We start from the raw sequence: 57,671 nt of genomic DNA on the forward strand, positions 1-57,671 counted from the left end.
CCAAGGCGAACAACCATGGCCTGACTGGAATGGCACGTTGCAACAAATGTGGGAGCGGGCTTGCCCCGCGAAGCGCCGCGCGGGCGGCGCTCGATTTACGCCACACCCCAAAACTCAAGGCATGCGCCCAGCAACCCCTCAAAAACCGATAAATGCGTAATACACCGGCGGTTCGTCCGTCGTTTGCAGCCCGAGCCCCTGGAGCCTCGCCGCTAGCTCATCATCCTGCACATGCAATGTCCACCGGCAATCATCAGGCTCAGGCACCTGCCCCAGCGCCCGAGTAAACGCCCCCATCTCCGGCAGATACGCAGTAAACCCGTTCCCCTTCAACGCACTGGTCGTCATCCCCAGCACCTGGCACACGGCAACCTTGCTGGCGATATCGTCCCGGTCAGCCTGCCGCGAAGCCTGCACCAACGCCGCCAGCTCCGGGTCGATCGGTTGCGTACCGACGATCAGCTCAGGCCCTTGCTCCCAAGCCTCTGGTGGGCAGTCCTTGTTCGCTGGCCGCAATGGAATGTGCGGGTTGATTTCCACCGGGTAGATGCGGCAGACCAACGGCCGGGTCTCGTAGATGGTGCACAGGTCATTGTCGTCGAGGTTACGGCAGCGCCCGGGGTTGAAGGCGGCAAAAGTCACCGAAACGCGCATATCGCTGCCGCCGCAAGGCACTGGGTGCGAGCGGCGCAGCACATGCTCACGCTGATCGGCCGGCATGCCCGGGCCGTCTACCACGAACGCTTCGATCAGCACCACCACCTGGCCGCCGGCCGCTGCCCACTGGCGCGACTCGCCCAGCGTCAGCGGCACATGGTGGCCTGTGCAGCACTTGCCGCAGCCGGTACAGGCAAAACGCAGGCTATCGTTCACTTGGCGTCAGGGTTCCATTCGCTGACGAAGGCGCGCTGGTGCTGGCGGTCGAACAGGCACAGCTCGGTGCCGGTGCGTTGCTGCATGTGCTTCTGCGGGTAGACGCCTTCGATGACCAGCGCGCTGAAACCCACCTGGTCATCGAATTCCGCAGGCTTGCCGCGGGCGTGGGCATCCTTGAACTGGCTGGCGGCCAGGCAGGCCTTGAGCATCTGCTGGCGTTGTTCGTTCCAGGCCTGGTTACTGGAGGCCTGGGCGCTGAATGCTGAAAAGATGATCACAAAGAACAAAAATTGTCGAGCCATCACGGGTTCCACCTACAAATGGGTGAATTATGCCTTTGATATTGGATGGTGCAAACGGTTATTTCCTACAGCATTCTCGGATTTTTTACGCATTGTTTCAAGCGCATGCTTAGATCAATAATTCCTACTTCAATTTTGACCTGATTTTTGTTTCGGCTATAAGGTTATTGTGCGATTTGCATTTGACATGTTCCGCTGGGGGTGGGAATGCGTTTTGAAGGTGATTACCAAGAGCTTAGGGCAAAATTGATTCAGTTGGATTCTGCTGGCGTTTGGAAAGCGTTGAATCCGAATCAATATCAGTTTCGAGCTAATAGTGGCGGGGTGCTAAATTGGTATCCCAATACCCGCAATATGACGTTCCAAGGAAAGCCAGAGGCTGCAGGTGCGCTCCAGTGTCTGGTTCAAGACCTGCTCGCTATGGAGGATGGACCGCAACCCCAGAGTTTAGCTGATGAGGCTGATGAAGCTATCAGAAGCTTGGCTGAAGAGAATGTAATAATAAACGCGTCTTTTTTAGATGATTCCTACTCTGATTCAGAACTGGTTATTGGCTTGGTTGGTGCGGTTGGTACTGACTTGAAAATTGTTTGTCAGCTGTTGGAGGAGCGCCTCAAAGCATTTTCCTACGAGGCTCATCAGATAAAAATTTCATCTGATGTTATCGCCATGCTTGGGGAAGCGCCAATAGCAAAAAATGAGTTTGAGCGTATTGATGGGTTCATGGTTGAAGGTAACAGGCTTCGGAATGAGTGCCAGGATAATTCTGTGCTGGCGCTTGGCGCGGCGGCAGCCATAGGAAAGATGCGTGCTGAGAGTGCTCCTAGAAGAAATGCCTATATCATAAATTCTTTAAAAAGCCCCGATGAAGTCCAGCGGCTCAGAAAGATATATGCGGGTGGCTTCTTCCTTATTGGTGTGCATGCAGATTCAGAGCGCAGGCATAAGTATTTAGCTGAGGACCTCAGGCTGTCGAAGACGCAAATTGATAATCTTGTTTCACGGGATGAAAACGAAAAGGAAAAGTTTGGTCAGCACACCAGAGATACTTATCATTTGTCTGATTTTTTTATCAGTAATGATGGTCACCATGACGATCTGAAAAAGCAGGTTTGGCGAATACTGGATCTGCTGTTCGGGAAGCCATACGTTACCCCAACTTTTGATGAGTATGCTATGTTCATGGCGTTCTCAGCTTCATTGCGATCTGCGGATTTATCGCGTCAGGTGGGTGCGGTCATCGCCAAGGACAATTGTATTGTTGCTACAGGAGCTAACGATGTTCCTCGCTCAGGGGGAGGCTTATATTGGCCTAGTAAAAACGAATCTCATGAAATCGTTGACGCAGAAGACGGTCGTGACTACAAGCGTGGCGAAGACTCCAATGCCGCTCAGAAAAAGGCAATAATCGATGGGCTGATAGCGATTTTGCCTGACCACCTTAGGGTTGAACTTACCCCTTTGATTTCATCAAGTGGAATAAAGGATATTACAGAGTATGGGCGGGTTGTGCATGCAGAGATGGAAGCGATTTTATCTTCGAGTCGTGCTGGCGTAACCGCTTTGGGTAGTACAATTTATTGTACTACCTTCCCTTGCCATAATTGCGCTAAGCATATAATAGCCGCAGGTATAAAGAGGGTGGTTTATGTAGAGCCTTACCCTAAAAGCAAGGCGCTACAATTTCATTCCGATGCGATATCTACCAATCCTGATAGTGCAGGTGTCTTGTTTCAACCCTTTATGGGCGTGGGACCACGTAGTTTTTTTGATCTCTTTTCCACAAATCTGGGAAGTGGCTATCCTGTCATACGTAAGACAGTCGACGGTCAAGTGGTTGACTGGCGCGAAGCAGATGCTAAATTGCGCACCCAAATGTTGCCATGCTCCTATATCGAGCGTGAGTCCATAGCAAGCACTATGCTGTCAACGTACCTGAAGGAGAAATCGGATGAGCGGAGCTAAACAGGATTTTCTTCGTTACCTTGACGATTGCCGTAAGAAAGTCGAGCAGTGGCCTAGCTGGAAGCAGGAGGCTCTGAAAGCACCGGTAAGAGATCGAAGCCAGTCTGATGGCGCTCCTCAGGTGCGGGTGCAGTCCAAGCGCGGATGATGGGACTCGGCAGGGGTCTTAAGCGACCAACTGCCGAGTTATTGTGGTGTTAGCGCTCGGCAAACACCACAGTGCGCGCCGCCACCACCAGGCAGTCGGTCAACTCGGGCGAGGAGAACTTGGTGAGGATGGCATTGGCCCCCGCCTGCCTGGCCTTTTCGGCGCTCATGGCGCTGTCCAGCGAGGTGTGCAGCAGCACGTAAAGGTGCTGGAAGTCTGGCGTTTCGCGCAGGGTGCGGGTGAAGGCGTAGCCGTCCATTTCCGACATCTCGATATCGGAAACGATGATGTTGATTTCCTGCCCGGTGCCCTGCAACTCCAGCAGCACGTTGATGGCATCCTTGGCACTGCGCGCGGTGTGGCAGTCGATGCCGAGGTTGCGCAGGGTATGCACCGATTGCTGCAACGCCACCTGGCTGTCGTCGACCACCAGGATATTTGCAGCGGCGAGCAGGCTGGCGTCCTCTTCGTTCAGTACGCCAGGGGCCGGTTCCGGCTCGGGTGGGGCGATGGCATGGATGACTTTTTCGATGTCCAGCACCTGCACCAGGGTGTTGTCGACCCGGGTCACGCCGGTGATGAACGAGCGGCTGCCCGAGCCATACGGCGGCGGCTTGATGTCGGTGCTCAGGCAATGGACGATGCGGCTTACGCCCTGCACATGCAGGCCCTGGCGTGAGCGGCTGATCTCGGTGACGATCAGGCAGCCACCCTCGGGGTCGGCCAGCGGGCGTTCACCGATGGCGCGGGACAGGTCGATCACCGACAGCGGGTTGCCGCGCAGGGTCGCCACGCCTTTCACATGCGGGTGCGATTCGGGCAGCCTGGTCAGCGCCGGGCAAGGGATGATCTCGCTGACCTTGAGCAGGTTGATTGCCATCAGCTTGCCGCTGCGCAGGGTGAACAGCAGCAGGGACAGCGAATCCGCGCGGGCATTTTGCGTGGCCATGGTGACCTTCGTGGGAAACAGGGGATATCGGGTTATCGGCCTGTTTTGGCTGGGCTTTAACTTGGCGGCAGCCCTATCGCCGGCAAGCCGGCCCCCACCTCAAGACACAAGCGGCTTCAGCCACGAAGCAGGCGCCGCGGTGGATGGCACCGGCTTCGCCGGTGTTCGCGGCTGAAGCCGCTCCTACAGGATCCCCGCCAAATCAGTAAGGTAGCGATTGTTCTGTGGGAGCCGGCTTGCCGGCGATGGCCGCGCAGCGGCCCCTAGCGCTCGCGCAAGGCCTCCTTGGCGCGGTTCAGCGGCTTGATCAGGTAATCGAGAATGGTCTTCTCACCGGTGCGGATATCGACCGTGGCAATCATCCCGGGCACGATCGCGAAGTGCTTGCCTGCTTTGTTCTGCAAGCTGTCCTGCTCGGTGCGGATAAACACCCGGTAGTAGTAGATCTCCGGTTTCACTTCATCCTGCAGGGTGTCGGGTGAAATCCCCACCACCTTGCCATCCAGCCCACCGTACACCGAATAGTCATAAGCGCTGATCTTCACCTTGGCCGCCTGGTCGGGGTGGATGAAGGCGATATCGCGGGGGGCGATGCGGGTTTCGATCAGCAGCCTTTCATCCATCGGCACGATCTTCATCACCTGCCCACCCGGCTGTACTACGCCGCCCAGCGTGTTGACCTCGATGTCCTTGACGATGCCGCGCACCGGCGAGCGCAGGGTCAGGCGGGTGAGCGAGTCGCTGCGCCCGCGGATCACCTCCGACAGGCTGTCGGCTTCGGCGCTGGCCTTGGCCAGCTCTTCACGGGCGCGCACCAGGTAATCGGAGCGTGCTTCGTTGGCCTTGAGCTCGAGCTCCGAGCGCTGGCGGTTCAGGCGGATCACTTCGACGCGGCTGGATGCCCCCATCTTGGCCAGGTTCTCGGTGATTTTCAGCTCGCTGCGCACCAGCCGCAGCGAGTCCTCGATGCCTGCCAGGGTCTGTTCCAGGCCGCGGCGGCGGGTCTGGTACAGCGCGGTTTCGGCGTCGATCAGGTCGGCCGAATCGCGCAGGCTGTCGGGGAACACCAACGGTTTGCCGGTGACCTCGGCGCGCAGGCGCGCCACGCTGGCCTTGGCCGCTCGGTACTTGGCCTCGCTCTCACCAACGCTGGAGGCCGTCTTGGTCGGGTCCAGCTGGGCGAGTATCTGGCCGCGCTCTACCATGTCGCCTTCGGCCACGTTCATCTCGGCGATGATGCCGCCTTCGAACGACTGGATCACCTGCTCTCGGGAGCTTGGGATCACCTTGCCAGTGCCGGTGGACACCTCGGTCACTTCGAACCAGGCCGCCCAGCCCAGAAACGCCGCAAGCATCAGCGCGCACACGCTGATGACCCGGCCCGCGCGCAGCACGGCCTGGTCGTCCTGGCCATCCAGGTAGGAGGCGGGGAGTTCATGGTTGCTCATGCCTGCGCTCCTTGCAATTTGGCCAGTGCGGCGTCGCGCTTGTCGTCGATGACGATGCGCCCACCATCGAGCACGATGATCCGCTCGACCCGTTGCAGCACGCTCAAGCGGTGGGTGGCGATCACCAGGGTACGGCCCTGGCAGAAGCGGTCGAGGTTATCCAGCAGCTTGCGCTCGGTCATGTCGTCCAGCGAGGCGGTGGGTTCGTCCAGCAGCAGTACCTGCGGCTGGCGCACCAGCAGGCGCGACAGCACCAGGGCCTGGCGCTGACCGCCGGAAAGGCCGATGCCGCCCTCGAGGATCAGGTGGTCCATGCCTTTGGGCAGGCGGCGCACGAAGTCCAGGGCGCCGGTGGCGGCCAGCGCGGCGACCAGTTCCTGGTCGCTGGCCTGGCCGGCACCCAGGGTGAGGTTCTCGCGCAGGGTGCCGTGGAACAGCCGCGCATACTGCGGCAACAGGCCCACGTCACGGCGCAGGTCGGCAGGGTCGAGGTGGGCAAGGGCGATACCATCCAGGGTGACTTCGCCTTGCACCAGGTCCATCGCGCCGCCCAGTGCCTGAAGCAGGGTCGACTTGCCGGCGCCATTGCGCCCCAGCACGGCAATGCGTTCGCCGGGCTGGATGTCCAGCTGGCCGATGTTCAGCACCGGTGGCGCCTCGGCGTCGTAGCGGAAGTTGGCCTGGCGCAGCCTGTACTCGCCGCGGATGGCCGGCAGGTGCACCCGCGCTTCGCCTTCGGGGTGGTCGACCGGCGACTGCATCAGCTTGTCCAGGCCTTGCAGTGCCACCTTGGCTTGCTGCCAGCGGGTCAGTACATGGGTGAGCTGGGCCAGCGGCGCCATCATGCGCGAGGACAGCATCGACGCTGCCACCAGGCTACCGGTGGTGAGGTCGCCGGCAATCACCATGGGCGCGCCGATGACGATGACCACGGCAAACACTGCGCCTTGCACGTTCTGGGTCCAGGTCACCAGGCCATTGGTGAGGGTGCGCAGATGCAGGTTGGTGTGCGCGCAGGCGGCGTTGTACTGGTTCCACTGGCGCTCGAAGCGCGCTTCGGCCTGTAGCGCCTTGATCTCGTCCAGGCCCTGGATGCTCTCTACCAGCATGGCGTTGCGCAGCGACGACTCGCGCATCGAAGCGTTGGCCAAGCGTGCCAGCCGGCGTTGTGCCAGCAGGCCCGGCAAAAGCATGGCCAACAGTGCTACCAGCGGAATGAACACCAGCACGCCGCCGATCAACCAGAACACGAACAGGAACAACAGGAAGAACGGCAGGTCGGCCAGCGCGGTAGCGGTGCTGGAGGTGATCAAGTCGCGGATCGACTCCAGTTCGCGTAACTGCGAAATGAACGAGCCGGTGGATTTGGGCCGTGCCGAATTGCGCAGGCGCAGCGCGTGGCCGTAAACCAGGTCCGACACCCGCAAGTCGGCGCGCTTGCCGAGCAGGTCGGTGACCTTCAGGCGCAGCAGGCGCATGCTGAAGTCGAACACCAGCGCCAGCACCACGCCGCCGAACAGCACGTACAGGGTTGGCAGGGATTCGGCGGGGATGACCCGGTCGTACACCTGCATGGAAAACAGCACGCCGGCCAGCGCCAGCACGTTGGCCACCAGCGAGGCGACCATTACCTGCCCGTACGGGCGCAGGTCACGCAGCACGATACGGGCGAACCAGTGGCGGTCGTATGGCGCGGTGTAGTCGTCGGTGCGCACGTCGCGCAATGGCCGCGCCGGGCGCATCAGCGCAACGCGGTTGATGCGCCCTTCGAGCGCTTCGCGGGGCAGGCGCGAGGTCAGGCTCTGGTCGCCAGCGAACACCACAGCCAGCTCATCGGCCTCGGTCACGGCTTCGACCACGGCCAGCTGGCCGTCGTCGAGTTCCAGTACCAGCGGCGTGCGCCATTGCCGCAGGGCCTTGGCGTCGAAGCGCACAAAGCGCAGCGCCAAGCCAGCCTGGCGCGCCATGTGGCGGAGGATCTCGTCCAGCGGGCGGGCATCTTCCACGGCCGCCAGGCGGATGCGCTGGGGCGAGACATCCAGGCGGTAGTGGTGGGCGACCTGCAGCATGACTTCCAGCCATGGCCCGAGGTCCGGGCGATGAACCACGGCTTGCTCGGGAGGCTGCTGCTGGCTGGCTTGGCTCAGGTTGACGGTATCGTTCATGGCTCGATCTCCACACCTTGCAGGTTGCGCCCTTCAAGGCCGAAGGCCATGCGCAGGGCACCGGTGTTGTACAGGCAGTCGACATCCAGGCGCAGCAGGTCGGATTGCGTGCCGGCGAGCTCGAAACGTGACTGATAGATTTCCTGCTCGGCGTTGAGCAGGTCGAGCAGCGGCCGTGTGCCCAGGTCCAGGTACTGCCGGCCGTACAGCTCACGGGCTTCCTTGATGCTCACCTGGCGTGCTTCCAGCGAGCTTAGCCGGCGGCCCAGCCCCGAGGTCTGCGCCATGGCTTCGGCCAGGCCGCGGCGGGCTTGCAGGCGTGCGGCGTCTTCGGCGGAGTCGGCGGCGGTCAGGGCATGGCCGGCGGCGCGGCTGCGGGCGCTGATGGCACCGCCTTGGTAGATGGGCACTTCGAGGTTCAAATAGATGCCCGCCTGGGTGCGGTCGATGCGGTTGTTGTCGCGGTTGTAGTCGTCGTCAAGGTAATGGTTGACCTGCGGCTGCAGCGACAGGGTCGGGTAGGCTTCGGCCTTGGCCTGCGCCAGCTCCGCCCTGGACTGCGCGCGCAGGGCCAGCGCCATGAGCACCGCAGGCAGCCGGTCGTCGCCGCTTGCCGGGCGCTTGCACGCCTGGGCCAGTTCGGGCGGTGTTTCTTCGGCCAGTGCGGGCGGCGCTACGCGGCCGAGCAGGGCCGCGAGGATCGACCGCCAGCGCTCGTACTGCGCTTGGTATTCTTCAAGGGTCGCGCGCGCGCCCTCCACGCGGGACTCGGCCTGCACCACGTCAGAGCGGGTGCTGGCGCCCATGTCGCTGCGCTGGCGCGCCATGCCGGCGATGTCGCCCACGCCGCGGATCTGCTCACGCGCAATCACCATGAGCTGCTCGTAGCGGCGGGTTTCGATCCAGGCGTAAGCGGTATCTCGCGCCAGGTCGTCGACCACCAGCAGGATGTTGGCCTGGGCGCGGGCGGCGGCCGCATGGGCCGCATCGACGGCGCTGTCGACCTTGCCGAAATCGTAAAGCATCTGTTTCAGCGACAGGTTCAATGCCTGGCTGCTGCGGTCGCCGCCGTAACCGGTGTCATAACCGGTGCGGATACCGCCGGAAATCTGTGGGTAGTAACCGGCGCGGGCTACGTTGATGCCTTCGCCTTGCTTGTACAGGTTGCCGATGGCTTCGGCGATGCTCGGGTGCCACTGTGCGGCTGCCACCACCGCTTCAGCCAACCCCAGGCGGTCGCCATTGCTGGCGGCCTGGCCGGAGGGTGGACGGGCGGGGATGGCATCGGGGGCGTCCCGTAACAGCGACGGCCCGATATTGCGCAGCTTGGGATCTATGTCATCGGCTGCGTGGGCAGCCAGGTTGGTGTTCAGTACCAGGAGCCCGAAGGCTCCCAGCAACAGCGGTGTCAGCGGACTGCTTCGCTTCACATAATTCCCTTACTGCTGATCGTCCTTGCCGCCGGGCGTGACGCCCGGCGGGTTACTGCGGCCTCAGACGACATGGATGCCGTTTTGCACCCACAAGTGGTGGCTCGGATCCTCCTGGGCCGTGTATTGGTTATAGTCGATCCCGTCGGCTGTCTGGTTCCCGGTGAGGTTCCAGGTGTCGGTCATGTGCACCGAATCCTTGTCATCACCCTTGATCAACAGGGTGTTGTTGCTGGTTTCGGTAATGGCCACCACATCCGCAAGGTTGAGGGTCAGCGCCACCGAGCTGGTGTCGTTGAGGTCGATGACCTCGATGTCGTGGACCCGCCCGACCAGGTTGCCCAGGTCGATGCTGGCATCGCCGCCACCCCACAGCAGGGTGTCGGTGCCGGTGCCGCCCTCGACGCTGGCGAAGTTCTGGTCCACCACCACCAGGGTGTCATCGCCTGCACCACCTTCCAGCGTGATGTGGCCACCCTGGCTGCCATCGAGGTGGTCGTTGCCGTCGGTGCCGGCGATTACCTCGCTGGAGGCGGCCGCCGCAACGCTGGCCACGGCGCTGCTGTCGTCGCTGTTATCGGCCAGCGCCGAGAACGTGGTCAGGCCCGCAGCATTGTCCAGGTTGACGGTAAGGGTGGCGGTGTCGGTGGTGCCGTTGGGGTGGGTCAGCTCGTAGGTGAAGGTGTCGTGCTGGCCGATCACCGCCGAGGTCAGTCCACTTTTGAGGGTGTAGGTGTAGCTGCCGTCCGCCTGCACCAGCAGCGTGCCATAAGTGCCGACCACACTGACCCCGTTGTAGCCAGGGATGGTGTAGGTGTTGGCGGCCGTCAGCACGCTCAGTACCGTCAGCGCAGAACCAAGGTTGTCGGCGCCGCCGGCGTCGGTGATCAGGTTGCCGCTGACGGCGGTGTAGTTGCTGACCACGAACTCGTTGAGATGCGTGGTGGTGGTGTTGAGGCTGGTGGTGATCGAACTCAGCAACCCGATGCCGCTGGAATTGACGCGGACCTGGTAACTGCCGGCACCCTGGCCTGTGAAGGTGTAGCCTGCGCCACCGCCCAGCAGGGTGAGCAGCGAGCTGCCCGGCACCGACTGCACAAGCACATATTGGCCGGTACTGCTGTTGAGCTTGTACAGCGCGATGGTGGTGTTGCCGAGCAGGGTCAGCAGGTTGGTCGAGTTGACCACCACTTGCAGGTCGGCGCTGGTGTCGGCAGCTACCGTGGTGGTGTAGGTGGCCTGGCGTGCGCCGATCAACGGCAGGCTGAGCGTGCCCAGGGTGCTGCTGCTGGTGTCGACCCGGTTGGCCAGCGTGATGTTGGTGCTGTCGATGTCGTTGACTGCATCCACCACCGTGGCGGGCGCGCCGAGGTTGCTGTCGCTCCAGATCTCCGAGGCTTGCGGGCTGTCGATGCGCACGTAGAGGTTGGCGGCATCGGTCAGGCCGTTCGGGTGCACCAGTTGGTAGCTGAACACATCGACCTTGCCAACGCTGGAAGGGCTGGCGTTGGGGGTGTAGGTGTAGCTGCCGTCGGCGTTGATCACCAGGGTGCCGTACTGGCCCTGCACCGTGGTGCCGGCGCCAGCGGCCACATAGCTGCCGTTTTTCAGCACTTGCAGCACGGCGCCGCTGTCGGGGCCGCGCGAGTCGGTGGTGCCGTCGGTGCCCGGGTCGGTGATGACGTTGCCGGTTGCGGCAGTGCCGGTGCCGGTGAACTGGGTAAGGCTGGTGGTTTCGATGTCCAGCGTGGTGGTGACTTGGGTCACCAGGCCGATACCACCGCTGCCGACGGTCAGGCGGTACTCACCCGCCTGCAGCTCGCCGATATCGACGCGCAGCCCCAGCGGCAGCACGATCAGGTCAAGCAGGCCCTGGCTGCCGCCAGTGGCGATGGTCACCCAGGCGCCGCTGGCGTCTTTCACCTGCAAGGTGAACGTGGAGTTGTTGAGCAACGCCAGCACACTGTTGGTGGTCAGCGTCAGGGTTGGGTCCACCGTGGTGCCGGCCCCGACGGTCCAGGTGAAGGTCTTGCTGAAGCCGGAGAGCAGGGTGGTGAAGCTGTCGTTGAAGGTTTGCGATGCGGTGACCGGCGCCAGGTTGACGGTGGCCGTGGCCAGGTTGTCGCTGGCGATGACCGGGGCATTGGCATCCACATCCGGGGCGGTGATGTTGGCGTTGCCGGACACGTTGTTGCGTGGGTCGGTGAGGGTGATCGTCAGCGTCTGGCCGTTATCCTGGGCAGGGCTGAAGGTCACGGTGAAGCTGCCGTTGGGCTGTACCGTCGCGGTTTGCACCAGGCCGCTGGAGCTGCGCACGGTAACGGTCGCACCGGGCTCACCGCTGCCGGTGAGGGTGCTGCCGTCGGCGCTGATCACCAGGTTGCTGGCGGCCGCCGGTGGGGTGATGTCCGGCGCGGTCAGCGCAGTCCCGGTCGAGACATTGCCTGCACCATCGGTGAGGGTAACGGTGAGCGCCTGGTTGTCCACCTGTGCCGCCGCCAGGCTGACCACGAACAGGCCGTTGGCGCCGACTGTCGCGGTGCCCAGCACGGTACCGGCGCTGTTGCGCACGGTGACGGTGCTGCCGATCTGGCCAGAGCCGCTGACTGCGGTACCGTTGGCGTTGATCGCCGCCACTGGTGCGGCGGGCGGCGTGGTGTCCGGCGCGGTGACGCTGGCACTGCCCGATTGGTTGAGGCCGGCGTCGGTCTGACGTACGACCAGCACTTGCCCATCGTTCTGGGTGGTGGTGAGGGTGACGCTGAAGGTGCCGTCGGTTTGCACCACGGCAGTCCCCAAGGCGCCGCTCGGGCCGGTGACGGTTACCGTCGCACCCGGCTCACCTCTGCCGGTCAGCACGGTGCCGCCGCCAGTCACAGCCAGGTCGGTCGGTGCGGTCGGCGCCTGATAGTCCGGCGCGGTGAAGCTGGTGCTGCCCGACACATTGGTTGCGGCATCGGCCTGGGTCACGCCTAGCACCTGGCCGTTGAGCTGTGCGCTGGCCAGGTTGATGCTGAACGCACCACCAGCATTGACCACGCCGGTACCCAGCACATTGCCGCCGGCATCGCGCACGGTGACGGTGGCACCGGCTTCACCCGTACCGGTAAGGACCAGGCCGTTGGCCGACAGGGCAGTGACCACCGGGTTGGCCGGTGCGGTGATATCGGACGCCTGCAGGAACACCGGTTGTGATTCGCCACCCACCAGCGCCACGGCCGTCACCGAAAGGTACTGCCCATCGAGCTGCGCCGTGTTCAGTTGCAGGGTGAAGCCGCCATTGAGGTTGGCAGCGCCCGTACCGATCAAGGTGCCAGCGGCATCGTAGACACGGATGGAAGCGCCGGATGTCGCAGTCCCGGTCAGGGTCAGGCCGTCTGCGCCCAGTACCACGTTGGCAGGTGGCGCAGGTGGTGGGACCAGAGGGGTGACGTATGTCGCTACCGCCGAGGTGTTGATGCCATCGCTTTGCGTCACGCCCAGGGTTGCGACCGAGCCCGGCGCTGGCGACAGGTTGACCGAGAAATTGCCACTGGCGTCAACCAGTGCCGTACCCAACACAGTGCCTGCCTGGCTGACGGTAACCGTTGCGCCGGCTTCGCCGCGACCGGTAAGCACGTTGTAGTCGGTGTTGATAGCCAGGTTGGTGACTACCGCTGGCGGTGAGGTATCTGCGGCCAGCAGCGTGGCGGGCAGCGAAGCGTTGCCGGCGTCATCGGTGGAGACCACGGTCAGCAGCTGACCGTTGTTCTGCGCCGGGTTCAGCGGCACGCTGAAGGTACCGTCGGCCTCGACTTCGATGCTGCCGACCACGGTGTTGTCCGGGCCACGCACGGTGATGGTGGTACCAGGTTCGCCGGTACCGGTCAGTACCGTGCCCAACGGGTTGAGGGCAAGCTCCGCAGGCTGTACCGGTGGCACCAGGTCTGGCGCCGTGACCTGCAGTGGCGCTGAAGGGTTGCCTGCAGCGTCCTGGGCGATGATGGTCAGCACCTCGCCGTTGATCTGCGGCGTGGTGAGGTTGAGTACCAGTGTGCCGTCGGGGTCGATCACGCCTTGGCCGACCATGTCGCCACGGTCGTTCATGACCGTGACGCGTGCGCCAGCTTCACCGGTACCGACCAGCTGCGTGCCGCTGTCGTTGAGGGTGGCGATGACCGTGGCCGGTGGCGTGGTGTCGGTCGCCGTGATCGTGCTGATCGGCGAGAGGTTCTCGCTGGCGTCCTCGAGGGTTACCTGCAGCAGTTCGCCGTTCAGTTGTGGTGAGCTCAGGTCCACCACGAAGGTGCCGTTGGCAGCCACCGTGGCAACACCGATCTCATCGGTACCGAGGTACACGCGCACTGTGGTGCCTGCTTCGCCGACGCCACTGAGCTGATCGCCGGCGGCGTTCAGGCGCAGCTCGGTTGCCGCCTCAGGCGGCGTGAGGTCCGGTGCGGTGACCGTGACCGGCTCACTGATGTTGCCGGGTGGGTCGGCCTGTTGCACCGACAGCACTTGCTGGTTGATCTGCGCCGGTGACAGCTCGACGCGGAAGCTGCCGTCGGCGAGCACCTGGGTCGTGCCCAGCGCATTGCCGTCGGCATCGGTCACGGTGACCGTCGCACCCACTTCGCCGCGGCCAGTGACCACGCTGCCATCGTCGCTGATGACGACCTCGGTGAGGATGGCCGGTGGGGTGAAGTCAGGTGTTTGCAGGTTCGCGACCGCCGACACGTTGCCGGCTGCGTCAGCCTGGGTCAGGCTAAGCAGCTCGGCGTTGCCCAGGGCCGGGTTGAGGATGACGGTGAAGCTGCCGCTGGCATCCACCAACGTAGTGCCGATTTCGTCGCCGGCGGCATTGGTGACCGTCACGGTCGCGCCAGCCTCGCCGCGGCCGGTGAGGGTTACGCCGTCGCTCGAGATTGCCAGTTCGGTCAGCACGGCCGGTGGGGTGGTATCCAGCGCGGTGATCGCGCTGGGGTTCGACTGGTTGCCCGCAGCATCGGTCAGCACCACCTGCACCTGCTGGCCGTTGGCCTGGGGTGCGTTGAGGTTGACCTGGAAACTACCGTCGGCACGCACGACTGCCGTGCCCAGCACGCTGCCATCGGCGGCGAGTACTTTGACAGTGCTGCCGGCCTCGCCGGTGCCATTGAGCAGGCTCCCACCGCCGGCAAAGGCAAGGTTGCTCGCGGCATCCGGGGCCACACGGTCAGGCGCAGTCAGGCTGACGCTGTTGGACTCGTTGCCTGCTGCGTCGGTCTGTTGCGCGCTCAGTTGTTCGCCATTGATCTGCGCGATGCCCAGGCCAATGCTGAAGTTGCCATCGGCATCGACTACACCGGTGCCAAGCTCGACACCGCCTTGACCGATCACGGTAACGGTGGCGCCCGACTCACCACGGCCGGTGAGGGTCAGGCCGTCACTGGCCAGCACCAGGTTGGTCAGCGGCAGCGGCGCAGTGGTGTCCGGCGCCTGCAAGGTGGCTGGCAACGAAGCACTGCCGTCGGTGCCCACGGCGCTGACGTGCAGCACTTCACCATTGGCCTGGGCGCTGCCCAGGTTGACCGTGAAGTTGCCGTCGTTACCGACCGGCGCGGTGCCCAGCAACACGCCGTTAGGGCCGTAGACATTGACCGTGGTGCCCAGCGCGGCGGTACCGGTGACCACCAGGCCATCGGCAGACAGCGCCAGGTTTTCCGGCGTGTCCGGTGCCAGGTTGCCCGGCGCGGTGACGTTCTGCGTCGGCGAGGTGTTCTGCGCTGCGTCGGTCTGGGTCACGCTGAGGCTTTCACCAGCAATCGCAGCAGGCGTGAGGGTGATCGTGAAGGAGCCGTCACTGCCCACCGCGACGGTGCCCAGCGAGGTGCCATCCGCCGCGCGCACGGTCACCGTGGCGCCCACTTCGCCAGTACCGGTCAGGGTGGTGCCATCGGCGGCGACGGCCAGGTTGGCGACGGCTGCTGGTGGTGTGGTATCAGCCGCAGTGTACGGCGCAATCGGCGACACGTTGCCGGCCGCATCGGTGGCGGTTACCTGCAAGGTCTGGCCGTTGGTCTGGGCACTGCTCAGGGTGACCTGGAAGGTGCCATTGCTGCTGGCCACTGCGCTGCCCAGCACGTTGCCCGCGGCATCACGCACGGTGACCGTGCTGCCGGCTTCGGCACTGCCGCTCAGCTGCAGGCCGGCACCGGCCAAGGCCAACGCGGTTGGTGCTGCAGGTGGGGTGAGGTCGGGCGCGGTGACCGCAACAGCGGTCGAGGTATTGTTGCCCGCGTCGGTCTGGGTCACGCTCAATTGCTGGGCATTGAGCTGTGCACTGGTCAGGGTCAGGGTAAAGCTGCCATTGGCGGCCACCAGGCCCGTGCCGATGATGGTGCCATCGGGGCTGCGCACGGTCACGGTGGCGCCCGCTTCACCCAGGCCAGTGAGAGTCAGGCCGTTGTTGTTTAGCGCAACGTTGGTGAGTGGCGCCGGTGGGGCGAGGTCCGGTGTGCTGAGGGTGATCGCAGGCGAAGTGTTGCCCGCTGCATCCACCTGGCTGACGCCGATGGCCTGGCCGGTCGCCTGTGGTGTGTCGAAGGTCACCGTGAAGCGGCCATCGGCACCGACGGTGGCGGTGCCCACCACGGTGCCGGCGGCGTTGCGCACCTGCACGGTGGCGCCGACTTCACCGCTACCGGACAATTGTTTGCCGTCGGCGCTGAGTACCGGGTTGCCGACCGCGGCTGGTGGTGTGCGGTCCGGGGTTGCCAGGCTGGCAGGGCCAGACACGTTGCCTGCGGCATCGCTGAGCGTGACCTGCAACGGGCTGCCAGTGGTCTGCGCATTCGGCAGGGTGATCTGGAACTGGCCATTCGCATTGACCGTACCGGTGGCCAGGACCGCGCCGCTAGCGTCGCGCACGGTCACCGTTGCGCCCGCTTCGCCCTGGCCGCTGACCACGGTGGCTGCGCTGTTCAGGCTCAGGCCGGTCGCAACGCCCGGTGCCTGCAGGTCAGGCGCCTGCAGGGTAGCGGCGAGTGACGTGTTGCCGGCGGCGTCGGCCTGGGTAATGGTGAGGTTCTGGGCGTTGGCCTGCGGCGGGGCCAGGCTGATGCTGAACAGCCCGTTGCTGCCGACGGTCGCGCTGCCCACCTCGTTGCCTTGGGCGTCCACCACACGCACGGTCGCGCCCACCTCGCCGCGGCCGGTAAGGGTGCTACCGGTGCGGTCGAGGACGAGCTGGTCGGGTGCATCCGGTGCGGTGGTGTCTTCTGCCACCACCGTGGCTGGCACGGACGGCTTGCCGCCTGCCGACAGGCGGGCGCTGACTTGCAGGGTCTGGGCATTGAGCTGGGCGTTGCTGAAGAACACCCGGAAGGTGCCGTCGCTGCCCACCGTGGCGGTGCCCAGCGTAGTGCCGGCGGACGTCACGGTGATCAGCGAACCCACCGTCCCTTCGCCTGTGAGGATGAAGCCATCGGCGCTGATTGCCAGGTCGCTCGGCGTGGCGACTTCAGTGCCGTCAGGGCCCGCCACGTCGACTGAGGTTTCGTTGCCGCCGCCATCACGTACCACAACCTGCGCGGTGTCGCCGCTGGCCAGCGGCGGGGTGATGGGGATCACGAAGGTGCCGTCCGGGCCGGCGGTGCCGGTACCCAGTTCGGTGGTGCCATCGCGCACGATGACGGTGCTGCCGGGTTCGGCGGTGCCGCCGATGGTGCCGCCATCCGGGCTGACCGTAATGTCCGTGGCCGCGGCCGGTGGCGTGGTGTCTGGTGCGGTTACGGTGGACGATGCCGACGGGTTGCCCGCGGCATCGGTGACGACCACGCTTACGGTTTCGCCATTGGTCAGCGCAGGTGCCAGCGGCACCGTGAAGCTGCCGTCGCCTTCTACCGGCACGCTGATCACCGTGCCGTCAGGCGTGGTCACGGTTACCGAGCTTGCACCCGGTGCATTGCCGGTCACCGCGCTGCCATCAGCGCTGACAGCCACATCAGTCGGCAGTGCCGGTGGGGTGAGGTCCGGTGCGCTGGCCTGGCCGGCAGTGGACGCATTGCCAGCGGCGTCGGTGAGGGTGACGTCGAGCAGCTGGCCGTCCAGCTGCGCAGGCGCAAGCGCCACGCTGAAGGTGCCGCCCACGGGTACCACGACGGTGCCCAGCAGGTCGCCGTTGGCATTGCGCACCTCAACGGTCGAGCCTACTTCGCCGCTGCCTTGCAGCGTGGTGCCGTCGGCGCTGACTTGCAGGCCGGTCGGGGTAGCGGGGCCAGTGGTGTCATCGGCGGTGAAGGTGGCCGACGGCGAAGCATTGCCGGCATCGTCGGTGAGGACGACCGACAGTACTTCACCATTGGTCTGGGCCGGGGTGAGGGTGACGCTGAAGCTGCCGTCGGTTTCTATCACGGCATCGCCCAGCAGTTGCCCGTTGGCATCGCGCACTTGCACGGTGGCGCCGGGTTCGCCTTGCCCCGTGAGCACGCTGCCGTCCAGGCTCAACCCCAAGCCTTGTGCAGGCAGTGGGGCTTCAAGGTCATTGGCAGTCACGGTGCCAGCGTCGGAGGCATTACCAGCGGCATCCGCCTGAGTGATGGCCAGCGTCTGGCCGTTGAGCTGCGGCGGGTCGATGGTCACGCGGAAGCTGCCATCGGCTTGCACCACGGCGGTGCCCAGCACTGCGCCGCCGGTGCCGGTAACGCTGACTTGCGCACCGGGTTCACCGGTACCGGTGACGATGGTGCCATCGGCGGACAGGGTCAGGCCGGTTGGGGCATCGGGTGTTTCGGTGTCCGGCGCTGGCAGGTCAACTGCGGCCGACACGTTGCCGGTCGGGTCGCGTTGCTCCAGGGTCAACGCCTGGCCGTTGGTCTGCGGTGGGGCCAGGGTGATCTCGAAATTGCCGTTGTCGGCCACCACGGCGCTGCCCAGTTCGGTGCCATCGGGGCCACGCACGGTGACGGTGGCGCCCGGTTCGCCGGTGCCGGTCACGGTGGTGCCGGTGTCATCGATGCTCGGTGTGCCGACGACTTGCGGTGGGGTGCTGTCGGGGGCAGTGAAATCGACCGGGCCAGCGCTGTTACCGAGGTTGTCGGTGGCCTCAACGGTCAGGCTTTCACCATTGCGTTGGGGTGGGCTGACGGTAACGTCGAAGCGCCCGTCGGCACCCACTGTGGTGGTGCCCAACACGGTGCCGTCGGCGGCGCGCACGGTAACGGTCGAGCCGGTCTGGCCTGTGCCGGTGAGGTGGATGCCGGCGCTGTCGATGGCCAGCCCGGAAGGTTGCAGCGGGCCGTCCAGGTCCGGCGCGATGAGGGTGGCGGTCGAGGTGTTGCCTGCGGCGTCGCGCAGCACGACGTCGAGCTCCTGGCCATCGGTCTGGGCCGGGGCCAGAGTGAGGGTGAAGGTGCCGTTCGGGCCGACCACGGCAGTGCCCAGCGGCGTGCCCTGGGCATTGCTGACCTGCACGCTGGTGCCGGGCTCGCCACGGCCGGTAAGGGTCACGCCATCGGCACTGAGCACCAGGTCGGTGGCTTCGTTCGGTGGGGTGATGTCGGGGGCGCTGATCTGGGTCGGCAACGAGCTGTTGCCATCGGCGTCGATGGCCACCACGTCGAGCAGTTCGCCGTTGGCCTGCGCCGGTGTCAGGCCGATGGTGAAGTTGCCATCGTTACCCGCTTGCACGCTGCCCAGCACATTGCCTTGGGCATCGCGCACTTCAACCAGGCTGCCTACCGGGGCAGTACCGCTGATGGACGTGCCGTCGGCTGCCACCACCAAGCCGGCCGGGCTCTCTGGAACCGGTATCTGCGGCACGATGATGCCGAGGCCGACCGATGCGTTGCCCGCAGCGTCGGTTTGCACCAGCACGATGGACTCGCCCGCGTTGAGCGGCGCGTCCAACTCGACCAGGAAAGTGCCGTTCGGGGCTACGGTACCCGTCCCGATCACGTCGCCATCGGCGTTGCGCACTTCGACCGAAGCACCGGGTTCACCGCGGCCGGAAATCACCACGCTACCCGCGCCCGCTACCACATTGGTGATGATGTCGGGGGCGGTAATATCTGGCGCAATGAAGGCCAACGGAGCAGAGCTGTTGCCTTCGGCATCGGTCACCGTTACGGCCAGTGCTTCGCCGTTGGCCTGGACAGGGTCGAGGGTGACGCTGAAGGTGCCGTCCAGCTCGACGATGGCGCTGCCAATGACCGTGCCGTTGGCGTCGCGTACCTCTACCCGGGCACCGGGTTCGGCGCTGCCGGTCAGGGTTTCACCCGCGGTCAGGGTAAGGTCGGTGGGTTGCTCCGGCGCTACCAGGTCCGGGGCAGTCAGCGGGCTCGGTTGCGACACGTTGCCCGCAGCATCGGTGAGTGTCACTTGCAGCGACGACCCATCGATCACCGGTGTGTCCAGCTGCAGGGTAAAGCTGCCGTCAGGCAGTACCGTGCCAGTCCCTATCTCTTGCCCTTGATCGTCTACGACGGTCACCGTCGCGCCGATTTCACCACGGCCGGAGACCGTGCGGCCATCGGCACTGATGACCAGGTTGGTCGGTGCGTCTGGTGCAGTGATATCACCGCCACCGGTGTCGATATCGGGTGCGGTGACGTTGCCGGCAGTCGAGGCATTGCCCGCGGTGTCGGTCGCGGTGACCTGCAGTTGTTCGCCATCGACTTGTGGCGGGTCGAGGGTGACGCTGAAGGCACCGGTTTCACCGACCACGACGCTGCCCAATACCGTGCTGCCGTCGGCCGCCAGCACCCGCACGGTGCTGCCTGGCTCGGCACGGCCGGTGACCACGCTGCCATCAGCGCTCACAGCAAGGTCGCTCGGGATGGCTGGCGCGGTGATGTCAGGCGCGGTGACTTGGGCAGGTACGGACGATGCGCCGTTGCCATCGACTGCGCTCACGTCGAGCAGCTCGCCGTTGGCTTGCGCCGGGTTGAGCACGACGGTGAAGGTACCTTCAGCACCGACCACCACGCTGCCCACCAGCACACCGTTGGCGTCGTGCACTTCGACACGGCTGCCCACTGCGGCACTACCGGTAATGCTGCTGCCGTCGGCGGCGATGACCAGGTCAGTCGGGCTGTCCGGGGCTGGGACCAGGGGGACTTCGAATTGCAGCGCTTCGGAGGCGTTGCCGCTTGGGTCGGTCTGTACCAGGCTCAGCTGACCACCAGGTTGCGCAGCAGGGTTGAGGTCGATCAGGAAGGTGCCGTTGGCCAGCACTTCGCCGGTGCCGATCAGGTTGCCATTGGCGTCCCGTACTTCGACGGTGGCACCGGGTTCGCCACGGCCGCTGAGGGCCAGGCCATCATTGCCGACCACGATATTGCTGACTTCGGCGGGCGCGGTGATGTCCGGCGCGTCGAACTGCAGCGGGGTGGACGTGTTGCCGGCGGCATCGACCAGGCGTACGTCCAGCGCTTCGCCATTGGCCTGGGCCGGGGAGAGGGTGAAGTTGAAGCTGCCGTCCGGGCCGACTTGGCCGGTACCGATCACGGTGCCTTCGGCGTCACGTACCTGCACGGTTGCGCCCGGTTCGCCACGGCCGGTCAGGGTGATGCCGTCGGCCAGCGCCAGGTCAGTGGGCTGCTCGGGTGCCTGCAGGTCTGGCGAGGTGACAGAGCCTGGCTGGGAGGTATTGCCCGCCGCATCGGTGAGCACGACTTGCAGGCTGCTGCCGTCGTTGACGGCTGGGTCCAGGCTTATCTGGAAGGTGCCATCCGGGCCAACGGTGCCGCTGGCCAGTACGTTGCCGTTGGCATCACGCACTTCCACAGCGGCACCGATTTCGCCGCGGCCGCTGATTTGCGCGCCAGCCAGGCCGATCACCAGTTCGGTGGGTGCATCAGGGGCAGTGGTGTCGCCGCCGTCAATGTCCGGCGCGGTGACGTTGCCTGCGGTCGAAGCATTGCCTGCGGCGTCGGTGGCAGTGACCTGCAGCTGCTCGCCGTCCACCTGGGGTGGGTCGAGGGTGATGCTGAAGGCGCCGGTCTCACCGACTACGACAGTGCCTAGCACGGTGGTGCCGTCGGCAGCGAGGATACGCACAGTGCTGCCAGGCTCGGCACGGCCGGTGACCACCGAGCCATCGGCGCTGACAGCCAGTTCGCTTGGAGTGGTTGGGGCGGTGATATCGGGCGCAGTGACCTGGGCGGGCAGGGAGGCCGCACCACTGGCATCGACTGCGGTTACGTCGAGCAGTTCGCCATTGGCCTGGGCTGGCGCCAGCGGCACGGTAAAGGTGCCCTCGAGGCCGACCACGACCGTGCCGATCAGCGTGCCATCAGCACCGCGTACTTCGATGGTGCTGCCCACGGGGCCGTTACCGGTAATGCTGCTGCCGTCGGCGGCGATGACCAGGTCGGTCGGGCTGTCCGGGGCAGGGACCAGCGGTACTTCGAACTGCAGCGCTTCGGAGGCGTTGCCGCTTGGGTCGGTCTGTACCAGGCTCAGCTGTGCGCCGGGTTGTGCAGCAGGGCTGAGGTCGATCAGGAAGGTGCCGTTGGCCAGCACTTCGCCGGTGCCGATCAGGTTGCCATCGGCGTCCCGTACTTCGACGGTGGCACCGGGTTCGCCCCGGCCGCTGAGGACCAGGCCATCATTGCCGACCACGATATTGCTGACTTCGGCCGGCGCGGTGATGTCCGGTGCGTCGAACTGCAGCGGCGTGGAGCTGTTGCCGGCGGCATCGACCAGGCGTACGTCCAGCGTTTCGCCATTGGCCTGGGCCGGGGAGAGGGTGAAGTTGAAGCTGCCGTCCGGGCCAACTTGGCCGGTGCCGATCACGGTGCCTTCGGCGTCACGCACCTGCACGGTTGCGCCTGGTTCGCCACGGCCGGTCAGGGTGATGCCGTCGGCCAGCGCCAGGTCAGTGGGCTGCTCAGGTGCCTGCAGGTCTGGCGAGGTGACGGAGCCTGGTTGGGAGGCATTGCCCGCCGCATCGGTGAGCACGACTTGCAGGCTGCTGCCATCGTTGACGGCTGGGTCCAGGCTTATCTGGAAGGTGCCATCCGGGCCAACGGTGCCGCTGGCCAGTACGTTGCCGTTTGCATCACGCACTTCTACAGCGGCACCGACTTCACCGCGGCCGCTGATTTGCGCGCCGGCCAGGCCGATCACCAGTTCGGTGGGTGCATCAGGGGCAGTGGTGTCGCCGCCGTCGATGTCCGGCGCGGTGACACTGCCTGCGGTCGAAGCATTGCCTGCGGCGTCGGTGGCAGTGACCTGCAGTTGTTCGCCGTCCACCTGGGGTGGGTCGAGGGTGATGCTGAAGGCACCGGTCTCACCGACTACGACACTGCCCAGCACGGTGGTGCCGTCGGCAGCGAGGATACGCACAGTACTGCCTGGCTCGGCACGGCCGGTGACCACCGAGCCATCGGCGCTGACGGCCAGTTCGCTTGGGGTGGTGGGGGCGGTGATATCGGGCGCAGTGACCTGAGCGGGCAGGGAGGCCGCACCACTGGCATCGACTGCGGTTACGTCGAGCAATTCGCCATTGGCCTGGGCTGGCGCCAAAGGCACCGTGAAAGTGCCCTCGCCGCCGACTACGACAGTGCCGATCAGTGTGCCATCAGCACCGCGTACTTCGATGGTGCTGCCCACGGGGCCGTTACCGGTGATGCTGCTGCCGTCGGCGGCGATGACCAGGTCGGTCGGGCTGTCCGGGGCTGGGACCAGCGGTACTTCGAATTGCAGCGCTTCGGAGGCGTTGCCGCTTGGGTCGGTCTGCACCAGGCTCAGCTGTGCGCCGGGTTGCGCAGCAGGGTCGAGGTCGATCAGGAAGGTGCCGTTGGCCAGCACTTCGCCGGTGCCGATCAGGTTGCCATTGGCGTCCCGTACTTCGACGGTGGCACCGGGTTCGCCACGGCCGCTGAGGGCCAGGCCATCATTGCCGACCACGATATTGCTGACTTCGGCGGGCGCGGTGATGTCCGGCGCGTCGAACTGCAGCGGGGTGGACGTGTTGCCGGCGGCATCGACCAGGCGTACGTCCAGCGCTTCGCCATTGGCCTGGGCCGGGGAGAGCGTGAAGTTGAAGCTGCCGTCCGGGCCGACTTGGCCGGTACCGATCACGGTGCCTTCGGCGTCACGTACCTGCACGGTTGCGCCCGGTTCGCCACGGCCGGTCAGGGTGATGCCGTCGGCCAGCGCCAGGTCTGTAGGCTGCTCGGGTGCCTGCAGGTCTGGCGAGGTGACGGAGCCTGGTTGGGAGGCATTGCCCGCCGCATCGGTGAGCACGACTTGCAGGCTGCTGCCGTCGTTGACGGCTGGGTCCAGGCTTATCTGGAAAGTGCCATCCGGGCCAACGGTGCCGCTGGCCAGTACGTTGCCGTTTGCATCACGCACTTCCACAGCGGTACCGATTTCGCCGCGGCCGCTGATTTGCGCGCCGGCCAGGCCGATCACCAGTTCGGTCGGTGCATCAGGGGCAGTGGTGTCGCCGCCGTCGATGTCCGGCGCGGTGACACTGCCTGCGGTCGAAGCATTGCCTGCGGCGTCGGTGGCAGTGACCTGCAGTTGTTCGCCGTCCACCTGGGGTGGGTCGAGGGTGATGCTGAAGGTACCGGTCTCACCGACTACGACAGTGCCTAGCACGGTGGTGCCATCGGCAGCCAGCACACGCACAGTGCTGCCAGGTTCGGCACGGCCGGTGACCACGCTGCCGTCGGCGCTGACGGCCAGTTCGCTCGGAGCAGCGGGTGCGGTGATGTCGGGAGCAGTCACTTGGGCCGGGAGGGACGAGGTGCCATTGCCATCAATCGCCACCACGTCGAGCAATTCGCCATTGGCTTGCGCCGATTCGAGCACGACGGTGAAGGTGCCATCGGGGCCGACCACCACGCTACCGACCACTGTGCCATTTGCATCACGCACTTCGACACGGCTGCCGGCCGGGGCAGTACCGGTGACGCTGGAACCGTCATCGGCGACGACCAGGTCGTCCGGGCTGGGCGGTACCGAGGTCAGCGGCACTTCGTATGCCAGTGAGGGCGAAGTGTTGCCGGCGGCATCCACCTGCACCAGGCTCAGCTGAGCGCCGGGTTGTGCCGCGGGGGCGAGGTCGATCACGAACGTGCCATTGGCGCTCACGACACCACTGCCAATCACGTTGCCCTCGGCATCGCGCACTTGCACCGTGGCACCGGCTTCGCCGCGGCCTGCCAGCTGCAGCCCATCGGCACCCACCACGATGTTGCTGACCAGTGCCGGCGGGGTGATGTCCGGCGCATCGAATTCAAGGGGCGCCGAGCTGTTGCCGGCGGCATCGACCAAGCGCACGTCCAGCGCTTCGCCGTTGGCCTGGGTTGGGGACAGGGTGAGGTTGAAGCTGCCGTCCGAGCCGACTTGACCGGTACCGATCAAACTACCGTTGGCGTCGCGCACCTGCACGGTTGTGCCAGGCTCACCGCGGCCGGTCAGTGTGGTGCCGTCGGCCAGCGCCAGGTCGGTAGGTTGATCGGGTGCCTGCAGGTCCGGCGAAGTGACCGAGCTAGGCTGCGAAACATTGCCGGCGGCATCGGTGAGCACGACTTGCACAGTGCTGCCGTCCTTGACGGCCGGGTCCAGAGTGATCTGGAAGCTACCGTCCTGGCCAACAGTGCCGGTGGCCAGCACGTTGCCGTCAGCATCCCGCACCTGCACGGTGGCGCCTGCTTCGCCGCGACCGCTGAGCTGTGCACCGGCCAAGCCGATCACAAGGTCCGTCGGTGCGTCGGGAGGGGTGGAGTCGCCGCCGCCGATATCGGGCGCGGTGACATTGCCTGCCGGCGAGGTATTGCCCGCAGCGTCCTGGGCAGTGACTTGCAGTGCCTGGCCATCAGTTTGCGCGGGTTGCAGGGTGATACTGAACTGCCCGTCGGCACCTGCCACGGCGGTGCCCAGCACAGCACCGTCGGCGCCACGCACTTGCACGGTGGAGCCCGGCTCGGCGCGGCCGGTGAGTGTGGTCCCTTGCTCGTTGACGACCAACTCGCTCGGGGCTGCAGGAGGGGTGACATCCGGCGCGGTGATGACGCCGGCCTGTGAAGTGTTGCCGGCGGCATCGGTGAGGGTCACATCCAGGTTCTGACCGTTGGCCTGGGGTGTGGTCAGCGTGACATCGAAGGTGCCGTCGGCGCCTACGGTACCCGTGCCTACCAGGTTGCCGGCCGCATCACGTACGTTCACCGTGGAGCCTGCTTCACCACGCCCGGTCAGGCGCAGGCCATCTGGCGATACCAGCAGGTCGATGGGCGTGGCAGGGGGGGTAGTTTCACCAGGCTCGGAACCACCACCGCTGCTGCCGCCGCCACCGCCGCTGTCAGCGGCGGCCGCCGCACCCCCGATGCCCAGCAGGCTGAGCCCGGCAATCGCCCAGGTCGGTGTGGCGCTGCCGGCAACACCAATACCGGCTACCAGTTCATCCAGCGAGGCCACTTCGTCGAAGGTGAAACCGGTGAAGGCGACCGGATCGTAGTTCGCGTGCCATAGGGTGCCATCTTCGCCGACGAAGACCATGTCACTGCCGACGCCCGCCTGGTCCACCGCGAAGAAGTTGCCAACGGTGACCTTTTCCCCTGATTTGAGCGTGACGATAAGGTCCTGGCCACGCCGGGTGACGGTTGCCACCTGGTCGGGAGCGACGGGCATCTGAACGACACCCGGGCTGTTGAGCGTGATATTGCCGAAGGCGCTCTGGGTGGCGACTGCGGATTGCTTATCGGCGACGACGATGTTGTCCATGGATGCTCCCTGCTGGTGTGCGGTACTTAGGGGCGGCTTGTGCGCCCTCTGGCTGGCGCAACCTTTCCCGCTAGCGGAATCGATTGCGCGCAGCTAGGCCGTGTAACGGCTCTGTTACCGGTGGTAGAGGAGATATAGCAGTCCGATGGGAAGCAACCAGAGGCTTTCTGGGTTAATCCTTTGGTAGGGATGGGTCTAGCGCAGGCCTAAGCGACGAGCCAGGCGGCTAAGGTTGGCGCGGTCCAGGCCCAGTTCGCGGGCGGCGGCGGCCCAGTTGTCCTGGTGGCGCTGCAGGCAGGCATCGATCACCTGGCGCTGGTAGCTGTCGGTCGCTTCGCGTAAGCCACCCTCGGGCAAAGACGGGGCGGGTAGCGTTGCAGGGGAGGGTGATTGGGGCACGGCTGTGACGGGGCGAAGATCCATATCATTGGCCTCCAGGGTGAGGATGCGCGGCCGATCTCGGTGCTGGCCCATGGCCTTGAGGGCGGAGCGGCCGATCAGGTGCTCCAGCTCCCGCACGTTGCCCGGCCAGTCGTAGGCCAGCAGGGCGGCCTGGGCTTCGCTGCTCAGACGCAGGCTGTTCAGGCCCAAGCGTGATCGATTCTGTTCGAGGAAATAACCTGCCAATAGCAGTACATCACGCCCACGTTCGCGCAATGGCGGTACCTGTAATGGATAGACGCTGAGGCGGTGGTAGAAGTCGGCGCGGTAGTTGCCGTTGCGCACTTCGGCGGCCAGGTCGCGGTTGGTTGCCGCGATCAGGCGTACGTCGACCTGATGCTCGCGGTCCGAACCCAGGCGCTGCAGTTGCCCGCTCTGCAGTACCCGCAGCAACTTGGCCTGCACGGTCAGTGGCAGCTCGCCTACTTCATCGAGAAACAGCGTGCCCCCGTTGGCCAGCTCGAATTTGCCGCGGCGCTCGCCGTGGGCGCCGGTAAACGCCCCGCGCACGTGGCCGAACAGTTCGCTTTCCACCAGCGTGTCGGGTAGCGCAGCGCAGTTCAGGCTGATCAAGGGTTTGTCGGCGCGGTTGCTGGCCTGGTGCAGGGCCTGGGCCACCAGCTCCTTGCCTACGCCCGTTTCGCCAGTGATCAATACCGTAAGGTCACTGCCGCCGACCAGGCGGATTTCTTCCAGCAGGCGCTTGTGAGCCGGGCTTTGACCGATCAGCTCTTTGCCTTGGCCGCTGGCCTGGCGATAGATTTCGGCGCGGTGGTGTTCATCCTCGGCGCGCAAGGCCAGGTGTTCGATGCGTTCAGCCACGGTAACGGTGGCGGCGGCCAGGCTGGCGAAGGCCTGCAAGGCATCCAGCTCCAGGCTTTGAAACTGGCCGGGGGTGAGGGCGTCGAGCGTCACCAGGCCCCACGGGCGCTCGTCGACCATCAGCGGGCAGCCCATGCAGTCGTGCACCTCCAGGTCGGCGTCAGGCACGTTGACCAGGCCGTCGTAAGGGTCGGGCAGCTCAGAATCACTGGCAAAGCGTGTGGGCTCGGCGCGGCTGAGCAGGATCTGGAAGCGCGGGTGCTCGCTGACCTTGAAGCGCCGGCCCAAGGTATCAGCAGAAAGCCCATCCACGGCCAGCGGTACCAGCCATTCGCCATCCAGGCGCAGCAACGCTGCCGCGTCGCAGGGCAGCAAGCTACGCATGGCCTGCAGCAAGCGGCGATAGCGCTCTTGGTCCGGCAGGTCGCGTGACAGGTCGCTGACCAGGGGGAGTAGTGCGGTAAGCAGCGGTTTTGCGGTCATAAAGACTCCTGATGGTCGTTATGACTATACGCCGGGGTGGGTCATTTTGACATGACTGCAGTCAATGCCCCGATTTTACTGGGCTGAAGAGTTGGCACGATTGATGAAATGGCTTGATTAACCATTTGAATCCCAGGCTCAGGAGTCGTTGCAAATGCTCAGTTCCGAACAACGTGCAATCATCAAAGCCACCGTCCCCCTGCTAGAAACCGGCGGCGAAGCGCTGACCACCCATTTCTACAAGATGATGCTCAACGAGTATCCCGAAGTGCGCCCACTGTTCAACCAGGCCCACCAGGCCAGCGGCGACCAACCGCGTGCACTGGCCAACGGCGTGCTGATGTACGCGCGCCACATCGACCAGTTGGAGCAACTTGGCGGTCTGGTCGGGCAGATCATCAACAAGCATGTTGCCTTGCAGATTCTGCCGGAGCATTACCCGATCGTCGGCAGCTGCCTGCTGCGGGCCATCGAAGAAGTGCTTGGCAAGGAAATCGCTACCCCTGAGGTGATCGCGGCCTGGGGCGCGGCCTACGGGCAACTGGCCGATATCCTCATCGGCGCCGAGGAAGGCCTTTATAAACAGAAAGAGCAGGCCACTGGCGGCTGGCGCGGTACCCGCGAATTCCGCCTGGTACGCCGCGAGCGCGAAAGCAGCGAGATTGTTTCCTTCTACTTCGCGCCTGTCGATGGCAAGCCGGTGCTCAAGGCCGAAGCCGGCCAGTACATCGGTTTGCAGCTGTTCATCGACGGTGCCGAACAGCGCCGTAACTACTCGCTGTCGGCCCTGTGCGATGGCACGCAATACCGCATCAGCGTCAAACGTGAAGAAGGCGGCAAAGTCTCCAGCTACCTGCATGACGAATTTGTTGTCGGCCAAACGCTGCAACTGTTCCCGCCTTCCGGCGACTTCACCCTGGCCGCCAGTGACAAGCCGCTGGTGCTGATCAGCGGCGGCGTCGGCATCACCCCAACCCTGGCCATGCTCGAGGCTGCCCTCGAGACCCGGCGCCCGGTGCACTTCATTCACTGTGCACGTAACGCCCAGGTGCATGCATTCCGTGACTGGGTCGACGGGCTGGCCGAGCGTTACCCCCAGCTCAAGCGCTTCTATTGCTATGCCGAAGATGACGGTTCGCGTGGCGCCCATGCGGTTGGGCTGTTGAGCCAGGACCTGCTGGGTGAGTGGATGCCAGGCGAGCGTGATGTGGATGCGTACTTCCTTGGGCCCAAGGGTTTCATGGCGGTTATCAAGCGCCACTTGAAAGGCCTGGGTGTGCCGGAGCAGCAGAGCCGCTATGAGTTCTTCGGGCCGGCGGCGGCTTTGGAATGATGGGCTGACTGCACTGCCCCCATCGCCGGCAAGCCGGCTCCCACAGATGGATCACCGGCCTCAAGGGCAGTGGTGGACCTGTGGGAGCCGGCTTGCCGGCGATGGGGCCGGAGCAGGCAACCTTTATATAAGGAAAAATGAAACCTTCTCCAGCCATCGTTCATCTTTAATCCTCCTTTAATCACTGTATCCTTCACTCCCGGGTGTCGAGGGGCTTGCCCCTGCGCGGCACCTGGGCAGCCGCTTTTTTGCCGGCCGGCGTTGAACCGACGTCACCGCTGCCGGTCTGAAGCCATCACCGGATAGCCCTGCGCTGCGCTGTCTCGCCGCTTCCTCGACACGCTAACGGCCAAACCTGCGTGTAGACTTGCGCCCAGGCAGGCGGATCACGCTGCCACCTATCCATCGAAGGAATCGGCAATGAACGAACAACTATCGCGCCTGAATCGGGAACGGCGCTTTCTGGTGCTGCTGGGGGTGATCTGCCTTGCCCTGATCGGCGGTGCGCTGTACATGCAGGTAGTGTTGGGCGAGGCACCGTGCCCGTTGTGCATCCTGCAGCGCTATGCCCTGCTCTTTATTGCCATCTTCGCCTTCATTGCCGCGGCGATGCCCGGGCGGCGCAGCCTGACCGTGTTCGAGGGGCTGGTGGTGCTGAGTGCAATTGGCGGAATCGTTGCGGCTGGCAACCATGTGTATATACTCGCCAACCCCATGGTCAGCTGCGGTATCGACACCCTGCAGCCGATCGTCGACGACCTGCCGCTGGCCAAGCTCTGGCCGCTGGCATTCCAGGTCGACGGCTTCTGCAGCACGCCATACCCGCCGATCCTCGGCTTGTCGCTGGCGCAGTGGGCACTGGTAGCGTTTGTGCTGACCGCCATTCTGGTTCCGCTGGGTATCTACCGCAACCGGCGCCGGCCTTAGACATAAGTCCCGATTTCGCTGTGGTCTTTTGCACCCACAGACAGAAGGGAAAAGTTGCCGCCCGCTTGCTTCAGATCAACCACAAAGCCTTGCAGGATGCGGGTTTGAGGGCTATCAAGCGGGGTGCGACAAACTGTCGCGAAGTTGAATAATTGCACTCTATTGTTACGCATTCTGTAAAAGACTGTTGCTCAATAAGTCATAGTCAAGGGTTGGCGACCTCACTACAATCGCCCCCAATTTCCGTTCGGCACTGCTTGCGAGTCGCAGGATTGAAGGAAGCCCCAGCGCTTTCTTTTGCTGACTTCGTCAAGTTTCGCCCAGCGGCGATACCGGGCGGATACCCCTCCGCGTTTTCCCGCACCAAATGGACTTGGTCTGAAGTACAGGCCTGTTGCCTACGAAACCATAAGCACCGCTAACACGCTTGAGCCAAGGTCCTGCAGTCGGACCCCAGGCAGGAGCGAGTACGGGCGCGAAATGCCTCACTTGGCAGGACGAAGTGCTGGCTACCAAAACACAAATTGCATTGAAGCAAGCTGATCTAGAGGTCGTGAGATGAGTAAAAAGCGTTACCCCAGACTGTTTGGCATATTGCCCTTTTTAGGCATGCTTTTACTCAGTGGGTGCAACTGGACCCTGCTCGACCCGAAGGGTCAGGTCGGCATTGAGCAAAAGAACCTCATCCTCATCGCTACCGGCCTGATGCTGCTGGTGGTGATCCCGGTCATCATCATGACCGTGGCGTTCGCCTGGAAGTACCGTGCTTCCAACAAGGCGGCCACCTACACGCCTGACTGGTCGCACTCGACCAAGATCGAGGCTGCGGTGTGGATCATCCCGATCCTGATCATCATTGCCCTGGGTTATGTCACCTACAAGTCCACCCACAAGCTGGACCCGTACCGTCCGCTGGACTCCGACGTCAAGCCGATCCAGATCGACGTGGTCGCACTGGACTGGAAGTGGCTGTTCATCTACCCGGAGCAGGGCATCGCGACGGTCAACAAGATCAACTTCCCGGCTAACACCCCGGTCAACTTCCGCGTCACTTCCGACGCCGTGATGAACTCGTTCTTCATCCCGGGCCTGGGCGGCCAGATCTACGCCATGGCCGGCATGACCACCAAGCTGCACCTGATCGCCAACGAAAACGGCGAGTTCGACGGTATCAGCGCCAACTACAGCGGCGCTGGCTTCACCGGCATGAAATTCAAGGCTACTGCAACCTCTCAGGAAGACTTCGACAAGTGGGTCGCCGAAGTGAAGCAGTCGCCTCTGAAACTGGGCAAGGCCGAGTACGAAGCACTGGCCAAGCCTAGCGAATACAACCCAGTCGCGCTGTACAGCGAGGCGCCAGCGGAGCTGTTCCAGACCATCGTCGACAAGTACGAAGGCATGAACCGCGGCAAGCCGGTCCACGAAGAAGCAGGCAGCAAAGATCTGGCCACCACCACGGGTGTGGAATCGAGTACGCAACCAGCTGCCGGTGCAGAGGAGTAAGAGATGTTCGGTAAATTAAGCCTGGAGGCGATACCCTATCACGAGCCGATAGTCATGGTGACGCTTGCCATGATCGCGCTCGGCGGTATCGCTGTCGTCGGCCTTATCACCTATTTCCGCAAGTGGACCTACTTGTGGACCGAGTGGCTGACGACTGTCGACCACAAGAAAATCGGGGTGATGTACATCATCGTCGCGATGATCATGCTGCTGCGCGGCTTTGCCGACGCCATCATGATGCGTACACAGCTGGCTGCTGCTACCGGCGGCTCCGAAGGCTATCTGCCGCCTGAACACTATGACCAGATCTTCACCGCTCATGGTGTGATCATGATCATCTTCATGGCGATGCCGTTCTTCACCGGCCTGATGAACCTTGCGGTTCCTCTGCAGATCGGTGCACGTGACGTTGCCTTCCCGTTCCTGAACTCCCTGAGCTTCTACCTGCTGCTGGCAGGCGTGCTGCTGGTCAACATCTCCCTGGGCGTCGGCGAATTCGCCAAGACCGGTTGGGTTGCCTATCCGCCGCTCGCGGGTATTCAGTACAGCCCTGGGGTGGGTGTCGACTACTACATCTGGGCGCTACAGCTATCCGGCTTGGGTACGACGCTTACCGGTGTGAACTTCCTCGTCACCGTGATGAAGATGCGCGCACCTGGCATGAAACTGATGGACATGCCGATCTTCACCTGGACCTGCACCTGGGCCAACGTACTGATCGTTGCTTCCTTCCCGATCCTGACCGCTGCACTCGCTCTGCTGACTGTTGACCGTTATCTGGACTTCCACATTTTCACCAACGAGCTTGGTGGGAACCCGATGATGTACGTCAACCTGTTCTGGGCGTGGGGTCACCCTGAGGTTTACATCCTGATCCTGCCGGCCTTCGGCGTGTTCTCGGAAGTGACTTCGACCTTCTCCGGCAAGCGTCTGTTTGGCCACCACTCGATGATCTACGCATCGGGCGCAATCGCCATCCTGGGCTTCGCGGTATGGCTGCACCACTTCTTCACCATGGGTGCCGGCGCCAGCGTCAACACCTTCTTCGGCCTGGCGACGATGCTGATCTCCATCCCGACGGGTGTGAAGCTGTTCAACTGGCTGTTCACCATGTACCAGGGCCGTGTGCGTTTCACCGCACCGATGCTGTGGACCCTGGGCTTCATGATCACCTTCTCGATCGGTGGCATGACCGGCGTTCTGCTGGCTGTACCAGGTGCTGACTTCGTCCTGCACAACAGCCTGTTCGTAATTGCTCACTTCCACAACGTGATCATCGGTGGTGCGGTATTCGGCTACATCGCCGGCTTCGCCTACTGGTTCCCGAAAGCCTTCGGTTTCACCCTGAACGAGAAGTGGGGCAAAGCTGCCTTCTGGTTCTGGATCTCGGGCTTCTACGTTGCGTTCATGCCGCTGTACGCCCTGGGCTTCATGGGCATGACCCGTCGTCTGAACCACTCCGACAACCCACTGTGGGAACCCTACCTGTACGTAGCCGTTGTCGGCGCCGTGCTGATCCTGTTCGGTATCGCTTGCCAGCTGATCCAGATCTTCGTTTCGGTCCGCGACCGCAACCAGAACCTGGACGTGACCGGCGACCCATGGGGCGGTCGTACTCTGGAATGGTCGACTTCGTCGCCACCTCCGTTCTACAACTTCGCCCACATGCCTGAGCAGGTTGGTCTGGATGCATGGCATGAAACCAAGGAAACCGGTGCTGCTTACAAGCCGGCAACCAAGTTCGACGCCATCCACATGCCGAGCAACACCGCTACTGGTTTGTTCATGGGTCTGTTCCTGACCGTCTTCGGCTTTGCCTTCATCTGGCACATCTGGTGGCTGGTTGGCGCAAGCCTGGTTGCAACCATCGCTGTCTTCGTTCGCCACGCCGCGCGTGACGACCAGGGCTACATGGTTCCGGCCGAAGAAGTGGCGCGCATCGAAGGCGAGCGCATGCAAGCGCTGGCCAAAGCAGGTGCTCTGCCTGCCGGCGCACGTGTCGAATCGTTTGAGCGGGTGTAATCAATGTCCAGTCAAGTAATACACGGCGGTGCTCATGGTCACGACCATGGGCATGACGACCACCACCACGACTCGGGCCAGATGACCGTACTGGGTTTCTGGCTGTACCTGATGACCGACTGCATCCTGTTTGCGTCGCTCTTCGCCACCTACGCGGTGCTGTCCGGCAGTTTTGCCGGCGGCCCGTCGGGTCACGACATCTTCCAGCTCGACTTCGTGCTGGTTGAAACCGCGTTCCTCCTGCTGTCCTCGATCACCTTCGGCTTCGCCATGCTGAAGATGTTCGCCGGCAACAAGGCAGGCGTGCTGGGCTGGTTGGCAGTGACCTTCCTGTTCGGTGCTGGCTTCATCGCGATGGAAATCTACGAATTCCATCACCTGATCGCTGAGGGCTTCGGCCCGCAGCGCAGTGGCTTCCTGTCGGGCTTCTTCGCCCTGGTAGGTACCCACGGCCTGCACGTGACCGCCGGCCTGATCTGGATGGCAATCATGATGTACCAGATCAGCAAGCACGGCATCACGCCGACCGCCAAGACCCGCATGAGCTGCCTGAGCCTGTTCTGGCACTTCTTGGACGTGGTCTGGATCTGCGTATTCACCGTCGTTTACCTGCTGGGGGTTCTGTAATGGCTAACGCACACGACACTCATCACGAAGGTAACCACGGTAGCGTCAAGTCCTACATGGTCGGCTTTATCCTGTCGATCATCCTGACCGCGATCCCGTTCGGCCTGGTGATGTTCCCAAGCCTGCCGAAGAACCTGACCGTCCTGGTCGTGGTGGCCATGGCCGTCATCCAGGTGGTAGTGCACCTCGTGTACTTCCTGCACATGGACCGCTCGAAAGAGCAGCGTTCCAACGTGTCGACGTTCCTGTTCACCGCCATGGTGATTGCACTGCTGGTCGGCCTGTCGCTGTGGATCATGTTCAGCATCCACTTCGAAATGATGGCCAAGTGAGGTAAGACTGCATGTCCGTTAAGCACTTTATCCAAATCACCAAACCGGGGATCATTTTCGGTAACGTGCTTTCCGTGGCAGGCGGTTTCTTCCTTGCCTCGAAGGGCCATGTAGACTTCGCCCTGTTCCTGGCGGTGGTGATCGGTACTTCCCTGGTAGTCGCGTCTGGTTGCGTGTTCAACAACTGCATCGACCGTGACATCGACATCAAGATGGAACGTACCAAGAACCGCGTCATGGTCCAGGGCGGCATGTCGCTGCCCCTCGCGCTGATCTACGCCACCCTCCTCGGGGTGGCCGGCTTCAGCCTGCTGTATGTCCAGGCCAACCCGCTGTCGGCGTTCTGCGCGCTCATCGGGTTCGTCGTCTACGTCGGTTTCTACAGCCTCTGGCTGAAGCGCAAATCGGTACACGGCACCTTGGTTGGCAGCCTGTCCGGTGCCATGCCTCCGGTGATCGGCTACTGCGCCGTGAGCAACAGCTTCGACCTGGCTGCTGTGACCCTGCTGGTGATGTTCAGCCTGTGGCAGATGCCGCACAGCTTTGCGATCGCCATCTTCCGCTTCAAGGATTACAGCGCTGCCAACATTCCGGTCCTGCCGGTAGCACGCGGCATCCTCGCGGCGAAGAAGCAGATCGTGCTGTACGTGCTGGCCTTCGTGCTCGCCACTCTGATGCTTACCCTCGGCGGTTACGCCGGCCTCGGCTACCTGGCCGTGGCAGCTGCCATGGGCCTGTACTGGCTTTACATGGCGTGGGGTGGCTACAAGGCCGAGGACGACAGCAAGTGGGCCCGCAAGGTATTCGGCTTCTCCATCCTCACCGTTACTGCCCTGAGCGTGATGATGTCGGTGGATAGCCAGACTGCCGCGGACGTGCTGATGACCTACGCGCGCTGATACAGCTGCCTGTGACAGAAAAACCCCGGCCTTTGTGCCGGGGTTTTTTTATGGGCTTTATTTACTGTCAGTCCTGTTAACTGAAAGGATTCGAAATAAGGACCTGAAAACCTGATATAAAACGGGATATTTTCCTTTACAAGATATCTTGAGCGGCATTATTGTCTGAATCGGCCGCCGCAGCGGCCAGCGTCGCTCGGACGGTTCCGGGCGCTTACGTCTTGCAGAGGAAACCATGGCCAACCCAGGTTCGCCGCGCCGCTTTGCGCGCATCGATCGTCTTCCCCCTTACGTCTTCAACATCACCGCCGAGCTCAAGATGGCCGCCCGCCGCCGTGGCGAGGACATCATCGACCTGAGCATGGGCAACCCAGACGGTGCCACGCCGCCGCACATCGTCGAAAAACTGGTGCAAGTCGCTCAGCGTGAAGACACCCATGGCTACTCCACGTCCCGCGGCATCCCGCGCCTGCGCCGCGCCATTTCGAATTGGTACAAGGAACGCTACGAGGTCGACATCGACCCGGAAAGCGAAGCCATCGTCACCATCGGCTCCAAGGAAGGCCTGGCTCACCTGATGCTGGCCACGCTCGACCAGGGTGACACGGTGCTGGTGCCCAACCCGAGCTACCCGATCCACATCTATGGCGCGGTCATCGCCGGCGCCCAGGTGCGTTCGGTACCACTGGTACCTGGTGTCGACTTCTTCAACGAACTCGAGCGCGCGATCCGCGAGTCGATCCCCAAGCCGAAGATGATGATCCTCGGCTTCCCGTCCAACCCGACCGCGCAATGCGTGGAGCTGGACTTCTTCGAGCGCGTGGTGGCCCTGGCCAAGCAGTACGACGTGCTGGTGGTGCACGACCTGGCTTACGCCGATATCGTCTACGACGGCTGGAAAGCGCCGTCGATCATGCAGGTGCCGGGCGCCAAGGACATCGCCGTGGAGTTCTTCACGCTGTCCAAGAGTTACAACATGGCCGGCTGGCGGATCGGCTTCATGGTCGGTAACCCCGAGCTGGTCAGCGCCCTGGCGCGGATCAAGAGCTACCACGACTACGGCACCTTCACACCGCTACAGGTGGCGGCCATTGCCGCGCTGGAAGGCGACCAGCAGTGCGTACGGGACATTGCCGAGCAGTATCGCCAGCGCCGCAATCTGCTGGTGAAAGGGCTGCACGAACTGGGCTGGATGGTCGAGAACCCCAAGGCGTCGATGTACGTGTGGGCGAAGATCCCTGAGCAGTACGCCCACCTGGGGTCGTTGGAATTCGCCAAGAAGCTGCTGGCCGAAGCCAAGGTCTGTGTTTCGCCTGGTGTCGGTTTCGGTGATTACGGCGACGACCACGTGCGCTTTGCCCTGATCGAAAACCAGGATCGGATTCGCCAGGCAATCCGGGGCATCCGGCAGATGTTCCGGGCCGATGGCCTGAGCCGCAAATAGCGCTGAACCAGGGGCCGTCACACGGCCCCTGTTGCTTGCCGGATCGGCGGCGAACTATTTTTCGCTGCCCCTCTTCTCAGCCGACCTCGCTTCGATTACAAATGGCGCCGCGGGCCTGCCCCGATAACAACAACCTTCCCTCCGTGCCATCATGTCCGAATATAACCCTTGCCTTGACTGCGGCGCCTGCTGCGGGTACTTCCGTGTGTCCTTCTTCTGGGGCGAATGCCAGTCTGCCGGGGGCGTTGTGCCTGACGACCTGGTGGTGCAGATCAACCCCACTCGGGTAGCCATGATCGGCACCGATGCCAAGCCCTGCCGCTGTGTCAGCTTGCAGGGTGAGATTGGCCAGGAGGTGGCTTGCACCATCTACGCCAACCGCTCCAGCCCTTGCCGCGAATTCGAAGCATCGTGGGAGGGGGGGGTGCACAACCCCAGCTGCGACGATGCGCGAGCGGCGTATGGGCTGCCACCACTGACGCCTCCAGGCGCCAACGAGCCCCATTGGCCGGATGATGGGGCTGAGGTGGCCTGAGCGTACGTCGCCAGCCCGCGATAGGTCCATCAGCTGTAAGATAATTCTGAACCTGAAACCAAATGCTTCAGGTTGCCAAGAATTGGGAATTATCCTACGAATTCAGTCGGATGCCGTCTGATAGGCAAGCACCTACCTCAGAGATAGCGTTTCAGCGTCGCCGCAATTAGCGACCGGAAAATCCCGTCGTTTCGCGAGGGCTTGCCAGTTATCGCAGCCGTGCGCGTGCAGACTTCGGTCTGGCCGTGAATGCCTCGTAACACGGTCTTATCACCTCGCGTACGTGAGCCGAGATAGGCATCTGAAATACCAGACACGCTTATAAATACTGACTCATCCATATCATCTTTCGTCTACTAACCCAAGACGGGGCCGTAACTCGCGGCCCCAACACCCGTCAAAAACTGCAGTTCAGCCCGACGTCATTGTCGAACGTCTTGGGCTTCTAATGGTAATGTGTTTTCTGTAGTAACATTTTGAGGCGGGGGAGCGTCGGTTGCTAGCGGAGGGAGATTCTCTTTGTGGTGTTTCATTAGGTCACGATGCTCAGAATTTTGACGATGCTGGTTACGTAATTCTCGGCGCTCCACCTTTCGCTGCTGCCGCCATACACTTAGGTGGCGTAAAGCTTGCCGCGTGAACTGCACCTCTGCGAGGCTATGCTGAGCCCATGACACATAATCTTGTGTGACCTCGGACAATCTGTGTGAGTTCGCGGCACGCCGCTTGAATTGTTTCATAAATCTAAACGCTTCGTTTGCAAGCCTTCTAGCATTTTGCGCAGCTTCATAGCTGCTTCGTGCGCCCTGCAGCAGGGCCTGAGACTGAGCCGGCCTCGGATTGCCTGAATGGCGGGTTGGTAGGTTCGAGTTGAGAAGCATCAACAGCGTACGATTCTGGCCTTTGGGGTCTTTGAAATTTATTGGGTCCCCAGAACAGTAACAGTAACAATTCACGCCGCCCTGCAAAAATGGGCTTTGTAAATCAGGTGAGCAAAATCTCATTATCGCTGGGCTGAAGCCGCGATGGCCGTTGCCGAGCAAATATTGCTGGGTTGGCTTGTCCAGGTGATCTCCATTGAAAGCGAGTGCTGTTGCATCTTGCTCAATGTACGGTACAAAGCCGTAGGGTGTGTAGTTCATTACGTACTCCCATCATGGGTCGACTCATAAAGCTCACCTGAGTGAGCAGTGGCTGGTAACGATTGATCCACTGCTAAAAAAGCGCAACTGGCATTTATACCAGGCCGCCTTAATCCACGAAAAGCGGCTGTGATTAGTGTCTGCAGACAGTGTCTGGGAAACTGGCGGATGCTTCACGGGGGCACTTAACGTTAAACTGTCACCTCCCCAGCAATGGACAGGAGATCCGGCGTGACCCCACCCCGCAGTTTCCCCAGCGACCTCTGCCTCGACAGCCCGCGCCTGCAGTTGCGGCCGATGCGCCATGCTGATGCCGAACAATGGCTGACGATCATGGCCGACCCCGAGGTCATGCGTTACTGGCACCACGCCCCGTGGCAAGACCTGGCCGAGGCCGAAAGCGCCCTGGCCGCCGACCGCGAAGCCTATGCCAATGGTGACCAGCTCAAGCTGGGCATGTACCGCCGTGACAACGGCGACCTGATCGGCATGGTCCAGCTGTTCAACATCGACGATGTGTCCCGCCGTGGCGAAATCGGCTACTGCCTGGCCAGCGCCGTGCAGGGCAGGGGGTACATGGACGAGGCGCTGACATGCTTCATCGACTACCTCGCCCATACCCTGCACATGCGCCGCCTGGAAGGTGAAATCGACCCGCGCAACCAAGGTTCGGCGCGTACCCTTGAGCGCCAAGGCTTCGTACTTGAAGGCACGCTGCGGGCGCGCTGGTGCGTGGCGGGTGAGCTGTCCGATTCTGGTATATACGGGTTGCTGCTCGAGCCACCGGTTGCATGACGGCTTTCTACCTCACCTTCAGCCTCGCCCTGTACCTGCTCGGCTTATGTTTCGATGGCGCGTTGATGAGCGCGGGCAGGCACATGCCGGCCCTGCAGATGCTGCTGTACGGGCCGTGGGGCATTCCATTCGGCTTATTTCAGTGGTTTGCCAACCCGTTGCTGGCGGTGGCGATCCTGGCCCATCGGCGCTTCCGGCGCCTGTCACTGGTGGCTGGCTTGGCTGCGCTGTACCTGGCGGCCAGCAGCTTCGGCATTGAACGTTTGCCGGACAACATCAGCTACGACTTCCAGGATCGCACAGGCTTTGGGGCCGGTTTCTATCTGTGGTTGGCGTCTATCGTGGTGTTTTGTGCGGGGCAGGCGTGGCATGTTTGCAAGGCGCGCAACGCCCAGGACATGCCAGCTTGGCGCTGGCTCGACGTGGCGCTGATAGCAGCCATTGCGCTGGCTGCGTATGCCGCCACACAAATGCCGTCTCTACGCTTCGAGCCGGGTAAAGTGCTGATGCCGCCAGAGCAGCCGCAAGCGTTTTGATGTTCACCAGGAGGGTTGCGATGAACAAGCAGTACCTGATGGGCCTGGCCCTGGCGTTTGGCATACCGATGGCGATGGCTGGGGATAACTCGCCGACATATACCCAGTGCATGGACAACGCTTCCAGCACGGTTGCGATGAGCGGCTGTATTCAAGCCGAGACCAAGCTGCAGGATGCGCAGTTGAACAGTGTCTACAAGCAACTGCTGGCCAAGCTCGAAGCAGCGCCGCAGAAAAGCCTGCGCGACGTACAGCGGCAGTGGATCGCCTACCGCGATGGCAACTGCAAATTCCACGTGCAGGCGAGTGGCGGGACGATGGCCCAGCTTGAAGGTGCCATGTGCGTGATGGACATGACCCGTGAGCGGGCGGCGGAGCTGGAGCGGGTGCTCAGCCCAGGGCAGTGAGTTTGCCTGGGCGGGCCTCTTCGCGGGTAACCCGCTCCTACAACGGCTGGCGCAGTACCTGTAGGAGCTGGCTTGCCGGCGATGGGGCGCGAAGCGGCCCTATTTTTTCAGGTGAGCACCGCGCAGCGCCCGGTCCGTGAGGTACTCGCGCACTTCTAGCGCATCCCCGGCAAACTCGATCCGGTCAGCCTTGGCGTCACGCTGGTAGGCATACATCGGGTCGTAATATTCCTTCAACAAACCCTCGATCCACCCGCGGTGCAGGTCTATTGCACCGCACCGCTGCTGCTCGTCCAGTGCCTGGCGCAGGGTCTGGGACAGGCGCTGGAACCGCTCGCCACCCAGGCGCTTCTGGATATTGGCCATGCTCTGCAGCATGCGCTCGGCGAATAGCCGATGGCCAAGCTGCTCGCCGTGCAGCGTGACGAACTCGGCGCACAGGTTGATTACGTAATCGCGCAGGATGCGCTCCACACGGTTCTCGAAGCTGTCCTCCAGCCATACCATCGGGTACTGCTGCATGCCTTGGTACAACGCCAATGGCACTGTGCAGCTGCCAACGATGCGGCCTTCATCTTCCAGCACGAACTGCTCAATGCCACGGGCACGTTTTTTCAGTACATCGATGGCCAGCTTGTTCTCGAAGTCGATCTGCGCCGGCTGCGCGGTGGCGCGCTTGCCGAAACTGGAGCCGCGGTGGTTGGCATGGCCTTCAAGGTCGAGCACGTTGTTCAGCTGGTGCAGCACATCGGTCTTGCCCGTGCCGGTCAGGCCGCCCAGCAGGACGAAGTGGCACTGTTCGACAGCCTGTTCGGTGGTCTCCAGCAGGAAGGTGCGCAGCGCCTTGTAACCGCCGCTGATTCGCGGGTAATCGATACCGGCCTCATCGCGCAGCCACTGCTGGACGATCAGTGAACGCAAGCCACCGCGAAAGCAGTAGAGGTAGCCGTTGGGGTTGGCCCGGGCGAAGTCCGCCCAGGCGTGCAGGCGCTCACGCTTGGTGGTACCGCTGACCAGTTGGTGGCCGAGGGTGATGGCTGCGGCCTGGCCTTGCTGTTTGTAGCAGGTGCCAACTTTTTGCCGCTCCTGGTCAGTCATCAACGGCAGATTGACCACGCCGGGGAAGGCGCCCTTGGCAAATTCGATGGGCGCGCGCATGTCCATCATGGGCGCGTCGTCGAGGAACAGCTGGCGGAAATCGGTGCAATCGGGGCGCATCAGCTCACCTCGACTGCGTGGCGCTGTCGCTCGGCCAATGTGCCGATCGGCGAGAGCGTGAGGCCCAGCTCGGCAGCCACGGCGAGGAATTCCTCTTCACCTTCGGCGCTGACGGCCACCAGCAAGCCGCCGCTGGTCTGCGGATCGCACAGCAGGTGCTTCTGATCATCGCTGAGCGGGCCTATCTTATGCCCGTAGCTTTCGAAGTTGCGTAGGGTGCCACCGGGGATGCAACCCTGCGCCAAGTAGTGCTCGACGCTGGCCAGGCGAGGCACGGCGGCATAGTCCAGGTGTGCGGTCAGGCCGCTGCCTTCGGCCAGTTCGACCAGGTGGCCAAGCAGGCCGAAGCCGGTCACGTCGGTCATGGCCTTGACCCCATCGAGCTTGCCGAACCGGCTGCCGGGGGTGTTGAGGGTGCACATCCAGTCCCGGGCCAGGCCTTGGTCCTGCTCGCGCAGTTTGGCCTTTTTCTCGGCGGTGGTAAGAATGCCGATACCCAAGGGTTTGGTCAGGTACAGGCGGCAGCCCGCGGTGGCGGTGTCATTGCGCTTGAGATGGCGTTTGCTGACCACGCCGGTGACGGCCAGGCCGAAGATTGGCTCCGGGGCGTCGATGGAGTGACCACCCGCCAGCGGGATGCCGGCTTCGGCGCACACGGCGCGGCCACCGCGGATCACTTCGCGGGCGACCTCCGGTGGCAGCACGTTGACCGGCCAACCGAGGATGGCGATGGCCATCAGCGGGTCGCCGCCCATGGCGTAGATGTCGCTGATGGCGTTGGTGGCGGCGATGCGGCCGAAATCGTAGGGGTCATCGACGATCGGCATGAAGAAGTCGGTTGTAGAAACAACCCCGCGCTCGTCGTCCAGAGCGTACACGGCGGCATCATCACGCGAAGCGTTGCCGACCCACAGATTCGGGTCCAAGGCCTGTGTACCACTCTCGGCCAGGATCACGTCCAGTACCTTGGGGGAGATCTTGCAGCCACAGCCTGCACCATGGCTGTACTGGGTCAGGCGAATCGGCTCGCTCATACGCACCTCAGGGAATCAAATTGTTGCGCGATTGTAGCAAAGCTGGCCTTTGTGCCACGCGCCCTTATACTTCCCACGCGCGACGCGGATCGTCGCCCATTCCCCGCTATTGAACCGGAGTCTTCCCATGCTCAAACGCCCAATGGCGCTCGCCGCCGGCCTGGTCCTGTCGTGCTGCGCCGCTGTCGCTCAGGCCGCTGAAACCCTGCGGGTCAGTGCCATCCCCGACGAAGCGCCGACCGAGTTGCTGCGCAAGTTCGAGCCGCTGGGCAAGTACCTGTCGCAGCAGCTGGGCATGGAGGTGAAGTTCGTACCGGTTGCCGATTACCCGGCGGTGGTCGAGTCCTTGGCCAATGACCGCCTGGACATGGCCTGGCTGGGCGGGTTCACCTTCGTCCAGGTGCATTTGAAAGACCCGAAAGCCACGCCGCTGGTGCAGCGTGAGCAGGATGCCAAGTTCACCTCCAAGTTCATCACCGCCAACCCGGATGTGAAGAGCCTGGCCGACCTCAAGGGCAAGTCGTTCGCCTTTGGCTCCATCTCGTCTACCTCGGGCAGCCTGATGCCGCGCTATTTCATGCTCAAGGAAGACAACATCAAGCCTGAGGGCTATTTCAGCCGGGTGGCCTACTCCGGTGCCCACGACGCTACTGTGGCCTGGGTGCAGGCTGGCAAGGTCGACGGTGGCGTGCTCAATGCCAGCGTGTGGCAGAAGCTGGTCGATGCTGGCAAGGTCGATACAAGCAAGGTCAAGGTCTTTGCCACCACGCCGGAATATTACGACTACAACTGGACCGTGCGCGGCAACATGGAGCCAGCCCTGAAGGAGAAGATCAAGCAAGCCTTCCTCAATCTGGACCCCGCCAAGCCCGACCATAAAGCGATTCTCGACCTGCAGGCCGCCAGCCGCTTCATCGAGACCAAGCCCGAGAATTACCAGGGCACCGAGCAGGCAGCACGTGAGGCCGGCCTGCTCAAGTGACTATCGACCTGTACAACGCCGGCCTGCGCCATGGCCAGGTCCGCGCGCTGGAGTCCGTATCCTTGCGTATTACCAAGGGTGAGCGGGTGGCGATCATCGGCCCTTCCGGGGCGGGCAAGTCCAGCCTGTTGCACCTGATGGCCACGGCCGTGCAGCCCAGCGCCGGGCGCCTGGAGTTGTTCGGCGAGCAGCCCTGGGCGCTGTCTGCCAGGGCACGCCAGCGCTTGCGCGCGCGGATCGGGCTGGTTCATCAGGCGCCGCCCTTGCCGCCTCGCCAGCGGGTAGTGACAGCGGTGCTGGCGGGCCGCCTGGGGCAGTGGGGCACGTTGCAGGGGTTGTTCAACCTGGTGTATCCGACCGATGTGCCGGGCGCACGGGAAGTTTTGGCCGAGCTGGGGCTGGCGGAAAAGCTGTTCGTGCAGTGCGGGCAACTGTCCGGCGGCCAGTTGCAGCGGGTCGGCATCGCCCGAGTGCTATACCAGCGCCCCGAGTTACTGCTGGCTGACGAGCCGGTGTCGGCCATGGACCCGGTGCTGGCCGACCACAGCCTGGCGCTGCTCAACCGCCATGCCCAGGCCAATGGGGTCACCCTGGTGGCCAGCCTGCACGCGGTTGAGCTGGCCTTGGCGCATTTCCCGCGGGTAATCGGTATTCGTGAGGGACAGGTGATGTTCGACTGCCCGGCCGACGCTGTGACTGACCCGATGCTGGACGCTCTGTACGCCAACGAGCAGTTTGCTTCGCAACCGGCGCAAGGGGCGACCCTGGCCGTGCAGATCCCCCGATGTTGAAAGCGCAAACTCGCGACCCGGTAGCATTCACGCGGCTGATGCTCACCCTGTTTGCCCTGGCCGTGCTATGGCCAGGGGTACGGTTGAGCGAGCTGAACCCCGGCGTACTGCTGCACGCGGAAAACCGCCAACAGATTGCCGCTTTCACCAGCGCCTTCTGGCCACCCGCGCATGATGCCGAATTCCTCAAGCTGCTCTACGAGGCCACGCTGCAGACCCTGGCCGTGGCCACTGCCGGCATGGCCTTTGCGTTGCTGTTGGCCATACCTACAAGCTTGTTGGCCAGCCGCGCTTTGTCGTTGCGAGCCGCCTCGCGCGGTGGCCGTGCCGGTGTGTTGTCGCGGCTGCTGCGTATGCCGGTGCGTGGCTTGCTGATCTTCCTGCGCAGCGTGCCGGAGATCGTCTGGGCATTGCTGTTCGTACGGGCTGTGGGCCTGGGGCCGACCGCTGGGGTGCTGGCCATTGCCATCACCTACAGCGGCATGCTCGGCAAGGTCTATGCGGAAATCTTCGAATCTGTCGACCAGCGCCCGGCGCACGCCTTGCTGCAAGCGGGCAGCGGCCGGCTGACGGCATTTTTTTACGGCATTCTGCCAAGTGCAATGGCGGAGGTGGTGTCGTACACCGTGTACCGGTGGGAATGCGCGATCCGCGCTTCAGTGGTAATGGGGTTCGTCGGGGCGGGCGGCCTCGGGCAGCAGATCGACTTGTCCATGCGCATGTTCGCGGGTGGCGAGGTGGCGAGTATCCTGCTGGCCTTCTTCGGCCTGGTGGTGTTGGCTGACCTGCTCAGCCGCTTTCTGCGGGGGAGGTTGGCATGAATCGAGTGCTCAATCTTCTAGTAGTTGGCGCCATCGTCGCAGCAGTGTGCGCCGCGTTCAGCTATCTGGAGCTGGACCTGAAGGCGCTGATACGTGATGGCGGGCTGGGGCAGATGGGGGCGTATGCAGGGCGCTTTTTGCACCCTGACTTGTCTGCCGAGCACTTGCAGGCAGTGGCGCACGGTGCCCTGGAGACCCTGGCGATGTCGGGCTTGGGCACGTTGCTGGCCATGGCCCTGGGCCTGCTCCTGGCATTGCCCGCGGCGGGGCGATTCGGCTGGCCGCTGCAGTCGGCCGCGCGCCTGCTGCTCAATGCCCTGCGCGCCATCCCGGAGTTGGTCTGGGCTGCGCTGACGGTGCTGGCGGCGGGGCTAGGCCCGAATGCCGGCACGCTTGCGCTGGCATTGCACACGTCTGGGGTGTTGGGGCGGTTGTTCGCCGAAGCGTTGGAGAACGCACCGGCAGAGCCCGCTGCAGCTATCCGCCTGCAGGGCGGCGGGCAGGTCGCTGCGTTCTGTTTCGGCACCTTGCCCAACCTGTGGCCGCAGTTGTTGGCCTACAGCCTGTACCGCTGGGAAAACAACATCCGCATGGCCAGTGTGCTTGGCTTTGTGGGGGCCGGTGGCCTGGGGCAGATGCTCTACACCACGCTGAGCCTGTTCCAGGAGGCGCAGGCCAGCACCGTGATCATTGCGATGCTGGTGCTGGTGCTGCTGGTGGATGGGGTCAGTGACCTGATGCGCCAGCGCTATGTGCGGGCATGACAGCGTCTGCCATCAACTCCCCACATTGCGCTTCACGCTGCATCGACTCCAGGTTGCGTTCGATGGTCTCGCAAATCGTATCCATCTGGATCTGGTGCTCACTGAAGCGGAACGGGCTCTGCAGGTCGGTGCCGATGCGCTCGATGGCCAGCAGCATGAACCCCACCACGGTCGACGCCAGCGGGGTGAACCAACCCAGCGACTCCACCAGCCCAATCGGTACGATCAAGCAGAACAACGAGATGAACAGCCGCGGAAAGTACACGTAAGGGTAGGGCAGTGGCGTATTGGCGATACGCTCCATGCCGCCCTGGGCATTGGACAGGTCCACCAGCGTCGACTCCAGCCGCGCCAGGCGAATGCTGTCGAGCCGGCCGGCCTTGTATTCACGCGCCAGCAGGGCCGCCGAGCCGCTGAGGATATCGTTGGCGAAGTTGTTCGACCGGTTGCGCCGCTCGAACTCCCCCGGCGGGATGAACGCCATCAGCTCATCCGGGCATTTTTCGCCCTTCAGGTGCGCTGCCAGACAGTTCACGTAAGCGATATGGCGGCGCAGCAAGGTGGCTTTGGTCGGGTTCAGCCCGTCAGCCGGGTCGTCGATCAGTGTCAGCGTCTGCCGGGCAAAGCTGCGCGAACTGTTCACCAGCGCGCCCCATAACGTGCGGGCCTCCCACCAACGGTTGTAGGCGCTGCTGTTGCGAAAGCTCACCAGCACCACCAATGCCGAACCCAGCAATGTCAGTGGCATGAGGGGCAGGGTAAATTTACTGTTGAAAAACAGCATGAAGTCGATGGTGACCAGTACATCCCAGATCAGCAGCCAGAACAGCGACCAGCCGATGTAGCCGAAGGTTTTGACCACCAGGCGGTACTTGCGGGCGATGATCTCTTTCACGCGGGGGTACCTCGAAAGGGCGGGCATGAAGGATCGGACGCTGAGGGGCTGGCAAGGTTCTGTGCTGTTCGTCGTAGGGTGTAACTGGAAGTTTGTGATCAGCTCAATGGTACGCGGCTCTTCGCGGGCGTTACCGCGAAGAGCCCTAGGGCAACATCACATGCCAGCAGAGGCATTGCACCCCCTGGCCCACCCCGGATTCAAGGCTTGGCAACCACCGCCACATAACCCTTCACCCCAGCAGGCACGGCATTGGGCTTGGTTTTGTGAGCCAGGTACTGGAACCGGCGCCATTCCTTGTCGATTTCACTGAACGACATGAACACGCTGACCCGCGCCTTGTCCGCCAGGTCTGGCCGATTGCGCGCATCGATCCCTTCCTTGGCGATAAACGCGACGTTGATCCCGACCACCTTTCCGTCTTCGGCAAACACCGGGCCACCCGACATGCCCTTGACCATCGGGCCATCGTGCACCGAGTAGAACACGCTGCCCTGCGTGCCTTCCAGGCGCACCAGGGACTGCAGTGTGTGGCCCTTGCCCTGCACCGGCATCATCAGGCTGTTGAACCCGACCGCCGTCACCGACTCGCCTGGCACGTACTGGCGCCAGAGCGGCACCTGGGTGGCCTTGTGCTTGAAGAACACCACGTCACCAAGGCCCTCGTGGACCACGTTGCGCAGGAAGGGGGTGTGTTTGGCGGTCACGGCGTAGTCTTCGTTCCACTGAATGGCGGTAGCCATCAGCAGCATGGGCAGTGGCGCGCCCGAGGTGACTACGAACGCTTGATCGTAGACGGGGTTTGAAACGTACGACGTTGGCATTCCATTGCACCCACTCAGCAGCATCATTGCCGCCAGACAGGGCACAGTTGTCTTCATGATTTGCACATGGGTTAAAAAATGGGAGCGCAAATATGGCTAAGAGCCATCACGCTGGCAATACTTTCTGCATATATCTGATGAATGACATCTTAGGTAGGGGGCCTGATGATGGCCAATAGATTCCAGGCATGGCTGGAGCGCCCGTGGTCGTTGGGCTGGCGTCAAATTGGCGGGTTGCAAAGTGCTTGCAGTGATGGGACGTCTAGGTTCGGATCTTCAGCTGCATTGAGCTGCATTGAGCTGCATTGAGCTATATCCGGAGACGCCATGACACGCTTGACCGTGGACCAGCTCGCATTGACGCGCTCGGCGATGTCGCGCGACCCGAGGCTCTGATTGTCCTGCAGAACTCTCAGAATTTTATTTGGCACAACTATCAGCCGAACCAGACTTGCTGGCTGTCTCCCGGCTTGACGGCAGCGCTTGAGGTTGAAGGGCGGATGAGGGGCCAACAGCCAGCCGGCACTTATGCGCGCAAAGTACTGGAACCCTTGTTGATTGACCTGTCTTGGTCTTCGTCACGGCTGGAAGGCAACCGCTATACGCTGCTCGACAACGAGAGGCTGTTCAAAAGTGGTGTGACGGAGGGGGATCTGAATGCGGTCATGCTGCTCAATCACAAGGCCGCGATCGAGTTCATGGTCGATGCGGTGCCGGAGTGCATTGGAGTAAGAGTGCCGACGTCGTGCCCCACGCCGGCACTGAAATGCCAGGGTGCGTCGGCTTCACGGCAATTCAATCACGCTATAGGCGAATTCATTGGGCTTCTTGGCCTTGCCATGCGCAGAGTCTGCGACCTGAACGCGGTCGTCATCATGAACGACCAACACGTGCCTGGCATCCAACGCCACAACACCTTCCGGTTTGTTATCGAACCACAAGGGCGTGCCGTCCTGCCTTAGTACCAGTTGTGCAGTACCGGGCCCGCCTGGCTCAAGTAGTGACATCGGCAACGTCCACAAATAGCCACCAATCCTGTCACCCTGCTCATAGCTGGTGGTTGCCAGCAGGCGCTCGTTGAAGGGGTCGTATTCCAGGCTGGAAAGGCCCAGTGGTCGGTCGTCGCCCTGTACGCGCGGGGTGAACTGGTAGGCCAGTCTGAAATCGCCAGCAATCACCAATTCACCCGCTTGCAAGCGGATTGGGGCCTGCACGATGGTAAACACTGGGTACGCCGTCGTGTAGTCGCGGCCTTGCTGGCGAATACCGAGCAAGAGCGAGCTGTCAGGGCCCATGGCTGCGCCTTCGACCTGGAAGAAGGGCTCGCGGACGATAGTGCTGATCTGCTTGCGTATGACCTGCACATCGCCAAGCTGCCTGGCGTCAGCCGGCCTATCCACGGGCCAGTACAGGATCTTGTTGAACGCAGGGTTTTCCGCCCGAGTGAAGGCACTGCTTGCGATTACGTAGTGCGTATCTTCGAGTGTGATCGTCGTCAGGCCTTCGAGCTTCTGTGCCGTTTCGATCAATGGGCCGCGTGCGTATTTGAGGTGGTCGAATTTCAAAGGCAAGGGGGGCAGGCCCTCAGGCGCATTCAGGTCAATGGAGAAAACCGAGGATGTCTCGTTTCCCTTGATGGGTTTGTCATTGGCAAAAAACAGCTGTTCACCGATTCTGGTAACGGCGGACACCTCACAGTTCATGTCCCGGGCAGCGTGATGCGCCGCGTTGAGGCATTTACCTGTGTAGTGATGAACGGTGCTGGCGTGAACGGATGACGATGCACTGGCCAAGGGGCAGGCCAGGGTTGAGACGGTAGCGGCCAAGGCAAATGGCAGGCGCTTTTTCATGTCGCGGCTCCTTGATCAAGAGGGGAGGAGCCAGGTTAGGGCGGTGGGGCGCAGGAGCGAGTTGGCAATCTTGCCAAGGGGGCAGGCGGGCTAGCGTCAGGCGAGAGGCTGCTTGGTCATACTGCAGGCATAAAAAAACCGACCATAAGGTCGGTTTTTTCCGGATTTTGGTGCCCCGAGGGAGACTCGAACTCCCACTCCTTTCGAAAACGGATTTTGAATCCGCCGCGTCTACCAATTCCGCCATCAGGGCGTGTGGCGCGCAGTATAGAGAGGTGCTTGAGGTCGGTCAATCGGCTTTCATGGTCAATTTTCACACATTGGGCTAAACTTCCCGGCCCTGCCGAACCCGAACATCATCATGCGCGTCGCCGATTTTTCCTTCGAACTCCCCGATTCCCTGATCGCTCGCCACCCTTTGGCCGAGCGCCATGGCAGCCGTCTGCTGGTCCTCGATGGGCCGAGCGGGGCGCTGGCGCACAAGCGGTTTACCGACCTGCTCGACTACCTGCGCCCCGGCGACCTGATGGTGTTCAACAACACCCGGGTGATCCCGGCGCGGTTGTTGGGCCAGAAAGCCTCTGGTGGCAAGCTGGAAGTGCTGGTCGAGCGCGTGCTCGACAGCCACCGCGTGCTGGCCCATGTGCGTGCCAGCAAGGCGCCCAAGGAAGGCGCGGTGATCCTCATCGACGGCGGTGGCGAGGCCGAAATGGTCGCGCGCCACGAAACGCTGTTCGAACTGCGCTTCACCGAAGAGGTGCTGCCACTGCTCGAACGCGTGGGGCACATGCCGTTGCCGCCTTACATCGACCGCCCGGACGAGGGCGCCGACCGTGAGCGTTACCAGACCGTCTACGCCGAACGCGCTGGCGCCGTGGCCGCGCCAACGGCGGGGCTGCACTTCGACGAAGCGCTGCTGGAACAGATCGCTGCCAAGGGCGTGGAACGCGCCTTCGTTACCCTGCACGTCGGTGCGGGTACCTTCCAGCCGGTGCGGGTCGACAAGATCGAAGACCACCACATGCATAAAGAGTGGCTCGAAGTGAGCCAGGATGTGGTCGATGCCATCGAAGCCTGCCGCGCTCGCGGTGGCCGGGTGATCGCGGTCGGCACCACCAGCGTGCGTTCGCTGGAGAGCGCGGCGCGCGACGGCGTGCTTAAGGCCTTCAGCGGCGACACTGATATCTTCATCTACCCGGGCCGGCCGTTCCACGTGGTCGATGCCCTGGTCACCAACTTCCACCTGCCGGAGTCCACGCTGCTGATGCTGGTCTCGGCGTTCGCCGGTTACCCCGAAACCATGGCTGCCTACGCGGCAGCGGTCGAACACGGTTACCGCTTCTTCAGTTACGGTGATGCCATGTTCATCACCCGCAATCCGGCGCCACGCGGCCCAGAGGATCAAGCATGAGTCGCACCTGTCGTATGTCCTTCGAACTGCTGGCCACCGACGGCAAAGCCCGTCGTGGCCGCCTGACCTTCCCCCGTGGCACGGTCGAAACCCCGGCGTTCATGCCGGTGGGCACCTATGGCACGGTCAAGGGCATGCTGCCGCGTGACATCGAGGCCACCGGCGCCGAGATCATCCTCGGCAACACCTTCCACCTGTGGCTACGCCCAGGTACCGAAGTGGTCAAGAAGCACAACGGCCTGCACGATTTCATGCAATGGAAAGGCCCTATCCTCACCGATTCCGGTGGTTTCCAAGTGTTCAGCCTGGGCGCCATGCGCAAAATCAAAGAGGAGGGCGTGACCTTCGCCTCGCCGGTCGACGGCTCCAAGGTGTTCATGGGCCCGGAAGAGTCCATGCAGGTGCAGCGCGACCTGGGTTCGGACATTGTGATGATCTTCGACGAGTGCACCCCGTACCCGGCCGAGCACGATGTGGCGCGCACCTCCATGGAGCTGTCGCTGCGCTGGGCCCAGCGCTCCAAGAACGCCCACGCTGACAACACGGCGGCGCTGTTCGGTATCGTGCAGGGTGGGATGTACGAAGACCTGCGCAAGCGCTCGCTGGAAGCACTGGTCAACATCGACTTCGACGGCCTGGCCATCGGCGGCCTGTCGGTGGGCGAGCCCAAGCATGAAATGATCAAGGTGCTGGATTACCTGCCAGCGCTGATGCCTGCTGACAAACCTCGTTACCTTATGGGGGTAGGCAAACCGGAAGATCTCGTTGAGGGTGTGCGCCGCGGCGTTGACATGTTCGACTGCGTGATGCCGACGCGTAACGCGCGCAACGGCCATCTGTTCGTCGATACAGGCGTGATCAAGATCCGCAATGCGTTCCATCGCCACGATGATTCGCCGCTGGATCCGACCTGTGACTGCTACACCTGCAGCAACTTCTCCCGCGCCTATCTGCATCACCTGGACAAGTGCGGCGAAATGCTGAGCAGCATGCTGAATACCATCCACAACTTGCGCCATTACCAGCGCTTGATGGCCGGTTTACGCGAGGCTATTCAACAGGGTAAATTGGCCGCCTTTGTCGACGCCTTCTATGCCAAGCGCGGGCTGCCTGTGCCGCCTTTGGACTGACTGTTCGCACCAAACTAATTAAAACTTAAGCAACTGGAGTGCCCAATGAGCTTCTTGATCCCCGCCGCCTACGCGGACGCTGCAGCACCCGCCGCTGGCCCTGCCGGCACCGGCTTCGAGTGGATTTTCCTGGTCGGTTTCCTGGTCATCTTCTACTTGATGATCTGGCGCCCGCAGGCTAAACGCGCCAAAGAGCAGAAAAACCTGCTGGGCAACTTGCAGAAAGGTGACGAAGTTGTCACCAACGGCGGCATCGCCGGCAAGATCGTCAAGGTTTCCGACGATTTCGTGGTCCTGGAAGTGTCCGACACCGTCGAGCTGAAGTTCCAGAAGGGCGCGATTGCCGCGACCCTGCCAAAAGGTACGCTCAAGGCTATCTGAGTTACCGGTTTATTTTTCCAGTCGGGGCGCGCAACGCGCCCCGCGTCTTGAACGGGCGGCGTGATGCTGAACAAATACCCTCTGTGGAAATACGCACTGATCGTGCTGGTACTGGCGATCGGTTTTATTTATTCCGCTCCCAACCTTTACCCGGATGACCCGGCGGTGCAGATCAGCGGTGCCAGCTCGGCGCTGCAGGTGAACCAGGCCGACCTCGATCGCGTCAGCAAGGCGCTGACCGAAGCCGGTATCACCGTCAAGGGCGCGAGCCTGGGTGAGAAGGGCAGCGGGCTGGTGCGTCTGACCAACCAGGAAGACCAACTGCCAGCCAAGGATGTAGTGCGCAAGGCACTGGGCGATGATTACGTCGTGGCCCTGAACCTGGCCCAGACTACTCCGCAATGGTTGCGTAATGTGGGCGCAAGCCCGATGAAGCTGGGCCTGGACCTGTCCGGTGGTGTGCACTTCCTGCTGGAAGTGGACATGGACAAGGCCATGAGCGCCCGCATGAAAGTCTACGAAGGCGAGGTCAAGACCTTGCTGCGCAAAGAGCGCGTCCGCTACCGCAGCCTGCCTCAGCAGGATGGCGGCATCATGCTGGGCTTCGCTGACGATGCTACCCGCGAACAGGCACGTGCCCTGATCCGCAAGAATTTCAGTGATTTCGACCTGACCACCACCGAGCGCAACGACCTCGCCGTGCTGCGTCTGGCGCTGACTCAGGCGAAAGTCGCCGAGATCCGCGAATACTCGATCAAGCAGAACCTCACCACCGTGCGCAACCGTGTCAACGAGCTGGGCGTGGCCGAGCCGCTGGTGCAGCGCCAGGGCGCCAACCGCATCGTGGTAGAACTGCCAGGCGTGCAGGACACTGCCGAAGCCAAGCGTATTCTCGGCAAGACCGCCAACCTCGAGTTCCGCTTCGGCGCCGAGCCAGGTGCGTCCAAAGCCACCACCGAGGTCTTCGAGTTCCGTGAGGGCGGCCGTTCCGCACCGGTCGAGCGCGGCCTGATCATCACCGGTGACCAGGTCACCGACGCCCAGGCCAGCTTCGACGAGCACGGTCGCCCGCAGGTGAACATTCGTCTCGACGGCCACGGTGGCGAGCTGATGAGCCGCGCAACGCGCAGCAATGTCGGGCGCAGCATGGCGGTGATCTTCATCGAGCAGAAGCCGGTCACCCGCTATGTCAAGCAGACCGTCGACGGCGTCGAGAAGGAAGTTGCCGTACAAAGCTTCCAGGAAGAGAAGAAGATCATCAGCCTGGCGACCATCCAGTCGCCGCTGGGCAGCCAGTTCCGCATCACCGGCCTCAACGGCCAGGGCGAATCGTCCGAGCTGGCGCTGCTGCTGCGTGCCGGTGGTCTGGCTGCGCCGATGTACTTCGCTGAAGAACGTACCATCGGCCCAAGCCTGGGTGCCGACAACATCACCAAGGGTATCGATGCATCGCTGTGGGGCATGCTGTTCGTCTCGCTGTTCATCATCGCCATCTACCGCGGTTTTGGCGTGATCGCCACCATAGCGCTGACCGGCAACATGATCCTGCTGCTGGCCCTGATGTCGCTGCTGGGCGCGACCCTGACCCTGCCGGGTATCGCCGGTATCGTGCTGACCATGGGTATGGCGGTCGACGCCAACGTGCTGATCTTCTCGCGGATTCGCGAAGAGCTGAAAAACGGCATGTCGGTGCAGCGCGCCATCCACGAAGGTTTCAGCCGTGCCTACACCGCGATCATCGACGCCAACCTGACCAGCCTGCTGGTCGGCGGTATCCTGTTCGCCATGGGTACCGGCCCGGTCAAGGGCTTCGCGGTTACCATGTCCCTCGGGATTTTCACCTCGATGTTCACCGCCGTCATGGTGACCCGCGCAATGGTCAACCTGACCTGCGGCGGGCGTGACATCAAGAAGCTGTGGGTTTGAGGGAATAACCATGAAAACCATCAACTTCATGGGCGTGCGCAACGTTGCGTTCGCCATCACCGTCCTGTTGACCGTACTGGCGTTGTTCAGCTGGTGGCAAAAGGGCCTGAACTTCGGCCTGGATTTCACCGGCGGTACGCTCATCGAGCTGACCTACGAGCGCCCGGCGGATCTCAAGGCGGTGCGCGCCGAGCTGGTTGAGTCGGGCTTCCACGAGGCCATCGTGCAGAGCTTCGGTGCGACCACCGACCTGCTGGTGCGCATGCCGGGTGATGATCCGCAACTGGGCAGCAAGGTTGCTGCGGCCCTGCAGCAGGCAGGCGGTGACAACCCGGCCACACTCAAGCGCGTCGAGTTCGTCGGCCCGCAGGTGGGTGAGGAGCTGCGCGACCAGGGTGGCCTGGGCATGCTCTTGGCGCTAGGTGGCGTATTGCTTTACCTGGCCTTCCGCTTCCAGTGGAAATTCGCCGTGGGTGCAATCGTTTCGCTGGTGCACGACGTGGTCGTGACCATGGGGATCCTGTCGTTCTTCCAGATCACCTTCGACCTGACGGTGCTGGCGGCGGTATTGGCGATCATCGGTTACTCGCTCAACGACACCATCGTCGTGTTCGACCGGGTGCGTGAGAACTTCCGTGTAATGCGCAAGGCATCGCTTATCGAGAACATCAACGTCTCGACCACCCAGACCCTGCTGCGCACCATCGCCACCTCGGTATCGACCCTGCTGGCCATCGCCGCGCTGCTGTTCTTCGGTGGCGACAACCTGTTCGGCTTCTCGCTGGCGCTGTTCATCGGCGTCATGGCTGGTACCTACTCGTCGATCTACATCGCCAACGTGGTGCTGATCTGGCTGAACCTCAACAGCGAAGACCTGATTCCACCGGTCAAGGCTGAGGGTGTGGACGACCGTCCGTAAGGGTTATGCCCTGCGCCGTTTGGCGCACGAAGGCCGCGAGTGTTGAACTCGCGGCTTTTTTTTTGCTCCAAGGCTGGGAGAAGCGCGGGTTGATACCCGCCGGTACGATCAGGAGGTTCACGTGAATAAATCAATGCTGGTGGGTGCGGTGCTGGGTGCTGTCGGTGTTACTGCCGGAGGTGCTGTGGCGACCTACAGCTTGGTGAACAAAGGCCCTGAGGTCGCCCAGGTGACTGACGTGCAGCCGATCAAGCAGCAGGTGAAAACCCCGCGTGAAGTGTGCAAGGACGTAGCTGTAACGCGTCAGGCGCCGGTCAAGGACCAGCACCAGATCGCCGGTACCGTGGTCGGTGCCCTGGCGGGTGGCTTGCTGGGTAACCAGATTGGTGGCGGCACTGGCAAGAAGATTGCCACTGTGGCCGGTGCAGTCGGCGGTGGTTATGCCGGCAACAAGGTGCAGGAAGGCATGCAGCAGCGTGATACCTACACCACCACGCAAACCCGTTGCAACACGGTCAATGACATCAGTGAAAAGGTCGTTGGGTACAACGTGACCTATTCCATTGGTGATCAGGTGGGCAAGGTGAAGATGGATCGCGAGCCCGGCTCGACCATTCCGCTGGACAAGAATGGCAAGTTGATCCTCAGCGAAGCTGACCAGTGATTTGTGTAGTTTGAACTGGCCTCTTCGCGGGGCAAGCCCGCTCCCACAAGGTCTGCAGCAATGCGAAACCTGTGGGAGCGGGCTTGCCCCGCGAAGAGGCCGTTCCAGGCGCCACAAATGGCAGGCATAAAAAAAGCATCCTCGACGGATGCTTTTTTTATGCACTAGGCGCTTAGCGCTTCATGCTTTCTGGCAGGTGCGGCTGGATAGCAGTCAGCACGGCCTTGAAGCACTTGATGTTGCCGGCAACGATGTGGCCCTTGTCGAGGAAGTCGTGGCCACCGTTGAAGTCGCTCACCAGGCCACCTGCTTCCTGGATCAGCAGCACGCCGGCTGCCATGTCCCACTCGGACAGGCCCGACTCCCAGAAGGCGTCGAAACGGCCGGCGGCCACGTAGGCCAAGTCCAGGCTGGCGGAGCCGGCGCGGCGGATACCGGCAGTCTGGCCAGTCAGAGCGCGGAACATGCCCAGGTAGTTGTCCAGGTCGGCCATCTGGCTGTCACGGAACGGGAAGCCGGTGCCCAGCAGGGCGCCGTCCAGGCTGGTGCGCGAGCTGACGCGCAGGCGACGGCCATTGAGCTGGGCGCCACGGCCACGGCTGGCGGTGAATTCTTCCTGGCGTACTGGGTCGAGAACGACGGCGTGTTCAAGGCGGCCACGGTATTTGCAGGCAATGCTGACGGCGAAGTGCGGGATGCCGCGCAGGAAGTTGGTGGTACCGTCCAGTGGGTCGATGATCCACAGGTAGTCCTTGCCTTCTTCGCCGGTGCCCGCGTGCATGCCCGTCTCTTCACCCTGAATGGAGTGGTTCGGGTAGGCCTTGCGCAGTGCGTCGACGATCTTCTGCTCGGCGGCGCGATCAACCTCGGAAACGTAGTCCTTAGCCTCTTTCTCGTCCACCTTGATGCTATCCAGGCGTTCGATGGAGCGGAAAATCAGTTCACTGGCGCTGCGAGCGGCGCGCAGGGCGATATTCAGCATAGGCTGCATGGGCGGGTCACCTGGAGATGTTAAAGAAGAAAGCCGATCATTCTAGCAGAAATTTTTGGCGGAAGAAGTGTCACATTTGCTTTCATAGCGTTACGCTGGTCGGTTCTGTAAGATCGAAACCTCTAAACCCCGCATCTGTGAGCACAACACCTTGCTGCAAAATATTCGTGTTGTTCTGGTCAATACCAGCCACCCCGGCAACATCGGCGGCGCTGCGCGTGCCATGAAAAACATGGGCTTGTCGCGCCTGGTGCTGGTGCAGCCCAAGGAATTTCCGGCCGCCGAGGCCGGTGCGCGCGCCTCGGGCGCCGATGATGTGCTGGCCAGTGCCCAAGTGGTCGACAGCCTCGAGCAAGCGCTGGTCGGATGCAGCCTGGTGATGGGCACCAGCGCCCGCGAGCGCAGCATCCCCTGGCCGTTGATCGACCCCCGTGAATGTGGGGCCAAGGCCGTGGCGCATGCCGTCGGCGGTGAAGAAATCGCCCTGGTGTTCGGGCGCGAGCACGCCGGCCTGACCAACGAAGAACTGCAGCGATGTCACTTCCACGTGCACATTCCCTCGAACCCCGGCTTCAGTTCGCTGAACCTGGCTGCCGCCGTCCAGGTGCTCTCTTACGAGGTGCGCATGGCCTGGCTGGCTGCGGAAGGTTCGGCGCCGCAAGCCGAGAAGGTCGACGCCAGCGAGCTGGCGACCATGGACGAAATGGAGCTGTTCTACGAACACCTGGAGAAAACCCTGGTGGACATCGGCTTCCTTGACCCCGAGAAACCCAAGCACCTCATGGCGCGCCTGCGCCGGCTGTATGGGCGAAGCTCGGTGGAGCGTCCGGAAATGAGCATTTTG

The 57,671-nt window shown here is 62.9% G+C and carries 40 protein-coding genes and 1 tRNA gene (1 of these 41 running past the window's edge); 24 read left to right on the top strand and 17 right to left on the bottom strand.

What is annotated here, in order from left to right; translation table 11 throughout:
- Nucleotides 1-138: 138 nt before the first annotated feature.
- Nucleotides 139-873 (bottom strand): YkgJ family cysteine cluster protein, encoded by a 735-nt coding sequence (locus tag ACFY68_RS06400; RefSeq protein ID WP_387524670.1) that lies wholly within the window; start codon nucleotides 871-873, stop codon nucleotides 139-141.
- Nucleotides 870-1,178, bottom strand: coding sequence for a hypothetical protein (locus ACFY68_RS06405; protein ID WP_387524673.1), 309 nt, complete (start codon nucleotides 1,176-1,178; stop codon nucleotides 870-872). Before ACFY68_RS06405 ends, ACFY68_RS06400 begins: the two co-directional genes overlap by 4 nt.
- A 207-nt stretch (nucleotides 1,179-1,385) precedes the next feature.
- Between ACFY68_RS06405 and ACFY68_RS06410 the strand changes: the two genes are divergently transcribed.
- Nucleotides 1,386-3,143 (top strand): anti-phage dCTP deaminase, encoded by a 1,758-nt coding sequence (locus ACFY68_RS06410; RefSeq protein ID WP_387524676.1) that lies wholly within the window; start codon nucleotides 1,386-1,388, stop codon nucleotides 3,141-3,143.
- Nucleotides 3,144-3,340: 197 nt separating this feature from the next.
- Here ACFY68_RS06410 and ACFY68_RS06415 read toward each other — a convergent pair whose 3' ends face one another.
- From ACFY68_RS06415 to norR, 6 genes are all read right to left on the bottom strand, one after another.
- Nucleotides 3,341-4,240 carry a chemotaxis protein gene (locus tag ACFY68_RS06415; RefSeq protein ID WP_387524679.1) on the bottom strand — a complete coding sequence of 300 codons (900 nt, stop codon included), beginning with the start codon at nucleotides 4,238-4,240 and terminating at the stop codon, nucleotides 3,341-3,343.
- A 263-nt stretch (nucleotides 4,241-4,503) separates the two neighbouring features.
- Complete coding sequence (locus tag ACFY68_RS06420; protein WP_387524682.1) at nucleotides 4,504-5,688, bottom strand: HlyD family type I secretion periplasmic adaptor subunit; 1,185 nt, start codon at nucleotides 5,686-5,688, stop codon at nucleotides 4,504-4,506.
- Nucleotides 5,685-7,853 carry a type I secretion system permease/ATPase gene (locus ACFY68_RS06425; protein WP_387524685.1) on the bottom strand — a complete coding sequence of 723 codons (2,169 nt, stop codon included), beginning with the start codon at nucleotides 7,851-7,853 and terminating at the stop codon, nucleotides 5,685-5,687. The genes ACFY68_RS06420 and ACFY68_RS06425 overlap by 4 nt, the downstream gene beginning before the upstream one ends.
- A complete protein-coding gene (locus ACFY68_RS06430; protein ID WP_387524688.1) occupies nucleotides 7,850-9,283 on the bottom strand; it encodes a TolC family outer membrane protein in 1,434 nt (477 codons plus the stop codon). Before ACFY68_RS06430 ends, ACFY68_RS06425 begins: the two co-directional genes overlap by 4 nt.
- Before the next feature lie 63 nt (nucleotides 9,284-9,346).
- Nucleotides 9,347-25,978, bottom strand: coding sequence for a BapA/Bap/LapF family large adhesin (locus tag ACFY68_RS06435; protein WP_387524691.1), 16,632 nt, complete (start codon nucleotides 25,976-25,978; stop codon nucleotides 9,347-9,349).
- Between the two features lie 195 nt (nucleotides 25,979-26,173).
- On the bottom strand, nucleotides 26,174-27,724 hold the full coding sequence (gene norR / locus ACFY68_RS06440) for a nitric oxide reductase transcriptional regulator NorR (protein WP_387524694.1): 1,551 nt from the start codon (nucleotides 27,722-27,724) through the stop codon (nucleotides 26,174-26,176).
- A 154-nt stretch (nucleotides 27,725-27,878) separates the two neighbouring features.
- On the opposite strand from norR, the gene hmpA reads away from it, so the two are divergent.
- The 9 genes from hmpA (at nucleotide 27,879) to ACFY68_RS06485 (ending at nucleotide 37,346) form a co-directional block, all read left to right on the top strand.
- The gene (gene hmpA, locus ACFY68_RS06445) at nucleotides 27,879-29,057 is read left to right on the top strand and encodes an NO-inducible flavohemoprotein (protein WP_387524697.1); all 1,179 of its coding nucleotides are present in this window, start codon (nucleotides 27,879-27,881) and stop codon (nucleotides 29,055-29,057) included.
- Nucleotides 29,058-29,477: 420 nt separating this feature from the next.
- Nucleotides 29,478-29,984 (top strand): disulfide bond formation protein B, encoded by a 507-nt coding sequence (locus ACFY68_RS06450; RefSeq protein ID WP_346612053.1) that lies wholly within the window; start codon nucleotides 29,478-29,480, stop codon nucleotides 29,982-29,984.
- Between the two features lie 558 nt (nucleotides 29,985-30,542).
- On the top strand, nucleotides 30,543-31,487 hold the full coding sequence (gene cyoA, locus ACFY68_RS06455) for a ubiquinol oxidase subunit II (protein ID WP_346612052.1): 945 nt from the start codon (nucleotides 30,543-30,545) through the stop codon (nucleotides 31,485-31,487).
- 3 nt (nucleotides 31,488-31,490) lie between these two features.
- Nucleotides 31,491-33,509, top strand: coding sequence for a cytochrome o ubiquinol oxidase subunit I (cyoB, locus tag ACFY68_RS06460; RefSeq protein WP_387524700.1), 2,019 nt, complete (start codon nucleotides 31,491-31,493; stop codon nucleotides 33,507-33,509).
- A 3-nt stretch (nucleotides 33,510-33,512) separates the two neighbouring features.
- The gene (gene cyoC / locus ACFY68_RS06465; RefSeq protein WP_346612050.1) at nucleotides 33,513-34,136 is read left to right on the top strand and encodes a cytochrome o ubiquinol oxidase subunit III; all 624 of its coding nucleotides are present in this window, start codon (nucleotides 33,513-33,515) and stop codon (nucleotides 34,134-34,136) included.
- Nucleotides 34,136-34,468 carry a cytochrome o ubiquinol oxidase subunit IV gene (gene cyoD, locus ACFY68_RS06470; protein WP_346612049.1) on the top strand — a complete coding sequence of 111 codons (333 nt, stop codon included), beginning with the start codon at nucleotides 34,136-34,138 and terminating at the stop codon, nucleotides 34,466-34,468. The genes cyoC and cyoD overlap by 1 nt, the downstream gene beginning before the upstream one ends.
- 11 nt (nucleotides 34,469-34,479) lie before the next feature.
- On the top strand, nucleotides 34,480-35,367 hold the full coding sequence (gene cyoE / locus ACFY68_RS06475; RefSeq protein ID WP_346612048.1) for a heme o synthase: 888 nt from the start codon (nucleotides 34,480-34,482) through the stop codon (nucleotides 35,365-35,367).
- Between the two features lie 235 nt (nucleotides 35,368-35,602).
- Nucleotides 35,603-36,811 carry an alanine transaminase gene (gene alaC / locus ACFY68_RS06480; RefSeq protein WP_346612047.1) on the top strand — a complete coding sequence of 403 codons (1,209 nt, stop codon included), beginning with the start codon at nucleotides 35,603-35,605 and terminating at the stop codon, nucleotides 36,809-36,811.
- 151 nt (nucleotides 36,812-36,962) lie between these two features.
- Nucleotides 36,963-37,346, top strand: coding sequence for a YkgJ family cysteine cluster protein (locus ACFY68_RS06485; protein ID WP_387524705.1), 384 nt, complete (start codon nucleotides 36,963-36,965; stop codon nucleotides 37,344-37,346).
- Between the two features lie 422 nt (nucleotides 37,347-37,768).
- Here ACFY68_RS06485 and ACFY68_RS06490 read toward each other — a convergent pair whose 3' ends face one another.
- Nucleotides 37,769-38,488, bottom strand: coding sequence for an RHS repeat-associated core domain-containing protein (locus tag ACFY68_RS06490; protein ID WP_387524708.1), 720 nt, complete (start codon nucleotides 38,486-38,488; stop codon nucleotides 37,769-37,771).
- A gap of 231 nt (nucleotides 38,489-38,719) precedes the next feature.
- Between ACFY68_RS06490 and ACFY68_RS06495 the strand changes: the two genes are divergently transcribed.
- Genes ACFY68_RS06495 through ACFY68_RS06505 form a run of 3 tightly spaced genes read left to right on the top strand, consistent with a single transcriptional unit; the run spans nucleotide 38,720 to nucleotide 40,226 of the window.
- Entirely contained in the window at nucleotides 38,720-39,283 is a 564-nt protein-coding gene (locus tag ACFY68_RS06495; protein WP_258655312.1) for a GNAT family N-acetyltransferase, read from the top strand.
- Entirely contained in the window at nucleotides 39,280-39,819 is a 540-nt protein-coding gene (locus tag ACFY68_RS06500; protein ID WP_387524713.1) for a hypothetical protein, read from the top strand. Before ACFY68_RS06495 ends, ACFY68_RS06500 begins: the two co-directional genes overlap by 4 nt.
- 20 nt (nucleotides 39,820-39,839) lie before the next feature.
- Nucleotides 39,840-40,226, top strand: a complete 387-nt coding sequence (locus tag ACFY68_RS06505; protein ID WP_387524716.1) for a lysozyme inhibitor LprI family protein — start codon at nucleotides 39,840-39,842, stop codon at nucleotides 40,224-40,226.
- Nucleotides 40,227-40,325: 99 nt separating this feature from the next.
- On the opposite strand, the gene mnmH is transcribed toward ACFY68_RS06505, so the two are convergent.
- A complete protein-coding gene (mnmH, locus tag ACFY68_RS06510; RefSeq protein ID WP_387524719.1) occupies nucleotides 40,326-41,444 on the bottom strand; it encodes a tRNA 2-selenouridine(34) synthase MnmH in 1,119 nt (372 codons plus the stop codon).
- On the bottom strand, nucleotides 41,444-42,478 hold the full coding sequence (gene selD / locus ACFY68_RS06515) for a selenide, water dikinase SelD (protein WP_387524722.1): 1,035 nt from the start codon (nucleotides 42,476-42,478) through the stop codon (nucleotides 41,444-41,446). The genes mnmH and selD overlap by 1 nt, the downstream gene beginning before the upstream one ends.
- 127 nt (nucleotides 42,479-42,605) lie before the next feature.
- Here selD and ACFY68_RS06520 point away from each other — a divergent pair, with 127 nt between their 5' ends.
- The 4 genes from ACFY68_RS06520 to phnE are packed head-to-tail and all read left to right on the top strand — an operon-like array spanning nucleotide 42,606 to nucleotide 45,836.
- Nucleotides 42,606-43,460 (top strand): putative selenate ABC transporter substrate-binding protein, encoded by an 855-nt coding sequence (locus tag ACFY68_RS06520; RefSeq protein ID WP_387524725.1) that lies wholly within the window; start codon nucleotides 42,606-42,608, stop codon nucleotides 43,458-43,460.
- Complete coding sequence (locus ACFY68_RS06525) at nucleotides 43,457-44,251, top strand: phosphonate ABC transporter ATP-binding protein (protein WP_387524728.1); 795 nt, start codon at nucleotides 43,457-43,459, stop codon at nucleotides 44,249-44,251. Before ACFY68_RS06520 ends, ACFY68_RS06525 begins: the two co-directional genes overlap by 4 nt.
- A complete protein-coding gene (locus ACFY68_RS06530) occupies nucleotides 44,245-45,072 on the top strand; it encodes a PhnE/PtxC family ABC transporter permease (RefSeq protein WP_387524731.1) in 828 nt (275 codons plus the stop codon). Before ACFY68_RS06525 ends, ACFY68_RS06530 begins: the two co-directional genes overlap by 7 nt.
- A complete protein-coding gene (gene phnE / locus ACFY68_RS06535) occupies nucleotides 45,069-45,836 on the top strand; it encodes a phosphonate ABC transporter, permease protein PhnE (protein ID WP_387524734.1) in 768 nt (255 codons plus the stop codon). Before ACFY68_RS06530 ends, phnE begins: the two co-directional genes overlap by 4 nt.
- On the opposite strand, the gene ACFY68_RS06540 is transcribed toward phnE, so the two are convergent.
- From ACFY68_RS06540 to ACFY68_RS06560, 5 genes are all read right to left on the bottom strand, one after another.
- A complete protein-coding gene (locus ACFY68_RS06540; protein WP_346612036.1) occupies nucleotides 45,799-46,731 on the bottom strand; it encodes a bestrophin family ion channel in 933 nt (310 codons plus the stop codon). The two genes, phnE and ACFY68_RS06540, sit on opposite strands and share 38 nt — an antisense overlap.
- A gap of 200 nt (nucleotides 46,732-46,931) precedes the next feature.
- The gene (locus ACFY68_RS06545; RefSeq protein ID WP_387525314.1) at nucleotides 46,932-47,579 is read right to left on the bottom strand and encodes a trypsin-like peptidase domain-containing protein; all 648 of its coding nucleotides are present in this window, start codon (nucleotides 47,577-47,579) and stop codon (nucleotides 46,932-46,934) included.
- Nucleotides 47,580-47,776: 197 nt separating this feature from the next.
- Entirely contained in the window at nucleotides 47,777-47,986 is a 210-nt protein-coding gene (locus ACFY68_RS06550; protein ID WP_387524737.1) for a winged helix-turn-helix domain-containing protein, read from the bottom strand.
- A gap of 354 nt (nucleotides 47,987-48,340) precedes the next feature.
- The gene (locus tag ACFY68_RS06555) at nucleotides 48,341-49,405 is read right to left on the bottom strand and encodes a hypothetical protein (protein WP_387524740.1); all 1,065 of its coding nucleotides are present in this window, start codon (nucleotides 49,403-49,405) and stop codon (nucleotides 48,341-48,343) included.
- A 168-nt stretch (nucleotides 49,406-49,573) separates the two neighbouring features.
- A tRNA-Leu gene (locus ACFY68_RS06560) sits at nucleotides 49,574-49,658 on the bottom strand.
- A 108-nt stretch (nucleotides 49,659-49,766) separates the two neighbouring features.
- Here ACFY68_RS06560 and queA point away from each other — a divergent pair.
- From queA to ACFY68_RS06590, 6 genes are all read left to right on the top strand, one after another.
- Nucleotides 49,767-50,816, top strand: coding sequence for a tRNA preQ1(34) S-adenosylmethionine ribosyltransferase-isomerase QueA (gene queA / locus ACFY68_RS06565; protein ID WP_387524743.1), 1,050 nt, complete (start codon nucleotides 49,767-49,769; stop codon nucleotides 50,814-50,816).
- Nucleotides 50,817-50,830: 14 nt separating this feature from the next.
- Nucleotides 50,831-51,946 carry a tRNA guanosine(34) transglycosylase Tgt gene (gene tgt / locus ACFY68_RS06570; RefSeq protein ID WP_346612071.1) on the top strand — a complete coding sequence of 372 codons (1,116 nt, stop codon included), beginning with the start codon at nucleotides 50,831-50,833 and terminating at the stop codon, nucleotides 51,944-51,946.
- Nucleotides 51,947-51,991: 45 nt separating this feature from the next.
- Nucleotides 51,992-52,327: a preprotein translocase subunit YajC gene (yajC, locus tag ACFY68_RS06575; protein ID WP_056795769.1), complete on the top strand. Its 336-nt coding sequence runs from the start codon at nucleotides 51,992-51,994 to the stop codon at nucleotides 52,325-52,327.
- A 63-nt stretch (nucleotides 52,328-52,390) separates the two neighbouring features.
- The gene (secD, locus tag ACFY68_RS06580) at nucleotides 52,391-54,253 is read left to right on the top strand and encodes a protein translocase subunit SecD (RefSeq protein WP_346612032.1); all 1,863 of its coding nucleotides are present in this window, start codon (nucleotides 52,391-52,393) and stop codon (nucleotides 54,251-54,253) included.
- Nucleotides 54,254-54,263: 10 nt separating this feature from the next.
- A complete protein-coding gene (gene secF / locus ACFY68_RS06585) occupies nucleotides 54,264-55,172 on the top strand; it encodes a protein translocase subunit SecF (RefSeq protein ID WP_387524748.1) in 909 nt (302 codons plus the stop codon).
- 121 nt (nucleotides 55,173-55,293) lie between these two features.
- Nucleotides 55,294-55,836, top strand: a complete 543-nt coding sequence (locus tag ACFY68_RS06590) for a glycine zipper 2TM domain-containing protein (RefSeq protein WP_387524750.1) — start codon at nucleotides 55,294-55,296, stop codon at nucleotides 55,834-55,836.
- Between the two features lie 172 nt (nucleotides 55,837-56,008).
- Here ACFY68_RS06590 and suhB read toward each other — a convergent pair whose 3' ends face one another.
- Nucleotides 56,009-56,827, bottom strand: a complete 819-nt coding sequence (suhB, locus tag ACFY68_RS06595; RefSeq protein WP_346612029.1) for an inositol-phosphate phosphatase — start codon at nucleotides 56,825-56,827, stop codon at nucleotides 56,009-56,011.
- A gap of 151 nt (nucleotides 56,828-56,978) precedes the next feature.
- On the opposite strand from suhB, the gene trmJ reads away from it, so the two are divergent.
- Nucleotides 56,979-57,671: the 5' portion of a tRNA (cytosine(32)/uridine(32)-2'-O)-methyltransferase TrmJ gene (gene trmJ, locus ACFY68_RS06600; protein WP_387524752.1), read on the top strand. 63 nt of this gene lie beyond the right edge of the window; 693 of the gene's 756 nt are visible here — the first part of the coding sequence; the start codon lies at nucleotides 56,979-56,981; its stop codon lies beyond the right edge, outside the window.

The sequence above is a fragment of the Pseudomonas sp. NPDC012596 genome (assembly GCF_042902325.1).
Taxonomy (GTDB): domain Bacteria; phylum Pseudomonadota; class Gammaproteobacteria; order Pseudomonadales; family Pseudomonadaceae; genus Aquipseudomonas.

What these genes read in the sequence shown, in the direction of transcription:
- mnmH (WP_387524719.1), bottom strand. Translation starts at nt 41,444, where the DNA reads ATGCGCCCCGATTGCACCGATTTCCGCCAGCTGTTCCTCGACGACGCG.
- ACFY68_RS06425 (WP_387524685.1), bottom strand. Translation starts at nt 7,853, where the DNA reads ATGAACGATACCGTCAACCTGAGCCAAGCCAGCCAGCAGCAGCCTCCC.
- ACFY68_RS06530 (WP_387524731.1), top strand. Translation starts at nt 44,245, where the DNA reads ATGTTGAAAGCGCAAACTCGCGACCCGGTAGCATTCACGCGGCTGATG.
- cyoE (WP_346612048.1), top strand. Translation starts at nt 34,480, where the DNA reads ATGTCCGTTAAGCACTTTATCCAAATCACCAAACCGGGGATCATTTTC.
- cyoD (WP_346612049.1), top strand. Translation starts at nt 34,136, where the DNA reads ATGGCTAACGCACACGACACTCATCACGAAGGTAACCACGGTAGCGTC.
- norR (WP_387524694.1), bottom strand. Translation starts at nt 27,724, where the DNA reads ATGACCGCAAAACCGCTGCTTACCGCACTACTCCCCCTGGTCAGCGAC.
- ACFY68_RS06520 (WP_387524725.1), top strand. Translation starts at nt 42,606, where the DNA reads ATGCTCAAACGCCCAATGGCGCTCGCCGCCGGCCTGGTCCTGTCGTGC.
- ACFY68_RS06435 (WP_387524691.1), bottom strand. Translation starts at nt 25,978, where the DNA reads ATGGACAACATCGTCGTCGCCGATAAGCAATCCGCAGTCGCCACCCAG.
- cyoB (WP_387524700.1), top strand. Translation starts at nt 31,491, where the DNA reads ATGTTCGGTAAATTAAGCCTGGAGGCGATACCCTATCACGAGCCGATA.
- suhB (WP_346612029.1), bottom strand. Translation starts at nt 56,827, where the DNA reads ATGCAGCCTATGCTGAATATCGCCCTGCGCGCCGCTCGCAGCGCCAGT.
- secD (WP_346612032.1), top strand. Translation starts at nt 52,391, where the DNA reads ATGCTGAACAAATACCCTCTGTGGAAATACGCACTGATCGTGCTGGTA.
- cyoA (WP_346612052.1), top strand. Translation starts at nt 30,543, where the DNA reads ATGAGTAAAAAGCGTTACCCCAGACTGTTTGGCATATTGCCCTTTTTA.
- tgt (WP_346612071.1), top strand. Translation starts at nt 50,831, where the DNA reads ATGTCCTTCGAACTGCTGGCCACCGACGGCAAAGCCCGTCGTGGCCGC.
- ACFY68_RS06485 (WP_387524705.1), top strand. Translation starts at nt 36,963, where the DNA reads ATGTCCGAATATAACCCTTGCCTTGACTGCGGCGCCTGCTGCGGGTAC.
- selD (WP_387524722.1), bottom strand. Translation starts at nt 42,478, where the DNA reads ATGAGCGAGCCGATTCGCCTGACCCAGTACAGCCATGGTGCAGGCTGT.
- secF (WP_387524748.1), top strand. Translation starts at nt 54,264, where the DNA reads ATGAAAACCATCAACTTCATGGGCGTGCGCAACGTTGCGTTCGCCATC.
- ACFY68_RS06405 (WP_387524673.1), bottom strand. Translation starts at nt 1,178, where the DNA reads ATGGCTCGACAATTTTTGTTCTTTGTGATCATCTTTTCAGCATTCAGC.
- cyoC (WP_346612050.1), top strand. Translation starts at nt 33,513, where the DNA reads ATGTCCAGTCAAGTAATACACGGCGGTGCTCATGGTCACGACCATGGG.
- ACFY68_RS06490 (WP_387524708.1), bottom strand. Translation starts at nt 38,488, where the DNA reads ATGAACTACACACCCTACGGCTTTGTACCGTACATTGAGCAAGATGCA.
- ACFY68_RS06420 (WP_387524682.1), bottom strand. Translation starts at nt 5,688, where the DNA reads ATGAGCAACCATGAACTCCCCGCCTCCTACCTGGATGGCCAGGACGAC.
- ACFY68_RS06505 (WP_387524716.1), top strand. Translation starts at nt 39,840, where the DNA reads ATGAACAAGCAGTACCTGATGGGCCTGGCCCTGGCGTTTGGCATACCG.
- ACFY68_RS06545 (WP_387525314.1), bottom strand. Translation starts at nt 47,579, where the DNA reads ATGCTGCTGAGTGGGTGCAATGGAATGCCAACGTCGTACGTTTCAAAC.
- ACFY68_RS06555 (WP_387524740.1), bottom strand. Translation starts at nt 49,405, where the DNA reads ATGAAAAAGCGCCTGCCATTTGCCTTGGCCGCTACCGTCTCAACCCTG.
- queA (WP_387524743.1), top strand. Translation starts at nt 49,767, where the DNA reads ATGCGCGTCGCCGATTTTTCCTTCGAACTCCCCGATTCCCTGATCGCT.
- phnE (WP_387524734.1), top strand. Translation starts at nt 45,069, where the DNA reads ATGAATCGAGTGCTCAATCTTCTAGTAGTTGGCGCCATCGTCGCAGCA.
- hmpA (WP_387524697.1), top strand. Translation starts at nt 27,879, where the DNA reads ATGCTCAGTTCCGAACAACGTGCAATCATCAAAGCCACCGTCCCCCTG.
- ACFY68_RS06450 (WP_346612053.1), top strand. Translation starts at nt 29,478, where the DNA reads ATGAACGAACAACTATCGCGCCTGAATCGGGAACGGCGCTTTCTGGTG.
- ACFY68_RS06500 (WP_387524713.1), top strand. Translation starts at nt 39,280, where the DNA reads ATGACGGCTTTCTACCTCACCTTCAGCCTCGCCCTGTACCTGCTCGGC.
- ACFY68_RS06410 (WP_387524676.1), top strand. Translation starts at nt 1,386, where the DNA reads ATGCGTTTTGAAGGTGATTACCAAGAGCTTAGGGCAAAATTGATTCAG.
- ACFY68_RS06415 (WP_387524679.1), bottom strand. Translation starts at nt 4,240, where the DNA reads ATGGCCACGCAAAATGCCCGCGCGGATTCGCTGTCCCTGCTGCTGTTC.
- alaC (WP_346612047.1), top strand. Translation starts at nt 35,603, where the DNA reads ATGGCCAACCCAGGTTCGCCGCGCCGCTTTGCGCGCATCGATCGTCTT.
- yajC (WP_056795769.1), top strand. Translation starts at nt 51,992, where the DNA reads ATGAGCTTCTTGATCCCCGCCGCCTACGCGGACGCTGCAGCACCCGCC.